Below are 45,718 nucleotides of genomic sequence, written 5' to 3' on the forward strand. Positions count from 1 at the left end.
TCTGAAGGGGAATGCTCCTTGATTTGGCAACGAACTGCGTGCCGCACGCATTGCACCGATAGCCTTGTCTGCCCCTAAACCGACCATTCTTCTTCGTAGCTTGAGAACTGCATTGTGGACAAATTCTGTGGTTTTTTTGTAGCCATACTGTAACTTATTAAGGAATTATGGCTACAGTATTGCACAGAATGCACTTTTCAGCCTTACGAATTTACCATTATCCCCCATTTTTTAATTCTTGCAGGACAAACACATTTCATGTCATTCCGGACCAGATCCGGAATCCAGAAACAAAAAAATATGCTTTTTATAGACCTATTAGGATAAAATTTATTCCCTCACCCTCGCGGCGTGGTTTTTTTGCAGCCGCCCGATGATCTTCTGCATCTCTTCATCCACCTCCTTGCCGGTCAATGTCCGTGCGGGTGAGCGGAACGTGAGATGAAATGCAAGCGACTTCATTCCTTCAGGCACTCCGCGGCCGCGGAAAATATCGAACAGTTCTAATGATTCTAACAGAACGCTCGATGCGCCGCGAATGGTTTTTTCAACCCCTTCATACGTAATATTGTCCGCAATGACGATGGCGAGATCCCTCTCGATGGCAGGAAATTCCGGCAGAGGAATGAACTTTTTAACTGTCTGGTGGACTCCGGCCAATGTATCAATGTCGATGCTCATTACGGCGATATTGTGCTTCACGGTGACTCCCAAATCGGCATTAAGCAACGCGCTCGTCACGGCGCCGCCGCCTACCGGTACGCCGTTTGCAGCCACCGAAAATACCGTTCCCTTCTGGAAAGAGGTATGTTGCTGACCTTCGGCAATGGTAAGCTTCGCGTCATGTCCTGCCGCACGCAATAAGGCAGCCGCCAAACCCTCTATGCGTCGCAGCATTTCCTCTATCCCCGCTACGTCGCATAGTGCAAGCGAAAAAGTGACGGGCTGATGAGGCAAGCGTTCCTTTGCATTTTTCTTCACCGCGAATTCCCCCTCGCTGGGTATAAATATCCTCCCCCACTCGAAAAATGCAAGCGTTGACGCTTTATTTTTATTCAAACGGATGTCGTCAAAGAGACCGGGTAAAAGGCTCTGGCGGAGATAACGGGCATGCGGATCAACCGGATTCACCACTTCTACGTGCGCACCCTTTTCTAGTCCAAACCTCTCCCACGCGCGAGGATCCAAAAAAGGCTTATGTGCGACTTCATAAAATCCCACCCCAACCAAAAAATGCTTTATGATTCGCTCTAGAGTGTGATGCAACGAAAGAGGAGGCGGCGTTATCGGAAACGAGGGAAGCGCGTCAGGGATGCTATTGTAATCCAGATGCCGCCCTATTTCCTCAACGATATCTTCAGGGATAGACACGTCCCGTGTCGCGCGCCAAGCGGGCGGAATAATGTTCCAATTTTTCGCCGTTTCTTTTACTGAAAAACCCAACCCCTGTAAAATCTTTTTGGCAGATCCTCTCGATATTTTCATGCCGATCCTCCGCTCAATGAACTCATACGACATGGGAATGGGTTTTGGGGCTGGTATCGGTGCGTGTACGTCAACTGCCGCAGTCACTGACAATCCAGAATGATTTGTACTGCAGTCGTGTATGAGCTGCAATACCCGCGCAGTTGCCAACGCTGGCAAATTCGGATCTAATGACTTTTCGAACCGTTGCGACGCGTCGGTCTTTAAACCCAGCCGTGCTGATGTTTTTCGCACTGATACTGGATCAAACGTGGCGCTCTCGATAATGATAGAATCGGTATTCACTGACACTCCGGAGCCTTCGCCTCCCATCACGCCCGCAATCGCAATCGGCTTTTTTTGATCCGCAATCACCAACATTTCCTCATCCAGCGCCTGTTCGATGCCGTCCAACGTTTTCATCTTCTCTCCCTTTCTCGCCCTCCTCACCACCACCTCAACAATTCTTGATTCTTGATTCTTGATTCTTGATTCATCAAATATATGGATTGGTTGTCCGATCTCAAACATCACGTAATTTGAGATATCAACTAAGGGGCTTATCGACCGCTGTCCCACAGCTTCCAAGCGCTTCACCATCGACGCCGGCGTTTCAGCAATATGCACATTTTCAACCAAAGTGCCGATATACCGAGGACATAAACGCTTATCTTGCACTCTCACGACAAGTTTTGTATTCTGGGCATTGGATATTTGAATTTGTTTGGGATTTGGAAGCAAACGCAGCTTACAACCATATAAAACCGCCAATTCCCTTGCCATTCCGTAATGCGACCAGAGATCAGGGCGATTGGAAAGCGAAACATTTGAAATTTCAAATACGACATCATTTTTGCCGAGCGCCTGCGCAAGTGAAGAACCTAATTTTGCATGAGTATAAGAAATATCAAGAATCTGCGGCCCATCGCCCACCTTTGGTTGCACAGCCTGCAAACCCTCCAAACCAATCTCCTCACCGGCGCAGATCATGCCATAACTCTTCACGCCACGCACCTCTGCTTCTTTTAATTCTACTAATTCCCCTTCCCCATGCCATTTCACCATTGCGCCGGGCAGCGCGACTGCGACCAGCATCCCCGCTTTGACATTTTTCCCCCCGCACACAATTTCAACGACCGTATGGGAAATTGGAATTTGGAATTTGGAATTTAGGGATTGTTTGGGATTTTGGATTTGGGATTTTGGATTTATGAGTTTGCCAATATCCACTAAACAGATTTTTAATCGATCAGCATTTGGATGATCACGTACCTCCACCACCCTGCCTACTGCCATATCCGCATACCGATCCTCCTCCCGCTCCCACCCTTCCACTTCCACCACGTGCAAAGACAACATATCCGCCAGTTCCTGCGGCTGTATATTTTTTGGAAGATCCACGAATTCCCGTAACCAGTTTAGACTTATCTTCATATTTTAAAATTGTTCCAAAAACCTCATGTCCCCCGACCAGAAAAGACGGTTATCGTCGATCCCGTATTTCATCATGACGAGCCGGGCAGGGCCGAAACCGAAAGCAAACCCCGAATACTTCTTCGGATCCACGCCGCCGTTTCTCAATACCACCGGATGTACCAATCCCGCACCCATAAATTCAAGCCATCCAGTTCCTTTGCACACGCGGCAGCGTGAACCGTTTGCCGTCATTCCATTTTTTCCGCAGATCCGGCAGGAAACGTCATACTCCACCGACGGTTCGGTAAACGGGAAGAAGCCCGGGCGCGCGCGCGCTTCAACATTAGCGCCGAAAATTTCCTTTAGAAACATTCGCACCGTGGCATTCAAATGCGCAATGGAAATATCGCGGTCAATAACCAAACCTTCGATCTGTGGAAAACTGTTCTCGTGCCGCGCGTCAGTCGCTTCATTGCGATAGCACACACCGGGAATTATGCAGCGCAAAGGCACACCGTACTTCTCCATTGCCCTGATCTGCACCGGAGAGGTATGCGTGCGCAAAACTAATCGCGGCGAAGCCGCTCCACCATTTTGATCTTTGATTTTTAATTTTTGCATTTCAACGTAAAACGTATCCTGCATGTCTCTTGCCGGATGCCACGAAGACATATTGAGCGCGTCGAAATTGTACCACTCCGATTCCACCTCCGGCCCATCTGCGATAATGAAACCCATGCGGCTAAATAGGTCCTCCAATTGCCACCTCACTTGAGTGACCGGATGCAAGTGGCCTGCCTCTGGAACAAGCGGCGGGAGCGTGGCATCCACGGCGTTGCCCTCCTGCCCGAGAAGTTGCGCTTCTTGTGCATCACAAAGCTTCTCAAGCTTCTCTTTGAGCGCCTGCGCCGCCGGTCCGATTCTCTTGCGCTCCTCAAGTGAAAGCGAGCCTAATTTCCGCAACACTAACGTCAGCGCCCCATCGCTGCGGCCAAGATATTTTGCGCGCACGTTGTTGAGCGTTGATGCAGCATGGGCGGCTTCAATCGCCGCAACCGCTTCTTGTTCAATTTTACTAATCTCATTCTCCATTATATTTGTCATACTGAGCCTGGCGAAGTATTGCCCGATACGTCACCCATTCGACAAGCTCAGGGTGACACCTTGTGTTTAATGACTCATCCTTGGCTGTCTTGTCAAAAAGAATATTTCCAAAAGCGTAGCCGCAAGCAGTAATAAGAGGCTATTCCACCACGTGAGGAGCCTCCCTGACTGCAGCATCAAACTGACTACGCATATGAATGAGATGAGGAGCGCTTGCCTGAACGCATTGAGCACGTGCCAATAGAGCGGCACGCCCTTCCGCCACCGGGCGCGCGCAAGAAATCCGACAATCGACAAGGTCCCGAAGAGCGCGAAAAAAAGCGACCCTAAAAAAAGCGCGCGCCCGATCACGCCGCCGTCATACGGATCCACATTGAAGAGCACAAGCAAAAAGGCCCCCCACGCCACGAGCGTGGCAAAGATCATGACAAGGACATAGCGGCTAAGGGACATACGTCTGAAGCGAGAATCTAGAAGTTATCCCGCACTTTGAATTAAAATATTATATGATATGCGGGATCCCGCTATGGCGGGAGAATCTAGAATTAAGTATATAGAGTATACCGTTTTTATATGAAATTCTCAACTATATTACATTGCTAATCCTGTTCCAATTGTCATTCCAGACTTGATCTGGAATCTAGACAGAAACGTAAAAATCTATATTTCTTTTGGTCTTCTGGATTCCCGCTGGAGCTTACCCCATACCTTGATACGGGGAGGGAATGACCGTCAAAATCGGAACTAATATAACCACTAAGTATAATCTACTCAAGCAATAAAACGTATCCTCTCGATTTGAACCTTTGATCCCATCTTTTTTTTAAGCGCTGCTATTATCTCCTGCTCGTGGATTTTTACTTCCTGCGCCCAGACGGATGAAGTGCAGGACAGCGCGATTATGCCATCGCGTACATAGCGCACCCGCATGCTCCTTGCGCCATCCTCTCCCCATCGGCTTTTAAGCTCCCCTTCCATTGCTTCCATGATTTGCGCGGCTTCCACGCCCTGTACAATCCCATGGCGCTTCAATGTCCGGCTTAGCAATGTTTTTATAGATCTTAGTGCCATAATGTCCCCCTTTGTCATTCCCGCGCAGGCGGGAATCCAGAAACCAAAAACAAAGAAAAAACACTTCATTATTCTCTTTATTTCTGGATCCCGGATCAAGTCCGGGATGACGGTGAACCAATCAACAATTTTCTTATTTTCTCAAACACTTCCTGAAAATACTCCTTCTCCCCCGGAAACAGGGAAATGCCCTTCCCGTATTGCTCCGGGACTTTAAGTATCTCTTCTTCAGTAAAGAAACGCACTTCTGCCACAGCTGGTTTTTCTAACTTTAGCGCTTCCAACGGCCCGTCATATGGGTACGCAAAAATAGTCTGGAAGGCGCGATTCAAAAGGCCGCGGTGCTCGTCATGGACATCTTTCGTACGATAGATAATTTTCTTTAATTCTTCCGGTCGCGCTTCTATTCCCAGCTCTTCTTTCATCTCCTTGAGCGCACTCTCCAAATAAGTGCTTCCTGCTTCCACATGCCCGCCCACGGACACATCCCAGCAATTGGGAAACGATTCCTGGTGCGGACCGCGCAGCTGGAAAAGCAGCTCGCCTTTCCTGTTATACACCCACACGTGCACCTCGCGGTGCCAATCGCCATCGCGATGAACCTCTGTGCGCAATTTCCTCACGCCTGTCAGCTGGTCCCGCTCATCAACAATATCCACCATTTCCTTTAAATCATGGATTATGACAGGTTCGATACTATTCATATGGCGTTTAGTGGCGTAAGCATTGGCGTGAAATGGCTTCTACAACTGTCTAAATTCGCATATCCCTCGAAAATCGCAGAATTTGCACACGTTCGGCGAGGGGGTCGCATGGAAATCGCTCGACTTGATCTCGGTTATGGTTTTGAATATTTTTTCTTTTATTTTCGCAATCTCTTCCTCGGTGCCCAAAAATGATACTGGCTTCTGTTCATCAAGATAATAATACGTCAATCTCATAGGCTTCAACCCCAGCACCTCGCGCGCGGCAATCTGGTAGATAAGCAGCTGGTCTTTATCAGCAGTGTCCATGTCTTTCGCCCGTCCAGTCTTGTAATCAATGATCTCCACGCCGCCTTCTGCCTCATCAATGCGGTCAATCACGCCCTTGATGGTAATTATCTCTTCGCCTACTTCCCCATTGCTCATAACTCCCCCTTCAGAAAGGCTCACCGGGTCTTTCTGAATCCCCCCTCTTACCTTAAGAGGGGGTAAGGGGGCGTTACTTACTTTAATCTTTAAATTAAACCCTTGCTCTAAATATAATGGCAATGGCGGCTCTTCAGACAACTTCGCATGGAATTCCTCGAGAATCTTTTTCCCTTTTTCAAAATACTCCTTCTTGTGCTGATTTGATTCATACCAATCGTCTATCCAATTTTTTTCATAAAGCTGCAAAAGCACTTTGAGCGGCGGAACAGACTGCGGCCCATCTCTCCTCGTGGTACTGGCTGCACCGAACAAATCGGCTTGCGCGCCCTCGTGCGCTCTCATGAGCGCGAAAAATTGCTGGAGCGTCTGATGCATGGTGCGGCCGAAGCTGAAGGTAAATCTCCCCCTCACCGGCACATGAAGAATATGCGCAAAACGGTATTGATAAGGGCACGTTTCAAACGCCTTGAGCTGGGTGAAGGAAAACTTACTCGGCATTTCATGCCGCGCGCCCTTAGACGCATCCACAACGCTTTTAGGCGCTTGCGTCTGAGTGCGTAGTGAGTGCGTTTGAGTGCGACTTTCCTCTTCTGCCTTTTTCCCTCCCTTTACTTCATCTCCTTCCCCTGCTAACCCCAGTTCATACAGAAACTGCGAAGGCTTCTTTTTTCTCGCGCCCCCGTAATCTTCGGCGCGCGAAAATATTAGATTTTGCTTTGCCCGCGTCATCGCCACATAGAGCAGCCTGCGCTCCTCTTCCATGTGCACCTCTCCCTCGGGGATAATTTCCTTAACCAGTGCCAACGGCAACTCAATCGGATCTGCCCGCTCTACCGAAGGGAACCGCTTATCTACTAATTGGACAATAAATACCGTGTGAAACTCCAACCCTTTTGCGGCATGAACGGTCATGACTTTGACCGCCTCCGGCCCTTCCTCAAATGCATTTTCCAAGCTCCCTGCGTCGCCTGATTCTAGCTCCATTTCATGAGCTTCCAAAAATTGCTTTACGCTCGCATGCGGCAGTGACTGCTCAAACGCGCTGATTGCTTTATAGAATTGGTCAAGGTAGGAGAGTTGCTCTTTCGCTTCTGCCTCTGGAAGCTTTGTTAAGAAGCCTAAGTATCCTGATTCTTCCAAAAATTGCAACACCACCTTGCCTACGGACAATGACCGCACTGCCTGCGTCTGCCGCTCAATCAATCCCAAAACCACGGTGATGGCGCGATGCCCGTCCGTGGAAATGGCGGCAATCGCGCGCGCGCTCCTCAACGCTTCGTAAAGCGAAATGCTTTTCCTGTGCGCGTGCGATGTGAGCTCGACCATATCGTCCCATGGTATTTTGAAGCAAGGGATATTCAGCACTCTCCACATGCTCGCGCTCTCATGGTAATTGTCCAACAGCTTCAGCCAATTCACCACGTCAAGGATGACTCCCTTCGTATAGAGCCCTTTTGATGCCACATACTGCGACGGGATCTGAGCGCGATTAAGCGCCTGGATAAAGGCATCTGCCTGGCTGTTCGCGCGCACGAGGACAGCAAAATCATTCCATGTTAATGCGGGCTCGCTTTGTTTAATTTTTGCAATAGTATTGATGACCATTTGAGTCTCTTCCTCTCCGGTTTTTGCGACAAACTCGCGGATCTTCGCGGCTTCATTGCCCGCTGATATGAGCTTTTTCACAATTCCTTGCTGTGCCTCCAAACGGTTGGGGTTATTTTTTTGGATAAACTGGTAAGAAAGGTCAAGTATTGCCTGCGCTGATCGGTAATTTTGCGTCAGGACCACGGAAGTGGCGCGGGGATAGTCTTTTTTAAACTGTAAAATATTACTCATGGCTGCGCCGCGGAAACGGTATATAGACTGGTCGTCGTCCGCAACAACCGTCAAATTTCCCCCATAACCCTCCTCGGTGAGGGGTGGGCGATTTTTTGAGGGGTTAGGCGCCAAGGCTGTTTGATCGCGACCCGAAAAAAATTGTCCCAGCCCGAACTGAGGAGCAAACAGCTTTACCAGTTCGTACTGCGCCCAGTTGGTGTCCTGGAATTCGTCCACTAAAATATATTTGAATTGCCTTTGGTAGCGCGCCAAAATTTTCGGCCGTGTCTTCAAAAGTCGGAGGGTATACATGATGAGATCGCCAAAATCCAAAGCGCCCTCATCCAAAAGCAGCTGCTCGTACACCTTATACGCCCTCGCGATTTCCTCTAATCTTCCTGCATCAGACTCCTCCTCTCCACCGATTATAACTCCCCCTCCGTCTCCCCCTCTTACCTTAAGAGGGGGATGCCTGTCCGCCGCAGTCTCAACGGAGGCGGAGGGGGCGTTACTCGCCTCCTTTGTCCTTAATGACTTAGTGCCTCTATGGCTAATGACTGCGCCGCCCGTCGCTTCTCCTTGGTCAAGGTTTAATTTTAACTCTTCCACGTGATTTAAATAATCATCAGGTGTGACCCCTTCATCTTTCGCACGCGAAAAATGCTTGATGAGCGCATGGATGAACTTGGTGGGATTGCCAAGCGGGCGGTAATAGTCAAGATCGAATTTTTGGAAATTCTTCCGCACCAGCAGCCACTGGGCAGTGGTGTCTAAAAGCTTGAATTCATTCGGCAGCCCAATGTCAATCGCGTGCGCGCGCAGAAGGCGCTCGCCAAAGGAATGGAACGTGGAAATCCAGAGGTCCACATATCCCATGGGCAGGAGCCTGTCCACCCGCTCCTCCATTTCACCTGCCGCTTTGTCGGTAAAGGTGAGCCCCAAAATTTCATCACCCTTCGCGTACCCATCCCGAATCAGCCACGCAATCCTGCGGGTAATCACAGTAGTCTTGCCGGTTCCCGCGCCCGCGACTATCAAAAGCGGGCCCTCGCCATGGGTCACGGCCTCCCGCTGCGCCTGGTTCAAATCATCCAATAATAAATCCTTCATATTGTTATTCAAAACAATGTCATAGTGAGCCGAGACGAACTATTGCTGAAGCATCTCGGGCGTATGCCCGTACAGCTATTCTACCATATCCGACTTATTAAGAAACCACTCATTTCGCGCCAAATGAGCGGTTTCCTCAAAGAGGTACATAATGCACCCCTCTCCCTTCCCCTCCCACTTTCTTCAATCTTCCCTTACTCACCAACGCCACAAGATATCTTCGCGCGGTTGCGTCCGTTGTTCCTATCAAAATTTGCACCTCGTTATTCGTAATTTTTCCCCGCTCACGTGCACACTGCAAAATTTTCTCAAGCTTCTGATCGCGCCTCAAACGGCGCGCCTGCAATGCCGCCGCGCGTGAACCGATCAAACGTAATTTCGCCTCCTCCCGCGCTCTTGCCTCATCATACACTTTCACCTCGCGCACCACTTCTTTTTCAACAATCTTCTCTATTGGCTTCTCCGCCACTCTCTCGACAACCTTCTCCGCTGGTTTCTCAACGACCCGTTCTACGATTTTTTCAACTGGCTTCTCAACGATTTTCTCAACCTCCATAATCTTCTCCACCGGGACCTCTCTTACCACTTCCCTTATCACCTCCACCGGCCTGTCGATATAGTCCCCTCCTTGCGAAGGAGGGGTCGAAGGGGAGGTCTCGACCGATTCTGCTGCTTCAACACTTTCTTCCGCATCATTCTCATCCATCCCTCTCCCTCCCAAGGGAGAGGATTGAGGTGAGGGTGTCTCATTTGGCACTGGTTCGGCCTGTACCAAATTTTCCTCCTGATTTGTGTCTTCCATACGAACTAAGTGTATCACAAATTCAAAATCCCCTCCTTTCAAGAAAGCGATGGTCGATTGTCTCCCCCTTACGAAGGGGGAGTTTGAGGGGGTCCAATCAATGATTCCCCATAAAAACTTGACAGAGAGAGAGAGAAGGGTGGTAGAAAGACTTGAATAAACCACCGTTCCAAAACCAACTCACTAATTTATAAGGAGCTATACGATGCAACGCATTGTAGTTCTCATCGTGGCTCTGTGGTTAGCCTTTGGACAAACTTTCGCCCAAGAAAAACCACAAAAAATATTCATTCCCGACTCGTGTCTCGCACTCGGGGACACATTACAAATTATAAGTACGCCACGATGGCGTTTTTCAGAACACGAAACGAGTGTAAGAGTATGCGTATTCGAGGTTGGAAACCGAAATGTTGTTACAGAAATTCCGAGACGTGTTGATCAACCGTCATTTCACATTCTCGGCTTAGAAGTGGGCCTAATACCGGGAAATGGACAAACACATAAATATGTGAGAGTAAAAGAGGGTTGTAATAAACTCCGAAACGATATCAAAAATGAAATCGAAAAAATGATGCCTGGGAGGAAGGCATATTGGTAACTCTCTGCTAGGAGATGCAAACCAAAAACCCGGATCGTCTTTGGGGAAGACTTTCCGGGTTTGCGCTTTTTGTCTTTTATTTCGTCTATAATAAACACCCATTCAAACCTCATCAAATCAACTCCTGAATGTTTCTTCACCTAAAACACCACCTAACCTCTCTATAATATTACCCCCATTATTCACGATCGTGGTATATGGGGGTAAGGAAATTTCTGCTTTTTTCATATTTATTCAATGACTCTCCGCTTAGTAAATTCCCTTCCTTTAAAACACCTTCTCTGCCACCACGAACTTCACCCTGTCTCCAAGATCGCAATTCGCCACGATCCTTCCCACAAATTCAAACGCTTTAGGATCATGGGTGAGAAACACGCTTAATTGCAGCTGTGAAAAGCCAAGAGAATAAAGCACTCTCCTTAAAGTGTCCCTAAAATGGCGGTACTTCTCTGGAATGTCGAAGATAACGAGATACCCTTTCCCCTTTCCTCCCTTTGCTGTTTCATGGAGATGCATAGCATAGTAACTTGCATATTTTATCCACCCCTTAGGAGTGAGCCGATATTTCCCCTCTTTCCCCTTCGCCCCGGTTACCAAATCAGCGCGCATAAGGTTCTCAAAAGCCTTATTGATCCGTTTCTTTTCTTTCTTTATCCGCTCGCGCTGGTCCTGCTCCCATCGCTTAATCTTTCTATGATCATTAAAACCAAACAGTTCCATGGCAGCGCCCGAGCTCATGCTAAATAAGGGCTCGAGCTCTGCCAGCTTCGCCAATAGCCGCTCGGTCAAAGGTTCTTTGGTAGTTAAACCCATATTCTATATTCACTACTTATCCACAATCTCATCAAATCTCCTCCACCAATTATATCATTAATAGGAGAAAAAACTTACCCCCATTAGTCACGATCGTGGTATATGGGGGTAAAAATTATAGTCTTTTTTCCAACAATTATCTCATTAATTTTTAAAATCTCTTATTCTCAATATAATGTTTTGAAAATAATCGATCTTTAGGCTGCGGCGCGTTTGGCTGAAGACGGTGCATAACATGCAGCAAGCAGAGCGTCCTTCCTCATATACGCGCTAAATTCATCTTCACTCAATCCTTGTGGATCAAGAGGCCCCACAATAGCCCCAAACCGCACATAATCATTAGGATCCTCAAAACCCTTAATGCCTGCGCGACCGAGGGGAATATCTATCCAGTGTACCCCAAGTTTGACTTCCCAATCTTCCATTACTGTTTTTGGTGACCGATAAACCGTAGCCCCCACTGCATTTCCTGCGGCTTTTTTCGCCTCATAATCATCATAATACTCCTGCTGCACCTTCGGATGCAAAAACATCGTCTGCAAAAACTGGAACCGTTTCGAGAAATCCCACCACTTCTCCGCCTTATCTCTCATAAATTTATGTTCTTCGTATGCACGCTCCGGCCCCATCTCGTCTTCCGCGAGCGGAAACAATATTCCATTCTGCATCTGCTCCAGCCTCTCTCTCAAAGAAATTATCCTCTTCTCAACATCGTCTCTTTTCCTTTTCGTTTTAAACACACCTTGCCTCAACTTTTCCTCCAAGGCGCTCATTTCCTTAGTTACGGACTCCTGAATATCCTGCACACCATCCTTGTATAATTGGGAAAAGGCTCCTGTCTGCAATAACATGTCTGCAAATAGTAAATAATTTTCATTGTTTTCAGGATTCAATTCCGTGGAAAAATCCCTGCGTATTTTATCCTGTGGACCGAATTCTTTCGCTTTCCCCATCACCACACGCTCAAAACTTCTGTGTCTTGCCTTTACTCTCATAAAATTATTCTTCTGCTCAACCCTGTTTATGTTTGCCCAGCGGTTCAGAGCGGTAACACCGATAAGACCTGACACTGCCAGATAGTCGTGGTCTTCCGAATACATAACACGCGCAAGAAGTTTCACAATGTCACGATCGTCCATTTCCATGAGCTGTTTTCCTCTCTGTGGAAACGCTTCACGATAGGCATTAATCGCTTCCATTATACGTTCCGGGCTAAGGGCTTCTTCGCGTTCTTTTAAAGCCCTCTCCTGCGCTTCCTGCTCTTGCCGCGCCAGCTCCTCCGGTGTGGACTCCGGAGGTTTTTGCCCTTCAAGAGCCTGTTCTGGAGATGGTGGTTTATCAAATAAACCGCCCGCAGCCAAACCAGCTACTCCCCCTAACGCTATCCTAAAAAATTCTCCTCGCGAAATATCTCTCATAGACTCAACGAGGCGAGTAGTGCTCGCCTCGTGTTAATATTCTTATTCCTCCGTCTGTATCTGCGGGCCGGGCCGCTTGAGGTGCGCGTACTTGCGGGCAACCTTGAGGCGCGCCAGCTCTTTTTCTATCTTGACGGCAAGCGCCGCGTAATCAACGTCATCTGCCTGGCGCTCTGCTAACAGCTTCCTTGCCCGCTCCTTCGCTTCTTCCGCGCGCGCGGTATCGATCTCCTGCACTCTCTCGGCACTATCTGCGAGCACAGTCACCTGATTTCCTTCCCTCACCTCGACAAACCCGCCCGAGATTGCCATGGGATGCGCCTCCACTCCCTTGCGCACGATAAGCTCGCCTGAGGTTACCGTGGACACGAGCGGGATATGATGCGGCAAAATAGTGATCTCGCCCGTGGACGTGGGAAGGGTAAGAGAGTCTATCTCGTCCTCGTAGACGATTCGTTCCGGAGTTACAATTTTAAATTTAATAGTCATAGAAGCGAGTTTACGCTAACGATAACGCGACAATACGCTACTTGATTCTAGCTTTATCATATATACGACGTTTAATATCAACTCCTCGGGATAGAGAAAATCGCTAATCACTTTCTTCATATGGCGTGAACTAGCGTACAAACTGGCGTAAACTGGCTTCTACTTTACGTCTTCAATGCCGCCTTTCATGAAAAACGCCTGTTCGTTTTTACTGTCATGTTTTCCTTCCAAAATTTCCTTAAAGCCGCGGATGGTCTCTTTTAAGGGCACGTACTTTCCCGCGGTTCCGGTGAAAGTTTCCGCTACGAAGAACGGCTGCGAAAGGAACCTCTGGATCTTGCGGGCGCGCGCCACCGTGAGCTTGTCCTCATCGGAGAGTTCTTCAATCCCCAAAATCGCGATGATGTCCTGCAGGTCTTTGTAGCGCTGAAGCACCTTTTGCACTCTGCGCGTAATTTCATAATGCTCTGCGCCGACCACTGAAGGATCAAGTATAGTGGAAGTGGAATCAAGAGGATCAACCGCAGGGTAGATGCCAAGCTCCGCCAAAGAGCGGGAAAGCACGACGGTAGAATCAAGGTGCGAGAAGGTCGTCGCGGGCGCAGGATCGGTCAGGTCGTCCGCAGGCACGTAGATCGCCTGCACCGAGGTGATAGAGCCTTTCTTCGTGCTGGTAATCCTTTCCTGCAATTCGCCCATTTCCGTGGCAAGCGTCGGCTGGTAGCCCACTGCGGACGGGATGCGCCCGAGCAATGCCGACACTTCGGAGCCCGCCTGCGTAAACCGGAAAATGTTATCTATGAAGAGCAGCACGTCTTTGCCTTCGGTGTCGCGGAAATATTCAGCCATGGTAAGGCCGGTGAGGCCTACCCGCGCGCGGGGACCAGGAGGCTCATTCATCTGGCCGAACACCATGACCGTCTTATCAAGCACGCCTGACTCGATCATTTCATAATAAAGGTCGTTTCCCTCTCTTGAGCGCTCTCCTACTCCCGCGAATACAGACACGCCCCCGTGCTCTGCGGCAATATTGCGGATAAGCTCTTTTACTACCACGGTTTTCCCCACGCCTGCGCCGCCGAAGAGCCCCACTTTGCCCCCTTTCAATATCGGGCAGATAAGGTCGATAACCTTGATGCCTGTTTCAAAAATTTCTGAGGTGGTGGATTGTTCGGAAAACGGCGGCGCCTGGCGGTGGATGGGGAGCGTCTGTTTCGCTTTCACCGGTTCTTTCTCGTCAATTGCTTCACCGAGCACGTTAAAAAGTCTCCCTAAGGTTTCTTTCCCCACCGGCACGGAGATGGGAGCGCCAGTATCGCGCGCGGGCATGCCGCGCTGCAGGCCATCAGTGGATCCCATGGCCAGGCACCGCACCAATCCCCCGCCCATGTGCTGCTGCACCTCAAGCACTAGTTTTCTATCCTTATTTCCTTTGTCACCCTGAGCCTGTCGAAGGGTCTCTCCTTCGCTAAGTATAACTTCAATTGTGTGGTAAATCATAGGCAGATGGTTTTCAAATTTCACGTCAACGACAGCGCCGATAACTTGCGCGATGACGCCTTCGGATACTGACGTAGTTTTTGTAGACATAATAATAATTCTTAAGAATTAACGTATAATGTATCTCGTATCATGTATCAGGCCATATCCCCTAATACGTAATACCAAATACCTAATACGTCACCTTTCAATCGCAATCCTTCCCGCGCTGATTTCGGCGATCTCTCTCGTGATGCCCGCCTGCCGATCGTGGTTATAGAGCAAGGTTAGCTCATCAATCATTTCTCCTGCGGCGTCCGTCGCGTTCCTCATCGCGAACATGCGCGAGGAATGCTCTGACGCATTGGATTCCAAAATCGCCTGATAAAGCTGCATCTCCACAATGCGGGGAAGTAGCCCCACAAGCACCGCTTGGGGAGAAGGCTCAAAAAGGTAACCATCCTCTTCAACCGCATCCATACGCATCAACGACGCATTCATACGCTCGCTCGTTTCATCATCCTGCGTTTGATTGCGTAGTGAGTGCGTTTTAATGCGATCAGGGGTCTGAATGCGTCTGCCGACGCTGCCGAGGTAAGGATCATCGCTTATTAAAGGAAGAAGCTGCTTGATCCTTGGCTTTTGCACTAAGCTCGACACGAAATCCGTATACGCTATCACGATCCGATCATACGTGCCTTTCAAATATTCATCAATCACGAGGCGCGCGAGGGGGCGTATTTCCTCCACCCGCTCGTTCACGTCGAGTTTGGTGAATTCGGCGATCATCGTATGGCCGCGCTTTTGCATTACTTCTCTTCCCTTGCGCCCCATAATCACGAGGTCTGCTTCCACATTCACTTTTTCTTTATGATGGAGAATATACTGGCGCGCCATTTCTATAATGTTCGTATTGAAACTGCCGGTAAGGCCGCGGTTAGAGGTGATGAGGATGAGGCCAATTTTTTTAATAGTGCCGCGCTCCTCCAAGAGGGCGTGGTAGCGCGTGTTCGTCTTCTCCACAATCGCCTGCACCACTTCCCACGCGAGCGTGGCATAGGGCCTTGTGGAGAGCACGTTCGCGACCGCCTTGCGCATTTTCGCGGCAGACACCATCTCCATCGCGCGGGTTACTTGGCGCGTGGATTTAATTGATTTAATTCTTCGGCGAATTTCGCGTCCTTGTCCGGGCATACCTTGTTGGTAAGTTTCAATTCTCAATATTCAATTTTCAAACGTTTGAAAATTGAATCATTGAAAAATTAATTGAACATTGAAAATTTTTATATCCATTATATGCAAAACGCTAACTCTGAACTTTAATATTTTTATACTCGTTCAGTGCGTCTTTCAATTTCTCTTCCACCTCTTCAGTTAATTCCTTCTTCTCTCTAAGAAGTTTCATGAACTCCTGCTTTGAGGTGTCCAGATAACGATGCAATCCTTCCTCCCAAGAGCGGATTTCCTCTACCGGCACGTCATCTACATATCCGTTCGTGGCGGCATAGAGGATGACTATCTGGTGTTCGACAGACATCGGCTCGTACTGGCCTTGCTTCAAAATTTCGGTCAAGCGTTTCCCGCGCTCGAGCCTCGCGCGCGTCTCCGGATCAAGGTCGCTCCCAAATTGCGCAAATGCGGCAAGTTCCCGATATTGCGCCAATTCAATTCTCAGCTTCCCTGCGACTTTTTTCATCGCCTTCACCTGTGCGGCTGATCCCACGCGGGAAACTGACAAGCCTACATTCAGCGCGGGCCTGATGCCCTGATAAAAGAGGTCGCCCTCGAGATAAATTTGCCCGTCGGTGATGGAGATGACGTTGGTGGGAATATATGCGGAAATATCGCCTGCCTGCGTTTCAATGATAGGTAGCGCGGTAAGCGACCCACCGCCGTGCGCTTTATTGAGTTTGGCTGCGCGTTCCAAAAGCCGCGAGTGGAGGTAAAAAATATCGCCCGGGTACGCTTCCCTGCCTGGTGGGCGCCGCAGAAGCAGCGACATTTGCCTGTAAGACCATGCGTGCTTGGAAAGGTCGTCATAAATCACCACCACATCTTTTCCCTTATCCATGAAATATTCGCCCATGGCGCAACCCGCGTAGGGCGCGATAAACCATAAGGGAGCTGGCATTGACGCGCCAGCCACGACCACGATGGTGTTTGCCATCGCATCCCGCTTTTCAAGCTCGGCGACTATCTTTGCCACTTTGGAATCCTTCTGGCCAACAGCGACATAGATGCTAATAACGCCGCTCTCGCGCTGGTTCACGATCGTGTCAATCACCAGCGCGGTCTTTCCTGTCTGGCGGTCGCCGATGATGAGTTCCCTCTGCCCGCGGCCAATGGGAATCATGGAGTCAATCGCTTTGATGCCTGTCTGCAGAGGTTTATTGACTGATTCGCGGGCAATGACTCCAGGAGCGATCTTTTCTACTGGGTAATACGCTAGTTCACGCGACTGGCCACGCGAGTTCACGCCACCTCGATCTTGCGTTAACTCGCGCTCACCTTTGCGTAAACTTGCTTCTACGACAGGTCCCTTCCCGTCAATGGGCTCTCCCAAAGGATTAACCACGCGGCCGATGAATCCTTCGCCTACCGGCACCGAGAGCACCCTGCCAGTCAAGCGCACTTCATCACCCTCTTTTACCTTCTCCTGTTCGCCTAAAATAATGGCGCCGATTGAATCCTGCTCAAGGTTCATGGCAACGCCGCTCACCGGCTTAGCCTCCCCTTGGGGTAAAAACTCAATCATTTCCGACATCCGCACATTGCTCAAGCCTGCTATCCTCGCGACCCCGTCGCCCACTTCCATCACCTCTCCGACTTCGGCGACTTCGGGAGAAAATTGAAACTCATCAACTTCTTTTTTTAGCGCGGCTACAATTTGGTCTTTGGTGGTATTCATAGTCAAATATAACAATTATAGATACATTCCTTTACAAATGATTAAGCCTGCGTCGCCAGTTTACGCACGAGGACTGTGCGAGCGAGTTCCACAGAAGTAAACTGGCGAAACTGGCGGGATATAAAATGGTTACTGCTCACTGAGTTCAACACGACGCGAAGGAATGCCAATTTTTCGAGGATTTAGGCGTTCAAGCTGCTTGGTCGCGTCCGCAGAAAAATTGTGCATTCCGAACGGCGAGGACCTTGAGTGAGCACTTACATAAAAAGTATCTCTATAAGAATTAAACTTGTGCACTATATAATTTCTGCCGTAAATCCGCAAGCCACCTCCCCACGCTCGCGTCATACACATACCCCCTCGCCTTAAGCTTCACGCCGCCTATCAGCACAGGATCAATTATCCTCTCGAGCGCCACGCTTCGTTTTCCTGTGGTGGGATGCAGCGCATCGAGGAGATACTTTATCCATTCTTTTTCTTGCGTCGGGCCATGCGCCCTGCCTGACGTAAGCGTAACCGCAATCATCCCCTCCCGCTCATACAGCACCTCGTCAAACGCGCGTATAATCTTCGACAGCATTCCCCAATGCCGCCGCTGCTGCAATACCTGGAGCATCCGCCGCATGATGGCGGGCAGCTCTTTCTCCGGAGCGGCTTTTACCGCTTCATAGAGCGCTTCTGCGTATGTTCTCGGGGTGGTTTTCATGGCAAATGCTATAGTAATGCTATTGCGATACGGTTATATGCTTAATCGCTTCCTCAATAAATTTCCTATCCTCTTTCTCGTCCATTTTTCGCTTCAACACTTTCTCCGTGACTCCGATCACTAGATCCGCAGCTTCCGCCTGTACCCCCTTAAAAAGCGACTCCCGCTCTGACGCGATCTGCTCGCGCGCTTTGGCTACTATTTTCTCTGATTCCAACTTCGTGCGCTCAAGTGTTGATTGTTTCACCTGTTCTGCCTGCACGGCGGTTTCTTCCATCACTTTTGCCGCTTCTCGCTTTGCTTCCTCGACCTTCTGCATCTTTAGCTGATCAAATCTTTTGGACTCGGCATCAACCCGCGCCGCTTCTTCAAGGCTCTTCTCTATCCTCTCTCTCCGCTTCTCAAGTACCGTAAGAATCGGCCGATAGAGGAACCGATAGAGGATGAAAAGGAGCACGGTGAAATTGATGATCTGTGCGATAAGCAACCGCCAATCAATCCCTAACTTCGAGAACAATTCTTGCATAAAATATTCAAGTTAATTCTACGTGGGGAACGACCCCCTCTTCATCTCCCCCTGCTTCAGCCAAAGGCTGATCCGCCTCTGGCGGAAAGGGGGAGACATGGTGAGGGTTATTCGCATCTGGGTTTACCCGCATAACTCTCTGCAATTATCATTAAACGAATTTGATGATCAGCGCCACGACAAGTGCATAAATGGCGATAGCTTCGGTGAACGCGACCGAGAGAATCATCGCGGTCTGGATCTTGGCGCCCGCTTCCGGATTTCTCCCGATTGATTCCACTGCTTTTGATCCGATGCGTCCGATGGACAGCGACGGGAACACCGCGCCCAGCACGATGGTCGCGCCGGTCATGATGACCTTGATCGAATCAAGATTGTTGGCCACTGCGTTTGTTACTTCTTCAGACATAAATTTAATATAATTATTTTCTTAGATCGACGACCTTGATGCCAACTCGACCTGTATATGTTGGCGACGCTCAGGAATTTCGCGCCTTGTGAAAAATATTAACGTCGACCCGCCCAAATCTTGCTCGGACAAAACTGAGGCAGGCTTGCGTCAATGTTCGGCTTCCACGGTAGCCATGGTTAAGAATACCAGTGTCAGCATGGAAAATACCAGTGCCTGGACGAATCCAACAAAAAGTTCCAGAAAAAGGAACGGCAGGGGCGCAAACCACGGAAGCAGAAACAGCACCACAGTAAGCAGCACTTCGCCTGCAAAAATGTTGCCGAATAACCGAAAAGAGAATGAAATCACTTTTGCCACCTCTGATACGAGCTCGAGAATGCCCACAAAAAAAAGAATCGGATTTTTAAAATTAAAAAATTTCGACGCGTACTTAACAAATCCTATCGTAGCGATACCCATGACCTGGAGCGATGCTACCGCTACCAAGGCAATCGCAATGGTCACATTCAGATCCGCAGAAGACGAGCGCAGGAACGGCACCAGTATCTGCCGCCCCCCGTGCTCTTCCCAAATGCCGATTGTGCCTAATCCCGGCACTACTTCCACTAAATTAGATGCGAGGACAAAAATGAAGATGGTAGCGACAATGGGGAAAAAATTTTTTGATTTCTCTCGGTCATGGGTTACCGAAGTGATAAAATCAAACATTCCTTCCAAGATGGCCTCCAACACATTCTGCAAGCCGTGCGGCACTTCCCTTAAGCGGCGCGTCCCCAAAAACGCAATGCTTATAAGCAGGAGGGAAATCGCGAGCGCCACCAGGAGCGTATTCGTCACGGGAAACGTGCCCCAATAGAACAGAGCTTCTGCGGCTATACTAATGTTCATACTCAACGAAAATCAAAATGCAAAATGTCACCGCCTTAGCGGGATCCCGCATACCAAAGATATTGAAATAAGGTGCGGGACAAAACTCAAAATTATGGAGTCCCGCCCCGCGGGACGAAATACCTTCATTTTGATTTTTGACTTTTGATTTTTGAATTATCACTTTCCATCTCCTTCGTAATCTCCTTCGTTTTTTTATACACGCCTATAGTGGTTACTACGAGTGATATAAAAATTCCCACAAGCAACGCAAGGGGGGACGTGCCAAAACGTTTATCGAGGAATCGCCCAAGAAGGGCAAATACCACGAGCGGCACAGCAATGAGATATCCCAAATTCCAAGCCAATGACAGCGCTTGCCACAATGTTGAACGCTCTTTTTTCCCTTCATCAGTATTATCCATACCCGCCTAAGTCTTGCAGGTTCACTGCGTAAAATACCACATTAATAAAGTATTGTTTCAGAGGTTTCCTTATACTGAAAGTGAATGACATACAGAATTTAGGCTGGCACATTTCGGCAATCATTGTAGCGATTTTTCTTAAAATCATCAAGTGTGGCTAAATTTTTTTGGCTAATATAAACAAAAATATAACCACTGTGGCTTATTCGACCTATACTTATACCAACCTATACTTTCCTTTACTTTCCCTTATAAACCCCTCCTGCAGCAATTCCGGCAACACAGCGCTAAACTCTTTAAGCGCTGCCTTCGAAACATTCTTCTTCTTTAATAATAACCGCAAAACCTCGCCCCGCAACTGCCTTCGCGATCCCTCAAATTTTGGCTGTCTCCGATAGGCGCTGCTGCGCCGATTGGGATTGTCTCTTTCAATTTTCCCGAGCATCGCCCCATAATCCATAAGCGCCCAATACCATTCGCGCGGATTCTTGCGGTCAAGTGTTAATTTAACGAATTTCAAGATTTCTTGATCACCTATTGTTCTCCCCCTAAAAAGGGGGAGACGTGAAGAGGGGGTGTGTTCTCTCGTAAAAAAATGATGAATGTAGGTGCGTCTTATATTCGTCTCTATAAACACCACAGGTAAATTATAAGCAAACGCCGCGATCGCGCCCGCAGTCGCCTGCCCTATGCCCGGCAACGATCTCAATACCTCAACATCATGCGGCAATCTTCCGTGGAATTCAGTGACGACCTTCAGTGCTACCACCCTCCGGTTGTATCCCATCCCTTGCCAACATTTAAGAATTGATTTCAGTGGCGCCCGAGCGAGCGTGAGAAAATTTGGAAATGTCTTTACAAATCTCGGGCAAAATTTCAACACCCTTTCAACCTGCGTCTGCTGGAGCATGATTTCAGACACCAGTATCCTATAGGGATCTCGCGTGCGGCGCCACGATAACGTGTGCCTCCCATGAGCACGGTAGTAATTCCAAATGACCTTCCGGAACTTTGTTATGCCTGATGGTTTATTCTGCATGTGACCACAAATCTTGAAATATAAGCTTCATTGTCTTCGCAATTGATTCAGAAGTAATCGCGAGCGCGAGCATCTCTTTCGCTTCGGAAAAAAAAGCCACGGTATTATCGAAAATCATAATCGTCGTCTCCATCATCATCTCTTTTGGTATAAATCTCGTCTGCCGATTCTGATTGGCATCGAGCTTTTTATACTCTTGCATTAACGGCGTATCAAGCGTGAGCAATCGATAGGCAACATCTCGCTTCAACCGCGTCGGGATATAGTACTCGCGATCGTAGTCCTCTCCTAATACTTGGAGGATATTCTCAATGTTCCCCAGATAATAAATAACTTTCTCACTACATTCAAGGCTTTGATTCGACAACGCCTCATACCCCTCTTTTGTTTGATATATTTCAACCTTCGGCTTCCCTCCACCACTTCTAAACATCGCATTTAACTGCGGCAATAACTCCGCGAACTCAAGCTCGAGCCTCCGCGTCTTCCTCTGCTCATTTCCCAATTGTGCCAGAATTCTTTTTGGTTCATGCGCCGTGTAATGTTTCTCATATTTTTTACTGTCTGAATAGATTAGACCCTTTGTCTCAAGATCGGTAACGACCCTATACACAGTGGGTTTTTTTAATTTTGTCTTCAAAATTAACTCTTTTAAGGTGCTGGGACCAGAACTTGCGAGTTCCAAAAATACTTGCCGTTCTCTTGTGGTAAGTCCAATCTTAGCCAAAATTTTACTTAATTCCTGTTCTAAATTCATAAAGTATCACTATATTTATACTTTAATATTAGCATATATTTTTCTTTATTTCAAGCCATTATTAACAATTATCGCATAAGATTTATATAATAAATAAACAAATTTATACTTTCCCCTATACTAGGATGTTATTCTTAATCAGACACCCTTATGGAAGAACGAGACTTAAAACCTACCTATAACACTTTACGGCTTTATCTTTCAGCTCCCATCCGCTCGAGTGAGTATAATCAGAAAATTTGTAACTATTTTAACAATCGAGATTTTTCCGTCTTTCTCCCTCAAACCATGACACCAAAAAGGGTAAGCGATGAATACTTCCCCTACCATGTGTACACCAACTGTATAAAAGAAATGGAAAAATCAGACTTATGTCTGCTCTTGCCTCCTTATGGCAATGACTGCGCCTTTGAGATCGGCTGGTATAGGAAGGCGGAGAAACCAGTAATCGTCTACGTTGCAGATCGAATAAGTTTCTTGCGTGACTGGATGGTGAAGGGTGGCTGCGACGCGTTTATTACTGATAGCCCTACCACATTCCAGGTGTTTCGCGAGGACCCTATCATTGGTAATAAGCCGCACTACCTTATCGCTTCTCTTAATGAACTACCTTATAAAGTACGCGAAGTGTATGAAATCCTTACCAAAAAATATTAGGTACTATTTTCGATCAGTAAATTTTTATGTGGATGAGTATCTGCGAGGGCTTCTGACAAAACTCCCACTGGTTTGTCATTCCCCCGTGGAACACTCTCTTCAGTCTCCCCCTGAAAAGAGAGAACAGCGATTGCCGGCTGTCCTCCCCCATCGGCAGGGGGAGGCGCAAGGTGGGGGTATAATTCACGAGAACTTCGCGGCAATGATTTACCAATGTAATGGCTCGATGTTCGATCGCCCATGGACCGATAATTATACCGATGGTCGCGATTGCTTTATCGCAGTCACAGAAGCAGAGCTCACGCGCGGAAAATGCATCGATGAGTTAATCACTGATCCTGATAAACTTCTCACATTCACTCAAGCCTACCAACAATGGGCGCTTGCCCAGATACGACAAGAAGGCCTACACGATGCAGAAACTGTGCGCGCAATCTCATATCTTATTGAAATAATATCGCGCAAACAAAAAGGCGGACGTCGCGGCGTGCTTAAATCGCGGCCGGTTGTGTTTGAGCGCGTATTTTCTTATTTGGAAACCACCTGCAGCTTCAATGCGAATTTCAAATATCGCCTTGGCGGTATTATTGAAATCTACAACCGCGCCACCTATGCGATCGACGATGTCTTTGATGATTCTGATTACCGTGGCGGCGAACCGACGCTCCATAAAATTTTCAGTAAAAGAATAGCCATTCTCGTCGGACAATACCTGCACATGTGGAGCCTTGAACTCCTTATACAGGAATTAATTACTGCCGGTATTCCTGCGTACATTCGCGCAGAGGTTATACGTTCTTTTAATATCATTCATACAAGCATTTATCAAATGGAAAAAGAAAATTATGATTTACAAGAAAAACTGCGTAGCGACTTAAATTTCCGTACACAATATCTGCGTCAGACTATGGAAAAGAATGTGAGTCATTACTTGATACGAGTTGATCTCCGCACCGGAAAATTTTATGAACATATCGTAAGGATGGCAGCACTCTTTGCAACCCATAACATTGCCATCGCCGATAAATGGCAAACATACGGCCTTGGGCTTGGGTTTAGGTACCTCATTGATAACGACCTCAAAGACTTAATTGATCCCTACTTTGTGAAGCAAGGAACTGGCTCGAAAGGACTCAAAGGCAAAGAACATGAATCTTTCATGGGTGATTTGGAAATAGGCAAGATTACCTATCCGGTACTTACAGCGCTCAAGAATAAATTTGATCCCGTCATTATCCGTATGATTGGCAAGAAACTTACGCTCTCCAAAAAAAATTTAATAACGAAATTCGTCATTGATAACGGCGGCGTGGATGCAACCATGCAACTCATGGAACACTATGCTGACATATCAAAACAGGTCTTAAAGAAATTTAATGTCAAGGATCCTACTCTCTGGGAACTAACTGAATTGTATAAATTTAGTAATTTACCATTTGAAAAATATAAACTGTAGCGTGGCAGTTTATCTGCCACTCACGTGGTCGGAGACAAGCTCCGACGCTACAGATTAAAATATCAATAAAATGGGAGAAATAAAATGAAAACAAAAATTTTGATACTTTTACTCTGTGCGGTAACCGCCCACGCACAGATTAAATTTGTGGGGGCGGGGGGAGTAGGAGACGGAACACTCGTCCCATCTGCTGGCGTCGGTGCCGTCTGGAAAGGGTGGAATGGAGAGATAAGGGTCGGAGTTATTGAAGAAAAAACCTTCCTTCTCCTCAAACTCGGACGAGAAGTACGAGGAATCACGCTTCTTTCCGAGGGACGAGTAGGAGGATATCCTTACCTCCTCACACTTGGAGGAAAGGAATTCCCTTCTCCCTCAAAGGAGTCATCGCTCTTCCTCGGCGGTGGCTACCTCCTAACCAATGGCGGTTGGGAGCCAGCCGCCGCTATGGCCATGTCCATGGCGGTGAATCGTAAAAAATGGAAAGTGGGGACTGAAATCATCTTCACTTTCCCAATCGAGCCTCACCTTGTGGTGAAATTCGCCGTCCCGTTTTGAAAGAGAGAAAATGCATGTTAACAATCATAATTATCGCCTCCCTTTATGGGGCGACGATGAAACTGGCAGACCTGTGTGATGAGCACGGTCTGTGGCTATTCCGCGGAGACGCGATCCTCTTCGGGATACTGTGGGGGATTTTTGGATCGCTGCTCGTTCTTGTGGACGAGTTCATCGCCAACATCATGTTGGCGATGAATCTGGCCTTCATCGTTCGAGGTAGACTGGACTACTTCAATCACCAACTCGCCTCCTCACTCATTATCCTCACCTTTCTGTTCTCCTCCCCCCTCCACCCCTTCCTCTTTGGAGCGTTCTATGTCATTTTTGTGATCTTTGGTTCAACCAAAGATTTCCTAGATGACGTCTTGAAAAAGAGTGGTCCCCTCGCCACCTTTTTCGAGATCATGCCCTACTATCCAATTCCAACTTTCATCTATTCCATCATTAGTGGCTATTGGATAGTATTCATCGCATTCTTAACCTACACAGTGAGTTATAACGCGGTTAAGTATGCGTTCCAACGATAATAAGATACGCGAGGGAACTGCAATTTTTTCGGCGGAAACCCCGAAAGGATCCCGCCAAGGCGGGACCAACGGGGCAGGGGCGCTCTCGAGTGAGCGACGTTTACCCCGTACCCTCCGACGTTACGTCGGAGCGGTACTGGGGCCGAATAAAATTGTCAGTTCCCGAAGCGTTCTTAGAAACCGAAAAAGGCTCGACCATCTCGAGCCTCTTCTTATGGCATGAGAGCCGCCGATTTGTCGGAGACATCCGGTTATTCAACCGGACAAGAGCTCCAACGCTACGGGTTGAGATTCGGATACGATGAAAGCATTTTCCAGAAACGTCCGAGGGATTTGATGATTGCGGCATGGACGCGCACGCGTTTTGATAACGGAACATGGAGCGCTTTTGTTTCGACCACCACCGCGCACTGCGCTGAAGGGCCGCGCACGACTTTTCCGTTTAAAAAAATTCTTTTGGCACTTAAGAGCTCGTCCACTGACCCATCACTGACATCTGCGACGATACCATTTTGCACCTCAACTTTTATGCCGCCGTTCCATACCCTGCCGCTCATTTTAAGTCTGAATCCATGGCGCTTGATAATGTTCACTATTCCCAACGCGACCGGGTCACGCGCGCCCAAACGACTATTCACATAAATATAGGGATCAACGTTGCTCGCATCCTCGTGAAGGTTCACCACCAGCCGCGGAGGATATTGTTTCGCGTAACGCAAGACTGCGGCAATCATGTGCGCGGATACCGTAGAGGAAGGAGAGTGAGAGCGGGGTTTACGGTGATGCGTTAAGTCCAACAACACATGCTCGGCATCGCTCACGCTCTGGAAGCTTTTATTATCCCTCGGCCTATACCGGCGGTCGGGATACCGCCAATTGCGCCGATACCCGGAGGAATTCAATAACGGAAAAAGCACAACCGGAATCTTTTTCCCCAGTTCCCTTATATACGCCGTGCATTGCGCCACGGCATTAGGCCCTGCCGGCTCTTCCCCATGCACGCCCGCGAGCAGCCACAAGGAAGGTCCTTTGCGCGCACTCCGGTAGGAAAGGATGGGCAATGCGTATTCTTTCCCACGCAAAAGGAAAGATTGCATGAATATGCATTCCCGTTTCCAACCTCCTGCGCGATACAGTGCCGCTAAAGACCCAAAAATGCGCTCAAGCGGCATGCGCTTGTCACTTTGGTAGGTAGGGAGCGGATTGGTTATCATACTGAATTACTAGTACCACGCCTATAATTATAGTGCAGGCGGCGAATACTTGAAGAAGGGATAATCGATCACCGAAAAAAAGCGCGCCCACCAAGCTTGATCCAATAGCCGCGGGCAAATACCAAATCGTGGCAGCCGCGGTATTTTTATAATTCCTCATCGCTTCAAAAAGGCATACCATTCCCAACCCCAGCACTAATGCGTTAAGTAAGAGCCATCCCCACGCCGCACCCGCAAGATGAATTTCGCGCCCCACAAGCAGGGGGGCTACGATAATCCCGCCGAGCAAGTACCGCATTCCTGTGAGGAGCATCGCGTCTGCCTCACGAGTTAGGCTTTTATAAATTAAATTCGTAAATCCCCAGGCAGCAGCCGCGGCAAGCAGCGCTATGCTTGCTTTCGTGAATTGAAATGAAAGATTGGTAGTGAATACTGCGGCGCCCATAAGCGCGAGCGCGAGCCCTGCGCTCTGAAGGGGCGAGAGCTTTTCGCGAAAAAATAAAAAGCCAAAAAAGGCGGTAAAGGCTGCTTCCAGCTGGGAAATAAGCACGGTCTCGGTGACCGTGCCATGCTTCAAACCGTAATAAAAAAGAAGGAACGCACCACTTGAAAACACCGTACCTAATAAAAGCCTCACCCACCATCCCTTCGACAGTTGCGCGCGCTTTTCCATCACTGGTACCGCCTGCCGAAGCCCCAAAATAATCACCCCTACCGCGAGGGCGACAAAACAAGTGATTTCTAGAGGAGATAGATACTGAGTAAGGTATTTCCCTGTCGCCTCATGGAAACTTAATATGAGTGCCGTGAGCAAACCCCATAACCAGCCTTTATTCATCATAATATATCATCTGTAGCGTCGGAGTTCTTGTCCCGTCGAATGACTGGGATATCTCCGACCTCACGTTCGTAGCGTCGCAGCTTGTCTGCGACAACATCCTCATATCGGTGGCAGATAAACTGCTCAGCGACCATCGTTACCCCCTCCTCGCCTCCCCCTGCCGGAGGGAGAGGACAATCGTTGTTCTCCCCCTGAAAGGGGGAGATTCAAAGAGGGGGTTCAACTTCAACGCGCTTCCTTGTTTGTGGCAGATAAACTGCCACGCTACCACAAATTATCGATGGCGTATAAATGCGTAGTAAACCCCGTCACCATAGGCTTACGCCCATGGCATTGGTCAGCGTTCCTTCGGTGGGTTGACCATTCATCTACGGTCTTACGACCGTAGCATTCTGGTGACGGGGTAAATGCGTTTAGACGCGATTATTATTTCAACAACCTCACCTGATCAATCTTCCCCGCAAGGCGAGTGTACTCATTATTCGCACGGTCAACCGCGTTCTTGGCGTTGGTCACATGGGTTGTCACCACGCCCAGGGCTTCGCCAAATTTCCCCGCATCCTGCTGCATGGCAATTAATAATTCTAAAATACGTTTCGCCTGCTCTTCGATGCGCTTCCCCTCCATGCCCATCATGATGACTTTCAAAAAGTAAAAGAAAGAGTTCGGCGACACGAGAAACACCTTTTTCCCATTCGCATACGCGTTCAAATCGCTGTCATCGCGGATGATTTCATAATAGACAGATTCGGCCGGCACATACATGACGGCAAAATCCACGGTCCCCTCCTGCGGCAGGATATATTTCTTCGCGATCGCGTCCACGTGCTTCTTCACGTCTTTCACGAATTCGCGCTTAAGCGCGTCCCTCTCCCCGTCTGATTCCGCCTTTAGTATTTTCGCGAAATTCTCCATGGGAAATTTGGAATCAATCGGGATCAATCCTTTATCCGTCTTCAAAATCGCGTCCACCCGCTCCCCTGACTGGAACGTATATTGCAGTTCAAAATGCTCATGGGGGAAATATTGTTCCAAAAGGTCCCGCAATACCTGTTCGCCGATATTGCCGCGCAATTTGGGCGAGCGCAGAAAATCCTGCAGGTCTTTCATGCCCCTGCCCATCTCCTGCACCGCGCCCAGCTCTTTCGCCACGCTTGCAACCACTTTGGCGGCATTGTCCAGCCGCTCGTTGATTGCCCGCGTGGTCTCGTCAATCCGCTGGCTCATTCCCTGCAAGTTTTGGTTGAGCATGAGCATCCCCTGGTCTCCTTTCTGCCGCTCCTCAAATGCATGCAATTTTTTCGCCACAAACCACGCAAGCCCCGCGAAACAGATGACTAATACAATAACAATTATAGTGGTATCCATATCTTTGAATAACTTAGTGGCAAATAAACTGCCACGCTACAATTGATGATATTTTTCGTCATATGTAGCGTCGGAGCTTGTCTCCGACTCAACCGATCGTGTGGCAAATAAACTGCCACGCTACAATTGATGATATTTTTCGTCATATGTAGCGTCGGAGCTTGTCTCCGACTCAACCGATCGTGTGGCAGATAAACTGCCACGCTACAATCCGTATGCACATTATCATCATACCTTCCAAACTCGCCCTTGACAACTCGTTTTATTGGTGGGAAAGTTAAGTTGAAAAACAACTCGCCCAAAATCAATGGAAAGGAGTAAAGCTATGTTCGGCCTAAAAGAATTGGTCACCATAGGTTTAACCCTCCTTCACATCGCATTATGGGTCGCATTTTTTATCCTACTTCTCAATGAAGTTGGAAAAGTAATAGAAAGATGGGCCCAAAAACACCCCCGCGGAGGCTGATCTATGGTAGGTAGTACCAGAAATAAAAAAATAAAGGCTTCTCGTGTCTCGTACCCCCGAAGCCTTTGTTCTAACCGTAAAATTATCGTAATCCCTTGAATAACCTCATCGCATTCTCCGTAGTCACTTCTGCCACTTTCTTAAAATCCACTCCCTTCACCTCCGCTACCTTCCGCGCTATAAATTCAACGTAACTAGGCTCGTTCCTTTTGCCCCTATAAGGGTCTGGCGCAAGGTAAGGAGCGTCGGTTTCCACTAACAAACTCTTGAGCGGCACATACCGCACTAAATCACGCGCTTCATGCGCGTTTTTAAATGTGACAATGCCGGTAAAGGAAAGATAAAGCCCAAGATCAAGAAGCGCCTGCGCCGTTTCTCGCGACCCGCTGAAACAGTGCACATCCCCGCTTGCATTTATTGGGTAAGTACGGATTATCTCCGCCAAATCCCTGTACGCCCCGTCCGGATCGTCTTTTGCTGCGCGGATGTGGATCATAAGGGGCTTCTTCAATTCATTCGCCAATGCAATGTGATGAATCAATGTTTCTCGTTGCCGTTCTTTAATCGCCATAACTCCCCCATCGCCTCCCCCTCTTACCATAAGAGGGGGTTGGGGGGCGTTACCAATTCGCGTTGATTCGCGTTCTTCTTCGCGTATGTTTGCGTCTAAACGGTAATAGTCTAATCCGCACTCCCCCAATGCTACGACTTTCGGGTGCGCAGCAAGCGCCTTATAAATTCCTACGTCAAATTGCTCTGCGCGCGTGGTAAAGTGATGCTCCTCCTCATCCACATCCATTTCCTCCAGATGTATCGGATGTAGCCCCACGATCGCGTATACGCCCCAGGGGTGCTTTTCCGCGATCTCCACGGCGCGCCGCGAGGTGTCTATTTGCGAACCGACATTTACCACCCAGATATTTTTTTCCAATGCCCTGCGCAAGACAAGATCGCCGTCCTCTTTAAAGGCGGCGAAGTTTACGTGGGAGTGAACATCTACTAAAAATGGAGTCATCCTTCAGTGTTAATCCGCGTTTCCATCTGCGTTGATCCGCTTCTATCATCTGTAGATGCAGAAAAACGCGGATAGTTACGCAGAACTACGCGGAATGATCAAAACGGGTATAAAGCTCTCTGCTCCCAGATAGTCCGTATGTCTTTCACCGAGGTAGGCAGGAGCGGTACAAGTATCTGGCCATACTTCAAGAGCCACTGCGCGACCTGGGACGCGGCCACCGCATCCACGAACCATCCCGTGGTGATATACTTCCCCGCCATGACCAACGCAATGCCGGTCACTATCACTCCTTCCGCAAATCCCAGGATGCCGCCGCCGATATGGTTGAAACTTTTCAGCACGGGTATCTTCGCAATCACATTGAACATTCTGTTGATAATCCAGAAGACAAACCCCACGAGCCGAGACACGAGGAGGAATATGAGGATGAACGCAACCACCTTGGCTACGCCCTCATTGCCCATCGCAAACCCCAAAAGCTTTACCGCAAAGGTTTCAAAATAATGCCCCGCGACGAGCACGCCTGCGACCGTGCCGACCAACGCCCCAAGCGCATGGATCAGCCCGCACCAAAATCCGGTGGACGTAAAGAAGAAAATGATGAGAACGAGGATGAGGTCAAGGAGAGTCATAGAAACGAAATTTAAAAATCAAATATCAAATATCAAAATGAAGGTATTACGTCCCGCCACTGCGGGACTCCATAATTATGTCCCGCACCTTAAATTGTCGTAGTTTCAAGGTATGCGGGATCCCGAAAAGCGGGACATTTTGAGATTTGCATTTTGACTTAAATCGCTTTTCTTGGAAATAATGGCGCTTCTGGTGGGATAATCTTCGGTGCGTTAACCACCTTCAGTATACTCTCTGCCGTCTGTGGAAGAAAAGGGGCAAGCGCATGCCCGATCTCCTGCAAATCCGCCACAAGCCCCTCCAATAGTTTCTGGAGATGCTCAGTCTTCGCCTCATCCTTTGCCAAGACCCACGGTTTTTCGTCATCAACACGCTTATCGCACTCGGAAATTTTAGCCCAGATCACTGCGAGCGCCTGATCAAGTTGGTAATACTGTATTCGGTCATTAACCTGCTCTTGAAGACCCCCTCCTACTCCCCTTTCGCTCGCCTCGCTTCGGCTTCGGCGAAGCGGGTAAGGGGGAGATATTCGTGTATCCCCTCCTTTAGAAGGAGGGGTTGGGGAGGTCTTTCCATCAAGGTACTTCTCCACCATCGCGGTGACGCGCTGGACCAGATTCCCCAAGCCGTTCGCGAGATTCGCATTGTAGCGCGCAAGAAACTTCTCACGCGTGAAATCACCGTCATCGTGGGTGGGAATTTCCCGCAGGAGGTAATACCGCAAAGCATCCGCGCCAAACTCTTCAATATAATCAAACGGGCTTATGGTATTGCCAAGCGATTTTGAGATTTTCTGCCCCGCAGAGGTAATAAAGCCGTGTATCAATATCTGTTTCGAGAGCGGGAGTCCTGCGGAGAGGAGCATCGCCTGCCACATGGATGACTGCTGGCGCAGGTTATCCTTGCCTGCTGTCTGCACGCCTGGCCAGAATGAATTAAACTTTTTAAGATCGTCTGGCCAGCCGACGGCTGAAACATAGTTTACCAATGCGTCAAACCACACATACATCACCTGTTGATCATCGCCCGGCACGGGCACGCCCCACGGCATTTTTGATTTGAGCCGGGATATGCTGAAATCTTGGAGCCCCCTCTCGGTAAACTTTATTATCTCATACAGGCGATTCTTCGGTATTACAAACTCTGGATTCTTCGCATAAAATTCCAGCAGGGTATCCCGATAGCGCGAATATCTGAAAAAATAATTCTCTTCATCCACCTGTTCCAGCGCAAGGTGGGGATGGAGAGGGCAGCGGCCGTCCTCAAGCTCCGACTCCATCTTCTCAAGCTCGCATCCGACGCAGTACTTGATCTGGTAGTTTTTTTTATAAATATCGCCCCTCTTCGCGCACCGCCGCCAAAATTCCTGCGCGGCATCTCCATGATGCGCGTCAGTGGTCCGGATAAAGTTGTTATAACTTAAATGAAGCGCGCACTTGAGCTCGTCGTATTTTGCGGCATGGGCATCCGCATACGATTTGGGATCAAGCCCCGCCGCCTGCGCGCCGCGGTAAATCTTCAAACCATGCTCGTCCGTGCCAGTGTTAAAAAACACCTCATCCCCTCGCATCGCGTGCCATCGCGCAATCACATCCGCCTGCACTATTTCCAAGGCAAATCCAATATGCGGGTCTGCATTCACGTAGGGAAGCGTGGTGGTGATGTAGAATTTGCTCATATCTCTGGCATTTTCGTCTTACCCGTGTTGACGATAAGCATTTTCTTATTGCGCGGTAACGTGCCTTTCATCTGCAGCATTACGGCAAGCCCTGCAATGCCGGACGGTTCGCAATTTACTCCCTGTGAGTGCGCGAGTTCGATAGCTTTATCCAAATAACTTTCCTTGATTAACAATACATCTGAATCCGGGCCGCAGAAACCCGCATAACGATAAAGCTTGATCCATTGCTCACTATAGTGCACGAATGGCAGATGCGGCGAATAAAGCTTATCAGCTTTTGTTTTTGGATTATTGGATGTTGCCCCGATAAAATTACATTGCCGCAATATCTTAATATTTCCTCTAAACCTCGGATCGTGTTGATTTGTGGTGACTTCACGCTTATTAATATTGAGGATATTTTCATACAAGTTGCCGGTCCCGAAGGGTATGTAACAATAATCAGGAGAACTATTAAGTATTTCATAGCTCATCCAATCATAGAAACGCGTGGTAGGATCTAGCGCATCGCTTGAAGTGATATCAAAACCATTTGGATTATGCGTTAGGGTTAAAATTTCGCTCCACGCAAGCGGCCTTTTCCCTAAATCTGTTTCATAGAGCTCGCAATCTATTTTTTTAAGCGCACTATATACTTCAGGATCAAGGTTGCTGTCCACGAGCACCTTCAGATTCGGCAGATGGTATTTCCGCAGCATCATTTGAATCGCCAATGCCGCAGAACCGGAAGAGATTATTGACATCTGGGGTAGAGGTCCATGTATTTGGCCTCGTTTTTTTGCCAGTAAAAAATCGCGATACGTCACCACGATTTCCCATGCCATTCTGTCTTTATGGGTGCCCGAGGGATTGACGCTCTCATCCTTGAGCCACACGTGAGAAAAACCCGGAACTTTTATCTTACAAGTAGGCGTTGCGGGAAACTTTGGGTTTCCGGGAGGAAACTCAGGTGCTTGAGGATTATTCTCTGAAGGCACTACAATGGATCTCAATATTTTTTCTTCATTCTTAGATAATGGCATATGCCTCACTTCTCCCCTTCAATTATGATAACATACTCACCCCTTATGGGGTCCTTGCGCACTTGCGCGAGCACCTCGTCGATCGTGCCGCGATACACTGATTCGTATATTTTCGTCAATTCCCTGCATACCACTACCTGCCGCTCCCTGTGTCTCATAACTCCTCCTTCACCTCCTCTTACCTTAAGAGGAGGCTGGGTGGAGTTACTCTCAAGACCTGTCCCTTGTACGGGCGAACGGCCGTTCGCCCGTACAATAACATTTAATTCTTCCAGCGTCTTAACGATCCTATGCGGTGTTTCATAGAGTATCACAGGCACTTCACCCTCTGCAACTTGTTTAAAAAAATTACTCCTCCCTTTCTTGGGCACATAACCCAAGAAGAGGAACTTGCTCATGTTAAACCCGCACACGCTTGCTGCCGCGGTAAGCGCGGAAGGCCCAGGTACGGGCACTATTTGCAAGTCTTTCAGTTTTTCAGTTTCCTGTTTATCAGTATTTGAACTGACAAACTGACCGACTGTTAACTGATGGACTAACTCGTTCCCCGGATCCGCGATCCCCGGCGTGCCTGCGTCCGTCACCAGCGCCACGTCCCCCGCCCTTAATGACTCTATGACCTCTCTCACCTTTTGGCTCGAAGAATGCTGGTGATAGCTCTTCATGGGAGTAGCAATCCCATGCCGCTCACAGAGCCTCCTGGTCAAGCGCGTGTCTTCGCAATATACAACAGAAACGCGCCTTAAGGTTTCTAAAGCGCGGAGGGTGATGTCATTCAGATTCCCAATGGGAGTAGCAACGATGTACAAAGTAGACATCAAGTTATATCGAGTTATCTGCGTGTATCTGCGTATTAATCTGCGTTTATCCGCGTGTGGTGATCAAAATGCTCGTGGATCAGCACCTCGATGGCAGAAGCGATCGGCACCGCAAGGAGCGCGCCTATCACGCCGGAAAGCCTCGCGCCGATAAGCACCGCCAAAATCACAATAATGGGATTCAAGCCTGTGGTCTTCTGCATAATCTTCGGCACAAGCAGGTGGTTCTCGGCTTGCTGGATGAGGACATAGAGTAATACGGTCCAGAGGCCCATGGTCGGCGAGATGGTAAACGCGATAAAGATGGCGGGAATGGAGCCGATCACTGGCCCTGCGTAAGGGATGATCTCCGTGATGCCAGCGACGAGCGCGAGCACGAGCGCGTACGGTACGCCGATAATCGTGAGGCCGATGAAAGTCAACACGCCGATGGCCAGCATAAGAATAAGCTGCCCCCGGAGCCACAATCCGATTTTATCCTGAATCTTGATAGTGAGTGCAGTCACCTCCTTATGAACATGCTCTGGCGTAATGACTTGCAAAAACCGCATAATGCCATCCTCATCCACCACCATATAGAAAGTAAGGACAAGTATGATGAAGAAGGAAACCACACCGCCAAAAATTGAGGATATCGTGGTAAAGACGCCCGCGGTGACCGTGGCAAGCGCCTTCTCAAGCGAGCCCATTACTTGCTGTACACTCTCTTGGGTTGCGACACCGCTTGAGGCATCGCGCAGGTAACTGACGCCCATGGAGAGTTTGTCATAATAATAGGGAAAATTTTCCGCCAGCTGGCGCACTTCATTGACCAAGGGAGGGATGAGGAGCGTCAGCGTGATGCCGAGGACGCCGAGAATGACAACATAGACGATCAGGATGCCGAGCGAACGGGGTATCTGACGTTTTGCGAAGGAATCCACGAACGGATCGATCGCGGCAGAAAATACCAGCGCCACAAATAAAAGCGCGATAATGTCGCGTATTATGAAGAAAAAACCCACCACCGCGAGCACGCCCAGCACGCGGAATATTGACCGATAGGGAATCACCGTGGCTTCCATATGCCTATAGTATACCACAGATAAATGAAAAACCAAGCTCTCCTTAGTGGGTTCATTTCCGTTTCAAAATCTTCTCAAACGGCCTCGTATCCTTGAAAGGCCCGATGAGCGCGAGGGTATAGCGGCGATGATCAAGCATCTGTACTGCCGCGCGCTTGACATCACCCATGGTCACCCTTAAATAGCGCTTCAGTTTCTCGTGGGGGGTCTTGAGCTCTTGCAGGAACAAATACTGCTTCCCGTACCACTCGGCAATGGATGCAGAATCCTCCAAATCCAGCGTCACCTTGCCGCGGATGTATTCCTTCGCCCGCGTGAGCTCCTCCTTTGTCACTCCCTTGTGCCGCGCATTTTTTAATTCATCAATAATAGTTTTCAACGCAAGCTCCACGCGCTTTAAATCAACCCCGGCAAAAACGCCGAAATTGCCCGTATCCTCATACGCGTTTAATCCCGCGCGGATGTAATAGCACAACCCTTTTCGCTCACGTACAGAAATAAAAAGCCGCGATGACATGGTACCGCCTAATATGATGGACAGAAGCGTTGCCGCCTCAATATCAGGATGTCCAAGAGGATAACCCATGGTGCCGAATCCAAGATGCACTTGCTTGGTATCTTTATTTTTAATATAAACGCCCTCGCGGATCATCATGGGCGCTTTTTGGTAACCGTGCAGTGCGCCCCTCTGTCCAGCTCCGCCAAAATGTTTCCCCACTAAACGCTTGGCAGAAGACGAATAATTACCCGCGACCACCACCAGCGTGCGGTCGGGATGATACTGCGCGCGCAAATATTTCAATACTTTTGCCCGCGGCACAGACTGCATGATAGGAATCGTGCCGGCAATATTCCATCCCAAAGGATGTGCGCCGTACAAGCTCCCCTCAAACAAGTCGCCCAAGCTCATCAAAGGATTATCCTCATACATTTTGATTTCCTCGATAATCACTCCCCGCTCGCGGTTCAACTCGCTCTCCTTAAAAAGGGAATGATGCAACATGTCCGAGAGGATATCGAGCGCAAGCGGCAAGTGTTCACGCACCACTTTCACGTAATAGCCGGTGTGGTCCTTGGACGTGAACGCGTTGAATTCAGCGCCGACGCTGTCTAATTCTTTCGACAATGCAAGGCTCGAGGGCCTGCGACGAGTCCCTTTGAACATCATGTGCTCAATAAAATGCGACACGCCCGTCACATCCTTGGTCTCATACCGCGACCCCACTTTCACTAATACCAACACCGTCACTGCCTCGGTTTCCCGAAGAGGACAAAAAAGAACGGCCGTGCCGTTGGGAAGCGTTAATTTTTTTACCATAAAATATTCATAGCTCCCATATCATAAACAGAATGTTGTAGATCAACTTTTAAATTATTTAGTGCATTAGTAGACTCAATACTCACTTCATTTTCCTTTAAATTTTCACCTAAAATAAGAAAGGCTAACTCGTATTCATCCTCCATGATTTGATGAAACGTAAAATCGCCGTTCTCGTCTATTCCAGCCGCTGCTACTAATCTCTTTTCTGGAATATCGCCTAAATAGATACCGTACTTCTTTTCTTTATCTACCAATAGGCCTACCTTTATATTTCTATTAACTGCGCCATTCACGAATACCTGGCCTTTTATGACACCTCCCTTAAATTTATTCCATTTAATGCCATTCAATTCGTCTCCCGTTGCCCATTTCTCTGCCTCTGCTCTCTCATCATAATACGAAAACTTCTGGGCGATTTTGCTCCTGGCGTTATTACCAATATGGTATTTATCAGTGTCTAAAAATTTTTTAAAGTCATCTATGGCGCTCTTATCATACTGGGCTACCATTGACCTTGGTCCAATGTACACCAAACCGTCTATGAGTGCATTCGTTGTTTCAAAGCTTAACTTTTTCGTCCTTATAAAATTATCTATATCCCAATTCAGCTCATAACATCTTCCCAAGAGGGTAAAATAATCTAAACTCAGTAATGACTGATAGCCCTTTGCGGCGAGATACGGCTCAATACTTTTTATTTTATCTATCGTTCCGGGATTACAAATAACATTTATTGCTTCTGTTCCTTCTTCATCGCTAAAACTGCTTGTTAAGTTATATAACTCAAACAAACTTGCATTGCTTGTTTTTGTATCATCGCCTGCATAATGCGGATAATAGTAAGCAAAAGCCTCGGGTGTTTTCACTTTTATTCCATTATCAAAATAGACTAAGCTATTATATGTTTTATTTTCAGCTCCCGTGATGCCCACTTCATTAATAAATTCTTTCTTATAATCAAGGTTTTTTATGTAATGGGCATTATACCCATACCCATAGCCGATCGCTGCCAAAACTACGAGAACTGGAATGAGCTTCGCAAATATTTCCCTCTTACTGCTCTTTTCATTCTGTAAAAAGGTGTACACCAGAGGAAGAAACACAAAACTGCCAAGTGAAAAGCCAAAAACAATATTTATGAAAGACACAAAATGACTACCCCATAAGACTTCAGGGCCACCACCAACAGATGCAAGTCCTAATCCATTATATATTAATGATTCCGAAAACGTGTCGGCCAATATACCTATTAATAAAACACAAAAAACTTTAGCAACAATTCTGCCTCTACCAGCAGATAATGTTAAAATCGTACGGTATATATTTTTTATTTTCTCTTTAAATAAACCTTTACTTAACTCCCTAAAATTTTTCAAATTACCATAATAACCATCAGATCGCCAAAATAGGATAAGCAGAGACCACAAAAAACCATCTATTATTAATAACAGTATAGTCGTTAATAAATTTAACCTTAGGGGAATTAGTGCTAATAACAACCCTCTCAATAAATTGTTGATGAGAGATATTGATATCAACCAAGAGGCAAATGAAATAAGTATCCTTATACTCAACCTCCGATCTCCTAGATTTGATGCATTAAAACTTGGGTTTAAAATCTTTATGAATGTCACAATAAACAATACACAGCTTATTATCACTATCGCAATAATTGCTACTATATAAGCAATGAGATATCGATTCACTATCGAAAAAATACTATTTAGAAGGACGATCTCTCTATAAAATTTTGCTGTGGTTATCCCTTCACTTAGTGCAATAAAAGCGAGGGTGCTTAATAAGGAAAATATTAATAATCCCATGAAAAATGATGGCAAGAAGCTCACTATCCCGTACCAAACACTTTTTAATAATTTTGACATACGAGTCTTTATTTATAACTATCCCATAATTTTCAATAATGCAATTCTCAAACATTTAAAAATTGTTTCATTGTGACATTGATTGAAAACTGAAAATTGAAAATTAGAAAAGAAGTTTATGACCACAAAGCTATTTTATATCCTACCGCCGATATATTCTTGTAGCTCTTTAATTGCGACTCTCTCCTGCTTCATCGTATCCCTATCCCTCACCGTCACATCGCCCTTCTCTAAAGAATCAAAATCTACTGTAATGCAAAACGGGGTGCCGATTTCGTCCTGCGCCCAGTAACGCTTGCCGATGTTGCCGCGATCGTCCCATGCCGTCATGAAATCTTTTCTCAAATCATCGTAGATCGTGCGCGCCAGCGCCACCAGCTCCGGTTTATTTTTTAACAATGGAAACACCGCCGCTTTGTATGGCGCGAGTTTGGCGGGAATTTTCAAATACACCCGTTTTTCCTTTCCCTCCTCTGCCTCTCTATAACTATCGCACAATACCGCCAGCACCGACCGGTCCACTCCCCACGTCGGCTCTATCACGTGCGGGGTAATCTTTTCTCCCGTATCAGGGTCGGTGTATTCCAAAGACTGCCCTGAAAACTTTTGGTGATTTTTCAAATCAAAATCAGTGCGGTACGCCAAGCCGTACAATTCGCTTTTCCCAAAAGGAAAATCATATTCAAGATCAATAGTGCGCTTCGAGTAATGCGCCCGCTCCTCTTCAGGGATTTCTGCATCATGCACATGTGCCAAATCAATCCCAATGTCCTCTATCCATGCCCTCATTTCCACTCTCCATTCCTCAAACCGCGATTGCCAATCGTCATCAGGCGCGATGAAGTACTCTATCTCCATCTGCTCAAACTCGCGCGTGCGGAAAATGAAATTCCCCGGCGTGATCTCGTTCCTGAAAGCTTTTCCAATTTGCGCGATGCCAAACGGCAGCCTCCGCCGCGTCGTATTAAGCACATTTTTGAAATTCACAAACATCCCCTGCGCGGTCTCGGGACGAAAGTAGGCCACGTTCGCCTGCTCTTCCGCCGGGCCGATGAAGGTTTTGAACATCAGATTGAATTGTTTTGCGGGGGTGAATTCTTTTCCTCCGCACGTTGCACATGCGCCGCCCAATTGGTCCGCGCGAAAGCGCGCATGGCACTTTTTGCATTCCACCAACGGGTCGCTAAAATTTTTCAAATGCCCGCTCGATTCCCACACTTTGGGATTCATGATGAGCGCCGTATCGATCCCCACCATGTCATCCCGGCTTCGCACGAACCGCTTCCACCATAATTGTTTAATATTATTCTTCAATTCCACCCCCAAAGGCCCGTAATCCCACGAATTAGCAAGCCCTCCGTAGATCTCGCTCCCGGGAAACACAAAACCCCGGCGCTTTGCCAGGGACACGATTTTATCCATCAATGATACGTCCAGGTTCATACCAATTCCGATTTTATTTTCTCTACCGCCTGCTTCAGAACAGGCAAATCTTCCTTAATAGTGTCCCATACAATCTGGAGCGAAACGCCGAAATAAGCATGAGTTATCTTGTTCCTCATTCCGATATGCTCTTTCCAGGAAACTTCTGGATACGCGCGCAATAATTCTCCTGGCAAACAATTCACCGCTTCACCAATAATCTCTAGACTCTTAATGACCGCATTCACCGTCTTTTTGTCCACGACGAATTGATTATTTGCCATCCCGCGCGTAAAATCCTCAATATCCGTTATGGCATCAAGAATATCCTGAATATAAAGTTCGGCGTTTCGCTTAGACATACACCGTGTCGCGTAAAATGTTATCTTTGATAAGCGGCTTCAACGCGTCTCTTGTGACCAAATCTACCTTTCTGTCCAACAGTTCGCTCAAATAGTTCTCCAAACCGATAAATTTAATCAATCCTATCTTCGCGTCTTCATGGAAATCCACCAAAATATCAATGTCGCTCCGCTGCCTCCTCTGATCCTGCTCCCCGCGCGCAAACGACCCAAAAATACCTATATCTTTCACATGGTAGGTCTCTTGCAAGTACGGTTTCTGTTCCCGCAGCACTTCTAAACTTTTTTGTAATTCCTTGGTCATGTATTCATCCTAATAGAAATCAATACTTTTTTCAACCCCGCCTATCCGCGCCAATCCGCGTGTCCGCCAACTGGCAGAATCTGCTTGTATCTGCTTCTATAATTTCTGCTTCTCCCAAAGCTGATAAAATATTCCTTTCTTGCGAAGGAGCGCAGCAAATGTGCCTTGCTCGACGATGCTCCCTTTTTCCAACACCACGATGCGGTCCATTTCCTTTATCGTGGACAAACGGTGCGCGATGACGATCGCGGTGACGTGCTGGAAAAATTGGTGCAGGGAATCCTGGATCTTGCGCTCTGAATCTGCGTCTAAATGCGAGGTAGCTTCGTCTAAAAACAAAATCTCCGGATTTTTGTACACCGCCCGCGCAATGCCCAGTCGCTGCTTCTCTCCCCCTGATAACCGCACTCCCTTCTCTCCAATGAGCGTATCAACTCCTTGAGGAAGCTGCGGGAGCATTTCATCAAGGTGAGCAATCATGAGCGCTTTCTTGAGCGCTGCCTCATCCGCCTCTTTCTCCCCGGCCACAATGGCAATATTGTCCTTGAGGCTCAAATCAAATAATTCTGTATCCTGCATGACGACCGCGATTTTATGGATATACGAATCGCGCTCTATATCCCGCAATGATACGCCGTCAATGGTGATTTCGCCGCTGTAGTCTTCATATAATTTTAACAATATTTTAAACAAAGTGGATTTTCCCGCGCCGGAGAATCCCACAATGCCGACCTTCTCGCCCCGTGCAATAGTAAGGCTGATATCATTTAATACCTTGCGCTGGCGGTAGGCAAACGACACCTCCTTCATCTGCATGGTGTGCCACGCGGGGGAGAATGGCAATTTCCCCACGCCCTCTATCGTCGGCTGCACCTGAAGGAGCTCCTTCATTCGTCCAACGGCCACCTTGTCAACGGCTATATCATTCGTTACCTCGGCGAGCTCCGCAGTCGCGCGCCACACGAGATCGAAATAACCGTTGAACATGATGAGCAGCCCGACTTCGAATCTACCCTGATACATGCCATACCCGATAAAAACAAATCCCGCAAGGCGCGCAAAAATAGTATAGATATTCAGGCTCCCCTCACGGACACGGAAGAACACAATCCGTTTCCTGATTTCAGCCATCAAGCCATTCATACTCTTGCTGATATAGGCCTCCAGCGCGCGGGAAAAACCCATGGTTTTCACCGTCAATATATTATTGATCGATTCAAAGAGCACTCCATCAACCTCTTCTTCTCTCTGATCGACAAGTACTGATTGATACTCTGCACGTTTGGTCTGCACATAAGAGAAGAAATAGTAAGTCGCCACAAACAGGACAAAAGCAATACTAAATCCGACCCCTAATGATTTCAGAATGAAACCCACTGCGATAATGTTCAACACCGATTCAATGATATTGGTGTAATAGATGCGTAGGATGTGTTGCAGTCCGTCACCTCCGCGCGCAACGCGCTTCAGTTTTGCCCCGGACCGCATTTTTTCATGCCATCGCAAATCAAGCGAAAAAAGATGCTGTATGGTTTTTAGCTTCGCATCGAGCCCGATGCGCTCTGCCACCTGATAGCCGTGATATTTCGCAACCTCGTGGATGATAAATCTATATAACCCTGCCGCAATCCAGAGCGCCAATAATATCCAGAAATACCGCAGGGACTGTCCGCGCGTGTAATGGACGAAAAAGGTAGTGATCTGCCCCAGCGCCCATGCGGGATAGAGCCAGACCAAATCGCTTGAGAACCGCAATAAGGTCGCCAGCCAAAATTTTCCCCGATAGGGGCGAATAAAGGACCACATGTCGGCGAGGAGTTGCTTGTTTGAATAATACTCCGTGTGGGAATGATTCATGCTCAATAAATAGTTTGAGAAAACGAACGCGATTCGAAAAACTGACTTACTATATTTTCTGATAAGGCTTCAAACTTTTGCGATCGTTAATGAATGAAGCCATCCTCTCTCTATACTAAATCAAACTTCTTCTCCATCTCAACCATCCCGTCAAATCGCTCTACCGTCATCATCCGCGCGTACTCGCCTACTCCATAGTACGCAACGAGCGCGTTGATCACGTCAGAACACTCAAACGGGTGCGCCCATACACTCAAATTCACGCACTGAAAGCCAAGATCTTTCAATTTCCACCGGAGCGCATTGCGTGCATGTCTGTATTTCTCCGGAATATCAAATACGATCACGCGCCACTTCCCATCCCACCGGGAAGGGCGCACAATAATTAATTCTTCAATCTTCCGCTTCGCGAGTATATCCTTTCCTTCGGCGGTGAGCGTAAACTTCCACTTCGTACGATCGCTTAAGTCTCTGAGGTACCCTTTATGCTCCAATCGTCTCAATGCTTGACGGAACTGCCGGCGCGGGAACGTGCGCTTTCTCCCGAACGCATCGATAAGCTGTACTACATTGGGAGCAACGAGCGCGACCGTAAGCAATCCTGCCACCGCGAGGATTGAAAAGATTATTTTCGGAATTGATACTTTTCCCTCTCTTTCTGCACTACCCATATTTTTTTCTATAACTTTCACCCTCAATATAGGTATCCTGCAAGCGCAAGCTTCAAATATTTGCGATCGTAAATTGTTGAAGCCTATATTATTGACATTGAATTCCCTTAAACGATAAAAATTGTTTCATCCGTTCATTACTCATCAACTAACGCTCCACTTCAACCATCTCTCCTCTCTCTGGTATCAGCACCTTCCACTCTTTACGCCTCTCTTCCAGCAAGGTCTTTAATCCTGTTGCTTGCGCATGCTCGCCATGAACGAGGAAAATATTTTTCACCCCCTTCACATGCTCGGCATAATCCAGAAGCTCATCGCGATCCGCATGGGCAGAAAGCTCGTTCAGCTTCTCGATCCGCGCGCGCACGTCATAAAATCCATCATAAATTCTCACCCTCCGCTCGCCTTCCACGAGTCTCCGCCCCAACGTATCAACCGCCTGAAAACCGGTTATCAGCACGGTATTGCGCGGATCGCTGATCGCACGGGTGAGATGGTGCTGTATCCTGCCATGCTCGCACATGCCGGACCCTGCAATCACGAGAAAAGGCCCGGGCATATCATTCAACTGCTTGGATTCCTCTACGGTTTTTACCAAGGTGAGATTGCGGAAGACCAGCGGCTCATCGCCCCGCGCGCCAAACTCATCCCACGTCTCATTATCAAAATCATCAGTGTGATTTTTGTACACCTCGGTAATGCGATCAGCTAGAGGGCTGTCCACAAAAATAGGGATACGGGGAATTTCCTTTTCATCCGTCAATCGGTGCAGGAGATACAGCAACTCTTGCGTGCGGCCAAGGGCAAAAGCGGGCACGATGAGTTTTCCCTGCTTAGCCAAAGTTTCAAGGATGATGAGCTTAAGCCTTTCCTTAGCCCGCGCAAAATCCGCATGTACGCGATCCCCATACGTACTCTCCAATAGAAGCACGTCCGCCGACTCATGGACATATTCAGGATCAGGAATGAGCGGCGCGCCCCGGCGTCCAAGGTCTCCCGTGTATACCAGACATTCGTTGCGTGTACGGTCCACGGGCGCTTCTAATACGGTCACGGCAGAACCGAGGATATGGCCTGCGTCATAGAATTTTAACCGGACGTCAGTGCGGCTAACCCCGTCGGATGACGGGGTTTGTCTTCCTCCCACAGAACCTTGCATTTCAAACCACTCACCCATATTCCGCACATAGGGAACCTCGATAAACCGCGAGAGCACCTCTTCTATATCATCGAAGGTGTAGAACGGCTCCGCGAGGGCGCTTCCCACTGACTTCTGCCGCCGCAAATGTTCCGCATCCTGCATCTGCACGTGCGCCGCGTCTTTCATAATCCATTCAGCCACATCGCGCGTGCCCGCAGTCGCATACACATTCCCTTTGAATCCCCCTTTCGCCATCATGGGCAGCATGCCGCAGTGGTCGAGGTGCGCATGCGACAAAACCACCGCATCAATGGATACGGGATCAAACGGCAGCTTCATATTAAGCTCCCTCGCTTCCTTGCGGTGCCCCTGGAAAAAGCCGCAATCAAGCAAAATCTTCAAACCCCCCATTTCCACGAGGTGCTTGGATCCTGTCACGCCCCCCGCCCCGCCGTAAAACGTAATGCGCATATTATTCATTTAATGAGATCATTTCTATAATCCCCTCTTTACGAAGGAGGGGCAGGGGAGGTCTCCCCTCGCATAATAACTATAGACAAAAATCGAACTAATTGATAGCATGTCATTACCCGTAAATAAATCACAAGTTGGTTACGAGACTCAACCATATTTTCTCAGGAGTGGATGGGGTGTAACTAATGAGTTTTTATCCCGGCTCATCAAAGAAGAGACGCACCAAACACCTGATACATTAAAAATGTACACACCTCAACATCTTTCTTAAACCAATGATGGGAAGTTTGATCCGAAATGGCGACTCCCTAGCTATCGTTGCAGCAGATCAATTCTCAAAGGTAATCATTTTTTATCGAGAAGGAGGACAAGGTCTCGAGCTAAATTCCGATACGATAAGAAGAGACGGCTTAAGCCGTCTCTTGTGCGTCTAAATGCATTGTGAATGCGTATACATACGCTTATCATTCAAGCTCTCCCACCCCTATTTGCCGCAAATCGCTGTTGGTAATGCCACTGCTTAAGAAACGCATGATCTGGTAGGCAAGGTCGCCGTCTTTGAGGTAGTAACGCTTGCCATCGTGGATATACCAGGCTTGGCC

Annotated in this window: 42 protein-coding genes; 4 read left to right on the top strand and 38 right to left on the bottom strand. The window is 48.0% G+C overall.

From position 1 onward, the window contains the following. Positions 1-330: 330 nt before the first annotated feature. The 21 genes from pheT to WC659_05435 all read right to left on the bottom strand — a co-directional run bounded on the left by pheT (position 331) and on the right by WC659_05435 (position 22,358). Positions 331-2,898: a phenylalanine--tRNA ligase subunit beta gene (gene pheT, locus WC659_05335; protein MFA4873329.1), complete on the bottom strand. Its 2,568-nt coding sequence runs from the start codon at positions 2,896-2,898 to the stop codon at positions 331-333. Between the two features lie 3 nt (positions 2,899-2,901). Beyond that, complete coding sequence (gene pheS / locus WC659_05340) at positions 2,902-3,972, bottom strand: phenylalanine--tRNA ligase subunit alpha (protein MFA4873330.1); 1,071 nt, start codon at positions 3,970-3,972, stop codon at positions 2,902-2,904. Between the two features lie 78 nt (positions 3,973-4,050). Then, positions 4,051-4,437 carry a hypothetical protein gene (locus WC659_05345; GenBank protein MFA4873331.1) on the bottom strand — a complete coding sequence of 129 codons (387 nt, stop codon included), beginning with the start codon at positions 4,435-4,437 and terminating at the stop codon, positions 4,051-4,053. Positions 4,438-4,755: 318 nt separating this feature from the next. Beyond that, positions 4,756-5,055 carry a DciA family protein gene (locus WC659_05350; protein MFA4873332.1) on the bottom strand — a complete coding sequence of 100 codons (300 nt, stop codon included), beginning with the start codon at positions 5,053-5,055 and terminating at the stop codon, positions 4,756-4,758. Between the two features lie 95 nt (positions 5,056-5,150). After that, on the bottom strand, positions 5,151-5,759 hold the full coding sequence (locus WC659_05355; protein MFA4873333.1) for an NUDIX domain-containing protein: 609 nt from the start codon (positions 5,757-5,759) through the stop codon (positions 5,151-5,153). Between the two features lie 39 nt (positions 5,760-5,798). Beyond that, positions 5,799-9,119 (bottom strand): UvrD-helicase domain-containing protein, encoded by a 3,321-nt coding sequence (locus WC659_05360; protein ID MFA4873334.1) that lies wholly within the window; start codon positions 9,117-9,119, stop codon positions 5,799-5,801. 136 nt (positions 9,120-9,255) lie between these two features. Next, positions 9,256-9,921 (bottom strand): hypothetical protein, encoded by a 666-nt coding sequence (locus WC659_05365; GenBank protein ID MFA4873335.1) that lies wholly within the window; start codon positions 9,919-9,921, stop codon positions 9,256-9,258. Between the two features lie 865 nt (positions 9,922-10,786). After that, the gene (locus WC659_05370; GenBank protein MFA4873336.1) at positions 10,787-11,332 is read right to left on the bottom strand and encodes a hypothetical protein; all 546 of its coding nucleotides are present in this window, start codon (positions 11,330-11,332) and stop codon (positions 10,787-10,789) included. A 197-nt stretch (positions 11,333-11,529) separates the two neighbouring features. Beyond that, a complete protein-coding gene (locus tag WC659_05375) occupies positions 11,530-12,750 on the bottom strand; it encodes a hypothetical protein (GenBank protein MFA4873337.1) in 1,221 nt (406 codons plus the stop codon). Positions 12,751-12,792: 42 nt separating this feature from the next. After that, positions 12,793-13,239, bottom strand: a complete 447-nt coding sequence (atpC, locus tag WC659_05380; protein ID MFA4873338.1) for an ATP synthase F1 subunit epsilon — start codon at positions 13,237-13,239, stop codon at positions 12,793-12,795. A gap of 159 nt (positions 13,240-13,398) precedes the next feature. After that, a complete protein-coding gene (atpD, locus tag WC659_05385) occupies positions 13,399-14,829 on the bottom strand; it encodes a F0F1 ATP synthase subunit beta (GenBank protein MFA4873339.1) in 1,431 nt (476 codons plus the stop codon). Between the two features lie 90 nt (positions 14,830-14,919). Then, on the bottom strand, positions 14,920-15,912 hold the full coding sequence (gene atpG, locus WC659_05390; GenBank protein MFA4873340.1) for an ATP synthase F1 subunit gamma: 993 nt from the start codon (positions 15,910-15,912) through the stop codon (positions 14,920-14,922). A gap of 112 nt (positions 15,913-16,024) precedes the next feature. After that, positions 16,025-17,626 (bottom strand): F0F1 ATP synthase subunit alpha, encoded by a 1,602-nt coding sequence (gene atpA / locus WC659_05395; GenBank protein ID MFA4873341.1) that lies wholly within the window; start codon positions 17,624-17,626, stop codon positions 16,025-16,027. A 283-nt stretch (positions 17,627-17,909) separates the two neighbouring features. Continuing rightward, complete coding sequence (locus WC659_05400; GenBank protein MFA4873342.1) at positions 17,910-18,332, bottom strand: F0F1 ATP synthase subunit delta; 423 nt, start codon at positions 18,330-18,332, stop codon at positions 17,910-17,912. 19 nt (positions 18,333-18,351) lie between these two features. Then, positions 18,352-18,858: a F0F1 ATP synthase subunit B gene (gene atpF / locus WC659_05405; GenBank protein ID MFA4873343.1), complete on the bottom strand. Its 507-nt coding sequence runs from the start codon at positions 18,856-18,858 to the stop codon at positions 18,352-18,354. Between the two features lie 7 nt (positions 18,859-18,865). After that, entirely contained in the window at positions 18,866-18,991 is a 126-nt protein-coding gene (locus WC659_05410) for a hypothetical protein (GenBank protein ID MFA4873344.1), read from the bottom strand. An 18-nt stretch (positions 18,992-19,009) separates the two neighbouring features. Then, positions 19,010-19,267 (bottom strand): ATP synthase F0 subunit C, encoded by a 258-nt coding sequence (gene atpE, locus WC659_05415; GenBank protein ID MFA4873345.1) that lies wholly within the window; start codon positions 19,265-19,267, stop codon positions 19,010-19,012. A gap of 150 nt (positions 19,268-19,417) precedes the next feature. Next, positions 19,418-20,158, bottom strand: a complete 741-nt coding sequence (atpB, locus tag WC659_05420) for a F0F1 ATP synthase subunit A (protein MFA4873346.1) — start codon at positions 20,156-20,158, stop codon at positions 19,418-19,420. Between the two features lie 125 nt (positions 20,159-20,283). After that, positions 20,284-20,562 carry an AtpZ/AtpI family protein gene (locus WC659_05425; protein ID MFA4873347.1) on the bottom strand — a complete coding sequence of 93 codons (279 nt, stop codon included), beginning with the start codon at positions 20,560-20,562 and terminating at the stop codon, positions 20,284-20,286. A gap of 217 nt (positions 20,563-20,779) precedes the next feature. Next, the gene (locus tag WC659_05430; GenBank protein ID MFA4873348.1) at positions 20,780-21,601 is read right to left on the bottom strand and encodes an A/G-specific adenine glycosylase; all 822 of its coding nucleotides are present in this window, start codon (positions 21,599-21,601) and stop codon (positions 20,780-20,782) included. After that, entirely contained in the window at positions 21,591-22,358 is a 768-nt protein-coding gene (locus WC659_05435) for a helix-turn-helix domain-containing protein (GenBank protein ID MFA4873349.1), read from the bottom strand. The genes WC659_05430 and WC659_05435 overlap by 11 nt, the downstream gene beginning before the upstream one ends. Positions 22,359-22,508: 150 nt before the next feature. On the opposite strand from WC659_05435, the gene WC659_05440 reads away from it, so the two are divergent. From WC659_05440 to WC659_05455, 4 genes are all read left to right on the top strand, one after another. After that, complete coding sequence (locus WC659_05440) at positions 22,509-23,015, top strand: hypothetical protein (GenBank protein MFA4873350.1); 507 nt, start codon at positions 22,509-22,511, stop codon at positions 23,013-23,015. Next, entirely contained in the window at positions 22,990-24,471 is a 1,482-nt protein-coding gene (locus tag WC659_05445; protein MFA4873351.1) for a polyprenyl synthetase family protein, read from the top strand. The genes WC659_05440 and WC659_05445 overlap by 26 nt, the downstream gene beginning before the upstream one ends. Before the next feature lie 99 nt (positions 24,472-24,570). Beyond that, positions 24,571-25,026, top strand: a complete 456-nt coding sequence (locus tag WC659_05450; GenBank protein ID MFA4873352.1) for a hypothetical protein — start codon at positions 24,571-24,573, stop codon at positions 25,024-25,026. A gap of 14 nt (positions 25,027-25,040) precedes the next feature. After that, positions 25,041-25,556, top strand: a complete 516-nt coding sequence (locus tag WC659_05455) for a hypothetical protein (GenBank protein ID MFA4873353.1) — start codon at positions 25,041-25,043, stop codon at positions 25,554-25,556. Positions 25,557-25,834: 278 nt separating this feature from the next. Here the strand turns inward: WC659_05455 and WC659_05460 are convergent, their stop codons facing one another. The 17 genes from WC659_05460 to WC659_05540 all read right to left on the bottom strand — a co-directional run bounded on the left by WC659_05460 (position 25,835) and on the right by WC659_05540 (position 45,113). Then, positions 25,835-26,770 carry a hypothetical protein gene (locus tag WC659_05460; GenBank protein ID MFA4873354.1) on the bottom strand — a complete coding sequence of 312 codons (936 nt, stop codon included), beginning with the start codon at positions 26,768-26,770 and terminating at the stop codon, positions 25,835-25,837. Next, positions 26,736-27,611 (bottom strand): DMT family transporter, encoded by an 876-nt coding sequence (locus WC659_05465; GenBank protein ID MFA4873355.1) that lies wholly within the window; start codon positions 27,609-27,611, stop codon positions 26,736-26,738. Before WC659_05465 ends, WC659_05460 begins: the two co-directional genes overlap by 35 nt. Before the next feature lie 426 nt (positions 27,612-28,037). Next, on the bottom strand, positions 28,038-28,979 hold the full coding sequence (locus WC659_05470; GenBank protein MFA4873356.1) for a DNA recombination protein RmuC: 942 nt from the start codon (positions 28,977-28,979) through the stop codon (positions 28,038-28,040). 548 nt (positions 28,980-29,527) lie between these two features. Further along, positions 29,528-30,460, bottom strand: a complete 933-nt coding sequence (locus WC659_05475; protein MFA4873357.1) for a TatD family hydrolase — start codon at positions 30,458-30,460, stop codon at positions 29,528-29,530. Between the two features lie 98 nt (positions 30,461-30,558). Beyond that, positions 30,559-31,095 (bottom strand): CvpA family protein, encoded by a 537-nt coding sequence (locus WC659_05480; protein MFA4873358.1) that lies wholly within the window; start codon positions 31,093-31,095, stop codon positions 30,559-30,561. 158 nt (positions 31,096-31,253) lie between these two features. Next, positions 31,254-32,774, bottom strand: coding sequence for a methionine--tRNA ligase (locus WC659_05485; protein ID MFA4873359.1), 1,521 nt, complete (start codon positions 32,772-32,774; stop codon positions 31,254-31,256). Then, positions 32,771-33,799 (bottom strand): PLP-dependent lyase/thiolase, encoded by a 1,029-nt coding sequence (locus WC659_05490; GenBank protein ID MFA4873360.1) that lies wholly within the window; start codon positions 33,797-33,799, stop codon positions 32,771-32,773. Before WC659_05490 ends, WC659_05485 begins: the two co-directional genes overlap by 4 nt. A 5-nt stretch (positions 33,800-33,804) precedes the next feature. Next, positions 33,805-34,617 carry a 16S rRNA (cytidine(1402)-2'-O)-methyltransferase gene (gene rsmI / locus WC659_05495; GenBank protein MFA4873361.1) on the bottom strand — a complete coding sequence of 271 codons (813 nt, stop codon included), beginning with the start codon at positions 34,615-34,617 and terminating at the stop codon, positions 33,805-33,807. A gap of 35 nt (positions 34,618-34,652) precedes the next feature. Continuing rightward, positions 34,653-35,681: an AI-2E family transporter gene (locus WC659_05500; protein ID MFA4873362.1), complete on the bottom strand. Its 1,029-nt coding sequence runs from the start codon at positions 35,679-35,681 to the stop codon at positions 34,653-34,655. 52 nt (positions 35,682-35,733) lie between these two features. Continuing rightward, a complete protein-coding gene (locus WC659_05505) occupies positions 35,734-36,999 on the bottom strand; it encodes a pitrilysin family protein (GenBank protein MFA4873363.1) in 1,266 nt (421 codons plus the stop codon). After that, complete coding sequence (locus tag WC659_05510; protein MFA4873364.1) at positions 36,993-38,885, bottom strand: hypothetical protein; 1,893 nt, start codon at positions 38,883-38,885, stop codon at positions 36,993-36,995. Before WC659_05510 ends, WC659_05505 begins: the two co-directional genes overlap by 7 nt. A gap of 135 nt (positions 38,886-39,020) precedes the next feature. Continuing rightward, entirely contained in the window at positions 39,021-40,328 is a 1,308-nt protein-coding gene (locus WC659_05515; protein ID MFA4873365.1) for a glycine--tRNA ligase, read from the bottom strand. Further along, positions 40,325-40,669 (bottom strand): DUF86 domain-containing protein, encoded by a 345-nt coding sequence (locus WC659_05520; GenBank protein MFA4873366.1) that lies wholly within the window; start codon positions 40,667-40,669, stop codon positions 40,325-40,327. The genes WC659_05515 and WC659_05520 overlap by 4 nt, the downstream gene beginning before the upstream one ends. Further along, the gene (locus WC659_05525; GenBank protein ID MFA4873367.1) at positions 40,662-40,973 is read right to left on the bottom strand and encodes a nucleotidyltransferase family protein; all 312 of its coding nucleotides are present in this window, start codon (positions 40,971-40,973) and stop codon (positions 40,662-40,664) included. The genes WC659_05520 and WC659_05525 overlap by 8 nt, the downstream gene beginning before the upstream one ends. A 96-nt stretch (positions 40,974-41,069) precedes the next feature. Further along, positions 41,070-42,830 (bottom strand): ABC transporter ATP-binding protein, encoded by a 1,761-nt coding sequence (locus tag WC659_05530; GenBank protein MFA4873368.1) that lies wholly within the window; start codon positions 42,828-42,830, stop codon positions 41,070-41,072. 110 nt (positions 42,831-42,940) lie between these two features. Beyond that, the gene (locus WC659_05535; GenBank protein MFA4873369.1) at positions 42,941-43,501 is read right to left on the bottom strand and encodes a hypothetical protein; all 561 of its coding nucleotides are present in this window, start codon (positions 43,499-43,501) and stop codon (positions 42,941-42,943) included. Positions 43,502-43,649: 148 nt separating this feature from the next. Further along, positions 43,650-45,113 carry an MBL fold metallo-hydrolase gene (locus WC659_05540; protein ID MFA4873370.1) on the bottom strand — a complete coding sequence of 488 codons (1,464 nt, stop codon included), beginning with the start codon at positions 45,111-45,113 and terminating at the stop codon, positions 43,650-43,652. Positions 45,114-45,718 lie beyond the last annotated feature (605 nt).

It is taken from the genome of Patescibacteria group bacterium (genome assembly GCA_041645165.1).
Classification (GTDB): Bacteria; Patescibacteriota; Patescibacteriia; order 2-02-FULL-49-11; family 2-02-FULL-49-11; genus 2-02-FULL-49-11.

Bases quoted from the DNA above. Each gene is read 5' to 3' on its own strand.
- pheT (MFA4873329.1), bottom strand. From the start codon at position 2,898: ATGAAGATAAGTCTAAACTGGTTACGGGAATTCGTGGATCTTCCAAAA.
- pheS (MFA4873330.1), bottom strand. From the start codon at position 3,972: ATGGAGAATGAGATTAGTAAAATTGAACAAGAAGCGGTTGCGGCGATT.
- WC659_05345 (MFA4873331.1), bottom strand. From the start codon at position 4,437: ATGTCCCTTAGCCGCTATGTCCTTGTCATGATCTTTGCCACGCTCGTG.
- WC659_05350 (MFA4873332.1), bottom strand. From the start codon at position 5,055: ATGGCACTAAGATCTATAAAAACATTGCTAAGCCGGACATTGAAGCGC.
- WC659_05355 (MFA4873333.1), bottom strand. From the start codon at position 5,759: ATGAATAGTATCGAACCTGTCATAATCCATGATTTAAAGGAAATGGTG.
- WC659_05360 (MFA4873334.1), bottom strand. From the start codon at position 9,119: ATGAAGGATTTATTATTGGATGATTTGAACCAGGCGCAGCGGGAGGCC.
- WC659_05365 (MFA4873335.1), bottom strand. From the start codon at position 9,921: ATGGAAGACACAAATCAGGAGGAAAATTTGGTACAGGCCGAACCAGTG.
- WC659_05370 (MFA4873336.1), bottom strand. From the start codon at position 11,332: ATGGGTTTAACTACCAAAGAACCTTTGACCGAGCGGCTATTGGCGAAG.
- WC659_05375 (MFA4873337.1), bottom strand. From the start codon at position 12,750: ATGAGAGATATTTCGCGAGGAGAATTTTTTAGGATAGCGTTAGGGGGA.
- atpC (MFA4873338.1), bottom strand. From the start codon at position 13,239: ATGACTATTAAATTTAAAATTGTAACTCCGGAACGAATCGTCTACGAG.
- atpD (MFA4873339.1), bottom strand. From the start codon at position 14,829: ATGTCTACAAAAACTACGTCAGTATCCGAAGGCGTCATCGCGCAAGTT.
- atpG (MFA4873340.1), bottom strand. From the start codon at position 15,912: ATGCCCGGACAAGGACGCGAAATTCGCCGAAGAATTAAATCAATTAAA.
- atpA (MFA4873341.1), bottom strand. From the start codon at position 17,626: ATGAATACCACCAAAGACCAAATTGTAGCCGCGCTAAAAAAAGAAGTT.
- WC659_05400 (MFA4873342.1), bottom strand. From the start codon at position 18,332: ATGAAAACCACCCCGAGAACATACGCAGAAGCGCTCTATGAAGCGGTA.
- atpF (MFA4873343.1), bottom strand. From the start codon at position 18,858: ATGCAAGAATTGTTCTCGAAGTTAGGGATTGATTGGCGGTTGCTTATC.
- WC659_05410 (MFA4873344.1), bottom strand. From the start codon at position 18,991: ATGCGGGTAAACCCAGATGCGAATAACCCTCACCATGTCTCCCCCTTT.
- atpE (MFA4873345.1), bottom strand. From the start codon at position 19,267: ATGTCTGAAGAAGTAACAAACGCAGTGGCCAACAATCTTGATTCGATC.
- atpB (MFA4873346.1), bottom strand. From the start codon at position 20,158: ATGAACATTAGTATAGCCGCAGAAGCTCTGTTCTATTGGGGCACGTTT.
- WC659_05425 (MFA4873347.1), bottom strand. From the start codon at position 20,562: ATGGATAATACTGATGAAGGGAAAAAAGAGCGTTCAACATTGTGGCAA.
- WC659_05430 (MFA4873348.1), bottom strand. From the start codon at position 21,601: ATGCAGAATAAACCATCAGGCATAACAAAGTTCCGGAAGGTCATTTGG.
- WC659_05435 (MFA4873349.1), bottom strand. From the start codon at position 22,358: ATGAATTTAGAACAGGAATTAAGTAAAATTTTGGCTAAGATTGGACTT.
- WC659_05440 (MFA4873350.1), top strand. From the start codon at position 22,509: ATGGAAGAACGAGACTTAAAACCTACCTATAACACTTTACGGCTTTAT.
- WC659_05445 (MFA4873351.1), top strand. From the start codon at position 22,990: ATGAAATCCTTACCAAAAAATATTAGGTACTATTTTCGATCAGTAAAT.
- WC659_05455 (MFA4873353.1), top strand. From the start codon at position 25,041: ATGTTAACAATCATAATTATCGCCTCCCTTTATGGGGCGACGATGAAA.
- WC659_05460 (MFA4873354.1), bottom strand. From the start codon at position 26,770: ATGATAACCAATCCGCTCCCTACCTACCAAAGTGACAAGCGCATGCCG.
- WC659_05465 (MFA4873355.1), bottom strand. From the start codon at position 27,611: ATGATGAATAAAGGCTGGTTATGGGGTTTGCTCACGGCACTCATATTA.
- WC659_05470 (MFA4873356.1), bottom strand. From the start codon at position 28,979: ATGGATACCACTATAATTGTTATTGTATTAGTCATCTGTTTCGCGGGG.
- WC659_05475 (MFA4873357.1), bottom strand. From the start codon at position 30,460: ATGACTCCATTTTTAGTAGATGTTCACTCCCACGTAAACTTCGCCGCC.
- WC659_05480 (MFA4873358.1), bottom strand. From the start codon at position 31,095: ATGACTCTCCTTGACCTCATCCTCGTTCTCATCATTTTCTTCTTTACG.
- WC659_05485 (MFA4873359.1), bottom strand. From the start codon at position 32,774: ATGAGCAAATTCTACATCACCACCACGCTTCCCTACGTGAATGCAGAC.
- WC659_05490 (MFA4873360.1), bottom strand. From the start codon at position 33,799: ATGCCATTATCTAAGAATGAAGAAAAAATATTGAGATCCATTGTAGTG.
- rsmI (MFA4873361.1), bottom strand. From the start codon at position 34,617: ATGTCTACTTTGTACATCGTTGCTACTCCCATTGGGAATCTGAATGAC.
- WC659_05500 (MFA4873362.1), bottom strand. From the start codon at position 35,681: ATGGAAGCCACGGTGATTCCCTATCGGTCAATATTCCGCGTGCTGGGC.
- WC659_05505 (MFA4873363.1), bottom strand. From the start codon at position 36,999: ATGGTAAAAAAATTAACGCTTCCCAACGGCACGGCCGTTCTTTTTTGT.
- WC659_05510 (MFA4873364.1), bottom strand. From the start codon at position 38,885: ATGTCAAAATTATTAAAAAGTGTTTGGTACGGGATAGTGAGCTTCTTG.
- WC659_05515 (MFA4873365.1), bottom strand. From the start codon at position 40,328: ATGAACCTGGACGTATCATTGATGGATAAAATCGTGTCCCTGGCAAAG.
- WC659_05520 (MFA4873366.1), bottom strand. From the start codon at position 40,669: ATGTCTAAGCGAAACGCCGAACTTTATATTCAGGATATTCTTGATGCC.
- WC659_05525 (MFA4873367.1), bottom strand. From the start codon at position 40,973: ATGACCAAGGAATTACAAAAAAGTTTAGAAGTGCTGCGGGAACAGAAA.
- WC659_05530 (MFA4873368.1), bottom strand. From the start codon at position 42,830: ATGAATCATTCCCACACGGAGTATTATTCAAACAAGCAACTCCTCGCC.
- WC659_05535 (MFA4873369.1), bottom strand. From the start codon at position 43,501: ATGGGTAGTGCAGAAAGAGAGGGAAAAGTATCAATTCCGAAAATAATC.
- WC659_05540 (MFA4873370.1), bottom strand. From the start codon at position 45,113: ATGCGCATTACGTTTTACGGCGGGGCGGGGGGCGTGACAGGATCCAAG.